This is a genomic window from Gilvimarinus sp. DA14 (assembly GCF_024204685.1).
GTDB lineage: Bacteria > Pseudomonadota > Gammaproteobacteria > Pseudomonadales > Cellvibrionaceae > Gilvimarinus.
Window position 1 is genome coordinate 1553352 of sequence record NZ_CP100350.1, and the last position, 57671, is coordinate 1611022.

Here is a 57671-nt window from a genome sequence, read left to right on the forward strand (position 1 = left end):
GCGGCACCGCGCAGTGAATTCTCTACCACTGTGTCGAGGGTACGCTTGGACTTAACTCCCTGCAGACGCAAACCATAGGCGACATTTTCGTAAATCGATTTGGGAAAGGGGTTGGGCTTTTGGAACACCATTCCCACTTGGCGGCGCAGCTCGGCAACATCTACACCCGGGGCGTAGATGTCGTCCTTATCCAGCAAGATTTTGCCCTCGATACGGCAGGAATCCACCAGATCATTCATGCGGTTAAAACAGCGCAACAAGGTAGATTTACCACAACCCGAGGGGCCGATAAACGCCGTCACTTTCTTTTCGGGGATATCCAGACTGATATTATTCAGCGCCCGCTTTTCGCCATAGTAAAGGTTCAGATCCGAGACCTGCAGCTTAATAGTTTCGTTTTCCATAGACATAGGTTCAGTTTGTTCATTGGGGCGCTGCACCGCAGGCTTGCTAGCCAGCGGCGACTCTACAGCGGCGCGGTAGTTGGCAGCTTCCCTCGCCTGCTCGGCGGCCGTACTTTTATCGTTAGCAATGCTCTGCTCATTGGCATCATTGGTTTCTAACATGTTTCAACTCCCGTTATCAATCAGACGCACTGCGGTATTTTTCACGCAGACTATTGCGAATTCGAATGGCGGTCAGGTTCAGCACAATAATCAACAGCACTAACGTCAACGCAGTGGCGTACACCAGCGGGCGCGCCGCCTCTACGTTGGGGCTCTGAAAGCCCACATCGTAAATGTGGAAACCCAGGTGCATGATTTTTTGATCCAGATGCAAGTACGGGTAGTTGCCATCCACCGGCAGCGAAGGCGCCAGCTTAACCACACCCACCAGCATCAAAGGTGCTACTTCACCAGCGGCGCGGGCAATTGCCAGAATCAATCCCGTCATCATGGCAGGCGTTGCCAGAGGCACCACCACTTTCCATAGAGTTTCGGCCTTAGTCGCCCCCAGCGCCAAAGAGCCCTGACGGATGGTGGTAGGAATACGCGATAAGCCTTCTTCGGTGGAGACAATGACCACCGGCAGTGTCAGCAACGCCAGTGTTAAAGAGGCCCAAAACAAACCCGGTGTACCAAATGTGGGCGCGGGAAGAGATTCGGGATAAAACAGCTCATCAATGCTGCCGCCCAAAAAGTAGACAAAAAAGCCCAGGCCAAAAACACCGTAAACGATAGAGGGCACACCAGCCAGGTTATAAACCGAGATCCGAATCAGGCGCAGCACCGGCCCCTGCTTAGCGTACTCACGCAAATAAATAGCAGCCAGTACACCAAAAGGTGTGACGATAATCGACATCACCAGAACCATGGTTACCGTGCCAAAAATAGCGGGGAAAATACCGCCTTCAGTATTAGCCTCACGCGGCTCGTCGGTCAAGAACTCCCAAAAACGCTCCATATACTGACCGAGTTTGGCAATAACTCCCAGAGAGTTCGGAGTGGTAACCCGGACGATGTTTTGCAGCGGAATGTTGACCCGGGTTCCCGAAGCCACTTCGGCCACCAGGGTATCGCGCCCCAGCTGTCGATACAGCTCGTCGCGCTCTGCTTTTACCTGCACATACTGAGCATCCAGCTCGGCCTTGCGCGCGGCAAATTCCGCCTCTGCTTCGGCCATAGTTGCTGAATCGACCCCTTCCAGCTCCAATCTGCGACGCTCCAAACGCATCCGCTCCAGGGCGTGATTGATACGGCCGATGTCGACTTTCTCGATATGGTTGATTTCATCGTGCAGCTCTACGCTGCGCTCGACCCGCTCGTCCAGTGCCTGCCAGAAATCCTCCTCGGTCGCGCTGAGTAGCTGCTCTCCATTCTCCTGCAGTGCGACCGGGAAGCCGTAAAAACTGCCCCACTCACGGCGCTCAATAACCATGGCATTTTCCGGATAGGTCCACTCACCCATACCGGTCTCCATATACCAGTTAAAGTCGCGGCCGCTGACATCGCGATTACCCTGTTTCACCAAGTAGCGGGTAACCAGTTCGACATCCTCAGGTACGGTGTAGCCACCATCGCGGGCGACCGCTGAGGGAATGGTTTCCGCACGGACCTTCTCGCCCAGAATCACATGCTCGGTACCGCTTTTATCAATGATTGTGGTTTGCAGAACATCGGCGGGCCAGAAATGGCCAAACCCGCGAATCGCAATCAGGCCTATCAGGCCCACCACCATCACTACACACAACGCCACGGCACCGCCGTTCAGCCAGATCCAGGGGGCGCCACTTTTAAACCAATCTTTCATTTGTGTCGTCTCCCGGTATTAAAGGTTGCTGTAGCGTTTACGCAGACGCTGACGAATAATTTCCGCGCAGGTATTGACGATAAAAGTGAGCGTCAACAGCACGATTGCCGCGAGGAAGAGAACCCGGAAGTGGGTACTATCGACCGCCGTTTCCGGCAGTTCTACCGCGATATTGGCCGACAGGGTGCGCATACCTTCAAAGATGTTGAAATTCACCACAGGGCTGTTACCCGTCGCCATCAATACAATCATGGTTTCACCCACAGCGCGGCCAAAACCCATCATTACCGCAGAGAAGATGCCCGGGCTGGCGGTCGGCAATACAACCCCGACCACGGTTTGCCAGCGTGTTGCCCCCAAAGCCAGAGAACCCTGAGTCAGGTGGCGAGGCACGTTAAAGATGGCATCTTCGGCGATGGAGAAAATGGTCGGAATCACCGCAAAGCCCATGGCGATCCCCACGACCAAAGCATTGCGCTGGTCGTAGTCAATGCCGTTGTCGGTAAACCACTGACGCATGCTGCCAGAGAAAAACCACACCTCGACAAACGGGCTGAGTACCACACAGAGCCAGCCGGTCAGAAGAATAGGCAGAATCAAAATAGCCGCTTCCCAACCCTCAGGCACGCGAGTACGCACACCTTGAGGTAATCTGGACCAACTGTAGCCAACTACCAACATCATCAGTGGCATAAAGATAAGTACACTGAAAACTGCTGGCAGATGATTTTCTAAAAACGGCGCCAGCCATAACCCGGCCAGAAAACCCAGAATAACCGTAGGCAAGGCTTCCATAATTTCAATGGTGGGCTTTACCAAACCACGCATCTTGGGCGTCATAAAATAAGCGGTGTAAAGCGCACCCATAATGCCCAGCGGAATGGCAAACAACATGGCAAAAAACGCGGCTTTAAGAGTACCCAGCGACAGGGGTACGAGGCTCATTTTCGACTCGAACTCATCCCCGCCGGACGACGCTTGCCACACGTATTCAGGGCCGCTACGCCCCTCATACCAGACTTTTTGCCACAGAGAACTGAAAGAGATCTCCGGGTGCTCATTCCACACATCCATCACCTGGACCTTGCCGGAATCGTCCAACAGCAGCATCTTGCGATTGATTGGCGATATCGCGATCTGCTCAATGCCGTTGTCGGCGACCTTTTCCACCATCAGGGTGCGAGCTGCGGTGCCATGGTACACACCGATATTACCGGCGCTGTCGCCCACCCAGAAGCCGCGTCTGGCGTATTCGGGGGTAATTGTGGTCACGCTAGCCGGCAGTGATTCAAAGTCACGCACCGGTTGTACGTGATAAATATTCTCGGGGTCACGCACCAAAAGCCACTGGCTCACACTGCCGCTGTCGGTGCCAATAACCAAAGAGCCGGTACCGACTAAGAATCGCATAGCCGTAACCTGGCCGCGCTCGGTTGCGACCGATTCGGTCAATGTGGATTCGCCGCGGTCGGCGATATCATATAAGTGCAACTTTCCCTGGTTATCAGCCACCACCAGGTGGCTCGCGGTTTTATCCACTTCCAGCAATACTGGTCTGGCACCACTGGGCAGAGCGGGGATAGCCTCGACACCACCGGTGGTGGTAATTTCGCCGGTCATCAGATTTTCGCGCGCAGAATAACGGCCCAACAGCAAGCGGCCATCGGCGGTCGCCGCCGCCATCACATAACCGCGCTGAGTTGCCTGCACCGCCACCTGTGTCAGCTCGCGCCCCTGCTCGTCAAATTGCAGAGGAGCCTCACCCAGCGGGAAACCCAACTGAGGAGAAATCTTGCGCTGATCATTCGGATAGCTTAAGCGGTAGCTCAGCTGCGCCAATGTCAACTGACCATTGCTGTAACCATACGCCAGCAGCGCTTCTCCCGGCGTACTTTGCCCCAGCGCTGTGTACTGTGCGCCTGCTGGCGTCGCCACTGCATAATCCGATAAGGGCTCGCCTGAATCGGCGCGGAAAAAGCTGACGCCATCGGCGGTAACCTTGGCCCCTAGCTCCTCGTAGCGCTCTAAAATTAAATGTTCAACATTGGTGTTGGCGCCTGTGGCACTAACCGGATAGGACTCTTGAAGCTCAACATCGGCGTCTTTTAGTAAAGGCACCACTTCGGAAAAGAGATAGAAAAAAATCAGCCCCAGCGCGCCCACTACGGCGAGACCGGCGCTAGCCACGCCCCAGCGCGAAAAACGGTCTTTAAGTCGGCGAATATTACGCAACCTGGCCCGTTCACGGGCATTGGGCATTAGGCTCTCGCCCGCCTGAGGTGCGGCAGTCGTGTCACTCATTGCCTGAAAATCCTGGTGAAGAGAGTAGATGTTTCGTGTTATCCGCCACCACAAGCATTAAGCGATTATTATATGAGGCGATACTAACAACGAACTGTGACATTTTTTACGGCAGCCCCGCGAGCGGTTATCCCGCTCGCAGGGCTGCAACCTGCATTGTTACAGACCCAGCTCTTTGGTTACCCGCTCGGCAACCTTGGCTGGCAAGGGGATATAGCCATCGCGCACGACCACTTCCTGTCCCTGCTTGGAGATCACCATTTTCAGGAATTCAGCCTGCATGGGGTCCAGTGGGCGATTGGGGTGCTTGTTAATGTAAACATAGAGAAAGCGCGCCATCGGATAGCTGCCGTCGGCCGCGTGCTCGGCATCGGCCGGCGCATAGGGCTGACCCTCTTCGGCTGCCAATGGCAGAGCGCGCACGCTGGAGGTGACATAGCCGATACCTGAGTAGCCAATACCGTTAATTGACTCACTCACACCCTGCACTACCGAAGCAGAACCGGGCTGCTCGTTGATGCTGGCTTTGTAATCGCCGCCACACAGGGCTACGTCTTTGAAAAAGCCGTAAGTACCAGAGACCGCATTGCGGCTGTAAATGGTGAAGTCGCGGTTAGCCCAGGCACCTGTCAAACCCACCTGACCCCAGCGGGTAATATCTTCGCCATAACCACAGCGACGGGTGGCGGAAAAAATTGCGTCAACTTCGGCCATGGTTAACCCTTCGATCGGGTTATCTTTATTGACATACACAGCAACCACGTCAATTGCCACCGGCACAGCGGTGGGTTTATAGCCGTAGTGTGCTTCAAAGGCCTGAATTTCCGAAGCTTTCATCTCACGGCTCATGGGGCCGAAGTTAGCCGTGCCTTCCGTCAGTGCCGGTGGCGCGGTAGAAGAGCCAGCCCCTTGGATCTGAATATTTACGTTGGGATAAAACTTGGCGAATTCCTCTGCCCAGAGTGTCATCAGATTGTTAAGGGTATCGGAGCCGATACTGTTGACGTTTCCAGATACCCCGGAGGTGGCGGTGTATTCAGGAAGGTTGGGGTCTACATCGGCGAAAACCGCCGAACACATTAGTGACCCAGCTAAGGTCAAACCGCGAAAAATCTTACTGGCTTTCATCGTGCGCTCCTATTGGATAATTTCGCTAAAAACTTAAACTCCGGCGCACTCTATCGAGCCTATATGACAATTATGTGACAAGCTGTAAAGAAAGTGTCATAAAAAATACACAATTGAAAAATCCCGCTACCAAAACAACAAAAGGCGGCCAATGCCGCCTTATATAGCTTATTAAATCACCGTTTTAGCTGACGTACACAGGCCCCATTCCCGAGCCCCACACGATAACGGTGGCGACCATAACAACTACGGCCAACACAAGCCCCACGGTAATCACCGAGCTTGCGTACACAAAGCCTCGCTCCTTGGGAATATTCATCAAAATGGGGATACCCTCGTAAATCAGGTAAATGGAATAGCAGGCGGCCAGAATAAACACCCCGGCAACCAGCCAAAGCTCGGGGAATAAGAGTACAAAACCTGCCAGCATCATCGGCGTTGCCGAGTACACAGCCAACGCCGTACCTTCATAATGACGCTGCGGCGCCTCATCGGTCACACCGAAGCTGTGACTCATCCAGTTTATATATTCACCCAGGATATAAACCGCCGCCAATTGCGCCAGATATGCAAACGCACAGAGGATCAGCGCACTGTCCGGGGTCAACTTTACGATGCCACCGCTACCAATGCTCCAGCCCTGCTGAGTTACGCCAAAGTATGCACAAATAACTGGAATCAGCGCCAGCAGCGGTACGTGTGTCCAGTAGACCTTAAAAAAGCTTTGATCTTCGTTGCGAATGCGCTGCCATTCGCGGTCCGGGTTGGTAAAAATTCCAAAAGTATGCTGGAACATAGCCATGTTACTTCTCCTACAGCTGGTTTTTATTATTCAGTGGGTCTGTAGGATCAACGATAACAATAGGCGCAGGAGGGCAACAAATAAGATATTGCTATATTAGGACTGACCAATAAACATACAAAGAAATATGGACAGTAACGGGCGTTACCCCGTTACTTAACCACTCGCAAACTGGGTCGTTTATCCTCATCACCTTCTGGCTTGGGGGGCTCAGGTGGCGTTGGCGGCTCGGGTTCGGCATCGAATACCATACCCTGGCCATTTTCCCGGGCATAGATTCCCAGAACGGCGTAAGAGGGAATAAACAAATCTCGCGGCACGCCACCAAACCGGGCACTAAAGGCAATGTGCTCTTGAGACAGATCCAGCCCAACCACTGAGGTAGGCGAAATATTCAGCACGATCTGACCATCTTTATTGACATGCTCTTGGGGGACTTCCACCCCGGTTGCCCGTGCATTTACCAAGATATAGGGCGTGCAGGCGTTATCCACAATCCACTCGTACAGGGCACGGATCATATAGGGGCGGCTTGAACTCATCGGCATACAGCGAGCGCTCCTGAATTATAAATAAACGAAAACGGGGCTCAGGCCCCGTCATAGAATCAAGCTTGAGGACGCATTTCCGTCTCGGGCTCAGTCAAACTCTGCTGGAATGACTCTCGCGAGAACAAGCGCTCCATATACTGTTTGAGCGGTAGGCTCTGCCGGGTGTTAGGCAGCTCAATTCCCAACGCATTCAAACGCCACAAAATCGGCCCCAAGCAGCAATCCACAATGGTGAACTCTTCACTCATAAAGAAAGGCATTTCAGCAAAAATAGGCGCAATGGTCAGCAGGCTATCTTTTAACTCTTTCCGTGCGTGCTCAACCTTTTCGCGGTCGCCTCCCTGGACAATAGTATCCACCATAGGCGCCCAGTCGCGCTCGAGACGGTACATCCAAAGGCGGCTTTGAGCTCGGGCCACCGGATAAACCGGCAGCAGCGGAGGATGAGGAAAACGCTCATCCAGATACTCCATGATTACTTTTGACTCATACAGAGACAGATCGCGGTCAACCAGAGTCGGCAGCGTGTTGTATGGGTTCAGATCAGCGAGTTCGCGGGGCTTGTTCGCAGAATCTCCCTCGACCATATCAACCGAAACACCCTTTTCGGCCAGCACAATACGTACTCGATGGCTGTAGTGGTCTGTGGGGTCAGAATAAAAAATCATGGATGAGCGCTTAGTCACAACACCCATTAAGTCACCTCAGTAGTCAATGTAGTGGGAGTGGGCCTTAGCCCACTCTAAAATCAGTGAATGCCTTTCCAGTATTCACGGTTCAACAAGTAGGTAAAGACAAACAGAACACACAGGAACAGCAGTACGAACACGCCTATGCGCTTACGATCCAATTGGGAGGGCTCGGCCACATATTCCAGGAAATTCACCAGATCATAAATGGCGAGATCGAACTCCTCAGCACTCATGCTACCTTTTATATCGCCTTCAACCAGTGCGCCACAGTGCTCATCCATCACCAGATTGCCTAGGTTATCGCGCTCGGCGTTGCCGTGGCTGTCGAGTTTTGGACCGGCACCACACTCATGCAATCCCTGCAGTTCAAGCATGACATGGGGCATACCCACGTTGGCAAAAACACGGTTATTGACCCCGAGTGGGCGGGATTCGTCTTTATAGAAATTACGCAGATACGTGTAGAGCCACTCCGGTGAACGAGATCTGGCCACCAGAGTCAAATCCGGCGGCGCGGCACCAAACCATTTTTTGCCCTGCTCTTTGGTCATGGCGTTTTCCATCAAATCACCGATACGGCGCTCACCAAAAACCAGGTTGTCCATCATCACATCATCGGGGATGCCGAGATCATCGGCCACGCGACCGTAGCGAGAGAACTTGGCCGAGTGACAACCCATGCAGTAGTTGACGAAATACTTGGCGCCGCGCTGTAGCGACGCCTTGTTTTCCAAGTCTGGCTCCATAGTGTCACAGGGGATAGAACCGCAGGCAAAGTGGCTTTCAGCACCAACGGCTTTGATTGGCACCACCACCAGAATAGCGAAGAGTACGAAGCCACCTAAGGTCAGGTGCAGGGGCAAGCCCTTCATACGAACACGCTCAGGCTCTGGCTCAGTTTTCTCGCGCTTAGTCCAGAATGGCATGCCGATGAAATAGGCGAAGTACAAAATAGTACATACCTGAGACAAGATTGTGCGCCCCGGAGTTGGAGCCTTCACACCGAGATAACCCAGTATCACAAAGGCAGCGGCGAACACAATCAGCGCTACACGGCTGAAGTTACCTTTATAGCGCATGGACTTAACCGGGCTCTTATCCAACCAAGGCAGCACAAACAAGATGGCAATCGCAGCCCCCATGGCAATCAGGCCCAGGAACTTGGAACTCAGCGGCCCAATATCGAAGGTTACTGCACGCAAAATGGCGTAGAAAGGCGTGAAATACCAAACAGGCGCAATATGCTCGGGGGTCTTCAGGTTATTCGCTTCTTCAAAGTTAGCGTACTCCAGGAAGAAACCACCCATCTCCGGCATAAAGAACAGCACGAAACAGAAAACAAACAGGAAGACAGAAACGCCCACCAGATCATGCACAGTGTAGAAGGGGTGGAAAGCCACGCCGTCTTTAGGTACACCGTTTTCATCTTTGTTCTTCTTGATCTCAATACCGTCTGGGTTGTTTGAGCCAACTTCGTGCAGCGCCAATAGGTGCAAAACTACCAGTCCCAAGAGAACAATCGGCAGCGCCACAACGTGCAACGCGAAGAAACGATTCAAGGTAATACCCGAAATCAGGTAGTCACCGCGCACCCATTCAACCAGAGAGTCGCCCACCACAGGAATCGCACCTGCAAGGGATACAATCACCTGCGCGCCCCAGTAGGACATCTGCCCCCAGGGCAGCACATAACCCATAAACGCTTCGGCCATCAGCACCAGGTAGATGGTCATACCGAAAATCCACACCAGCTCGCGAGGCGCTTTATAAGAGCCATACATCAAGCCGCGGAACATATGCAGGTAAACCACCACAAAAAAGGCGGAGGCACCCGTGGAGTGCATATAGCGCAAAATCCAGCCGTAATCGACATCGCGCATGATGTATTCAACCGAGGCAAAAGCCTCTTCAGCGCTGGGCGTGTAGTTCATGGTCAGCCAGATACCGGTCAGCAGCTGGTTAACCAGCACCAGAATCGACAGTACCCCGAAGAAATACCAGAAGTTAAAGTTTTTCGGCGCGTAGTATTTACCCATGTGGGTATCCCAGGCGCGCTGTACCGGCAGGCGGGCATCAACCCAATTCCAAAGACCTTTCAACTTGCTCATGCTTATGCCTCCTGATCCTCGCCGATGGTTAACACTGAATCGCTGTCGTACCTATGGGGCGGCACTTGCAAGTTAATAGGCGCGGGCACACCTTTGAAAACGCGGCCGGCCAAATCGAACTTAGAACCGTGACAGGGGCAGAAAAAGCCGCCCTGCCAATTGTCACCACCTAAATCGGCAGCGCCAACTTCCGGGCGAAACATGGGGGCACAGCCCAGATGGGTACACAGACCCAGCAAAACCAACACTTCAGGTTTAATCGAGCGGGCGTGATTCTGCGCATAGGGAGGCTGTTGAGGCTCTTCAGAGTTGGGATCGCGCACCAGATCGTCGGTTTTGGAGAGGTTTTCAAGAGCCTCTTCGGTACGGCGTACGATGTACACCGGCTTGCCGCGCCATTCCACGGTAATCATGGCGCCCGGTTCAATTTTACTAATATTCACCTGCACCGGTGCACCGGCAGCTTTGGCCTTGGCACTCGGATTCCAGGACCCGACAAACGGAACGGCAACGCCCACTGCACCTATAGCGCCCACCACGGTAGTGGCGCCGGTGAGTACACGACGGCGTGTTTTGTTGACAACGTCATTGCTCATGACGACTTCTCCCCTAACAGCATCGACGGCTAAAAATCACTGAATTTCAAATATTTAGATGGATCTTATTGTCTTAAAAAATTGCCCAATCTTAATGAAAATGCGCGCCTGTTACAAGGAAAAGGGCGCGAGCCCGCGTGCCACAAGGGCTCGCGAGCAGGCCAGACAAATTAATCAAAATAGCGGATACAAAAAAAGCGCCCAAGGTAAAACCCTGGGCGCCTTTCCTTTTGCCTGCTGCACGGCAGCAACAATCCCAATTAACGCTTGGAGAATTGTGGCTTCTTACGTGCTTTGCGCAGACCGACTTTCTTACGCTCAACTTCACGCGAATCGCGGGTTACATAACCCTCGGCACGCAGAGGCTGACGCAGAGTTTCGTCGTATTCGATCAGAGCGCGAGTCAGGCCGTGGCGAATAGCGCCCGCCTGACCGAAGCTACCACCGCCTGCAACAGTGGCTTTAACGTCGAATTTTTCCGTCAGATCCGCAGTTTCCAGCGGCTGGCGCACAACCATCTGTGCAACTTCGCGACCGAAATACTGATCCAGCGGACGACCATTGATGGTGATTGTACCTGTGCCTGGAGTAATGAACACTCGAGCGGTCGAGGTCTTACGACGGCCGGTACCGTAATATTGAGTAACTGCCATAATCAGCTTTCCGTTTAGATGTTAAGTTCTTGCGGCTGCTGAGCAGTGTGCGGATGCTCACTACCTGCGTACACTTTCAACTTGTTGAACATAGCGCGACCGAGAGGACCACGTGGCAGCATGCCTTTTACAGCAGACTGAATTACACGCTCTGGAGCCTTATCGATCAGCTTCTCAAAGCTAATAGACTTGATGCCACCGATGTAACCGGTGTGACGATAGTACATCTTGTCAGTAGCTTTGCGACCGGTCACAGCAACTTTCTCTGCGTTAATAACTACGATGTAGTCACCGGTGTCAACATGCGGGGTGTACTCAGGTTTGTGCTTTCCGCGCAGACGAGTAGCGATCTCCGTAGCCATACGGCCCAGAGTCTTACCTTCTGCATCAATGACGAACCAATCGCGAACGACTGACTCTGCTTTAGCACTATATGTCTTCATGTTATACCTGCCTACTAGGTGGTGCTTCCCACAAAAGAGCGCGAATACTACATAAGCGCCGATATCTTTTCAACCTCTTTTTGCACTTTTTTTATCCAGTTGCAATTCGACCGAAAAGCGGGGCGTTCAACTCCTCCCCGGGACCCAATGCGGTTAGCGCTAGGGGCGATGCGGACGCCCCAAATACTCGTGACTGCGCATCTCTAACAGACGGCTGGCGGTGCGTTCAAATTCAAACTCCAGCCGACCACCAGCGTACAGACTTTCCAGCGGCTGCTCGGCCGACACCACCAATTTGACGTGACGATCGTAGAACTCGTCCACCAAATTAATAAAGCGCCGCGCCTGATCATCTTTATCGCCGCCCAACTGCGGCACATTTGCCACCAATACCGTATGAAACTCTCGCGCCAGCTCAATATAGTCATTCTGCGAGCGCGGTCCATCGCAAAGCTCGTTAAACTCGAACCAGGCCACATCATCAGCCACCCAGCGCGCCAATATCGGTCGCCCTTCTACCTCGAGCTTCACATCAGCGCGGCGCTGAGCTCCGGCAGGCGCGAGACTGACAAAGGCGCGCTCTAATCCCTGCTCCGCCACCTGCCCCAAAGGGCTATAGTAGAGTTCAGCTTGCTCCAGGGCCCGCAGGCGGTAATCGACGCCGCCATCAACGTTTACAACTTTGGTATGCTTTTGCAGCAGCGCAATCGCCGGTAAAAAGCGCACACGCTGCAATCCGTCCTTGTACAGACCAGAGGGCTCAATATTGGAAGTGGCCACCAGGGTGACCCCGCGGCGGAACAAACCATCCAGCAACCCCGCCAGGATCATGGCATCGGTTATATCGCTGACAAAAAATTCGTCAAAACAGATTACCCTCGCCTCACCGGCAATGTTATCGGCCACCTGCTCCAGCGGATTTTTTTGTCCGGCCAGTTTTTTTAGCTCACTGTGCACACGGCGCATAAAACGATGAAAGTGCGCGCGCATCTTTTCCTTAAACGGCAAACTCTCGTAAAAATTATCCATCAAATAGGTTTTGCCGCGCCCCACTCCGCCCCAAAAATACAGACCGCGCACCGGCTCGCGCTCACGCTTACCCGTCAGCCGCGCCCACAGGCTGGGCGCTGGAGTCGGCTGCAGCAACGCCTCGTACAAAGCCTGCAGCTCGGCAACCGCCATAGCCTGGGATGCATCAGCATGGAAGTCTGGCGCCTGCAAATCTCGCTCATAGCGCCGCTGGGGGGACATTGCTTCGCTCACGACCACCCCCGCGCTGGACTCTGCTGCACCAAGTCCTCGGCAAGCTGCTGCTTTAACTCCACCAACTTGCCATGAAAGAAATGACCTGTAGCGGCGAAGCAGTGATAGCGAACATCACCTGCCAAGGCCCCGGCCCAGCGTCTGACATCCGACTCATCAACCCGCTCATCCTGCTCGCCCTGCAAAACGCTGAGCGGGGCAGGAAAAGCGCCTCCGGATTCAAATTCGTAACGCGGCACCGGCGGCGCTACCAGACACAAGTGCGCAGCATTTACCTTATAACTCGCCCGCGCCGCCACCGATGAGCCAAATGAAAAGCCGGCCAGCAGAGGCCGCGCGCCTGGGCGGCTGGCAAGACCTGCAGCGATAACGGCAAGCATATCGTCCAACTCGCCCACTGCGTGATCGTGCTCACCGCCGCTTTGCCCTACGCCGCGAAAATTAAAGCGCAATACATCCACGCCCAAATCGCGATAACAGCGCATCAGCGTGGTCACCACTTTGTTATCCATAGTGCCGCCGTGCAATGGGTGCGGATGAGCGATTACTGCGAAAGTGTTGCAATGGCGGTACTCGCCACTGTCGCTGCCCTTAGAGGCCGCGATCTCTAACGGACCGACCGGCCCGTCGATGAGGGTCTTTGCCTGCGATAAAAACAAATCTGTCATAGTGAAATACAACTGTCCGGGGAACGAATCTCAGCGACTTGTGCCCCACACCTCTCTTTAGTCGTTAAAAGGCCGTATAATAAAGGTTAGGGCCTAATCTCGCATCAGGCCCGGTACATTGAGCGGTCTATTCAGGAGAGTTTTTGTGTTTTCATTAGTTACGGTCATTGTTGCAGTGCTGGTATCACTTTTAGTCGGCTGCGCAGCGGGCCACATTCTCTCACGCAGCGGCAGCAGTGGCAGTCGCAACGCCGATATGCAAAAACGCCTGCAAGAAGCTGAGCAGGCTCTGGACCATTACCAGCGCGACGTCACCGAACACTTTGCGCGCACCACCGAGCTGGTTAACAGCCTTAACGAAAGCTACCGCGACATGCACGAGCATTTGGCGTCTAGCGCTCTAAAGTTGAGCACCCCCGAAATCAGTCGCCAGCTGTTGGCAGACGCCAAGCATCAGCTTCCCGGCGGCGCCGACGAAATCGAACACGCAAAGGTAGAGGCGCCGCGAGACTGGGCGCCAAAACGCGAAGGCCGCAAAGGCGCGCTGAGCGAAGACTATGACCTGGACGAAACCGAAGCGGCCAGCGCCGATGCCGAGGCCCATGTGCGCAGCCAGCACAACTCATAACAACAACTGGAGAGCGCATGCCCCTGCTCGCCCGCGCGCTGCAATTTCTCGCCTGGCCGGCTCTGGCAGGCTTGGTGATAGCGCTGCTCGTATTCGCTCTGTTTCCGGACCTGCTGCCCGAGGGCAGCACTAACCCGGTTACGGCGCGTCATAGCATACCCAACACCACCTCCTACGCCGATGCCGTCGACAAGGCAGCGAGCTCGGTGGTCAATATTTATTCTCGCAAGGTGATTGAAACCCGCCGCCATCCGCTGGCAAATCATCCTCTTTACGAGCAACTGTATCGCAACCCCAGCCAGCAAAAACGTGTGCAGTCGGCGCTGGGCTCAGGAGTAATTGTCAGTGAAGAGGGCTACCTGCTAACCAATAACCACGTAATCGACGGCGCCGATGAAATTCTGGTATTGCTGCACGACGGACGCCGCGCCGGAGCGACCTTTATTGGCAATGATCCTGAGAGCGACTTAGCGGTACTGAAAATCGAGCTGGACGACCTCACCCCGATCACCCTGGGCAACCCTAAAGCGAGCCGAGTGGGCGATGTCGTGCTCGCGATCGGCAACCCGTTCGGAGTTGGGCAGACGGTCACCCAGGGTATTGTCAGTGCTCTCAGCCGCTATGGCCTGGGGTTGAGTGTGTATGAAAATTACATCCAAACTGACGCGGCGATTAACCCAGGCAACTCTGGCGGCGCCCTGATCGATACCCAGGGCAATCTGCTGGGCATCAACGCGGCGATTATTTTTGACACTGTTGGTATCGGCTTTGCGGTGCCGGTGGACGATGCCATGGACTCGCTCAATGACATCATCAAATACGGCCGGGTAGTGCGCGGCTGGCTGGGTCTAACCGTTGAGCGCCTTAGCGATACTCAGTTACAGGAGCTGGGAATACCCGGCAATACCCCTGGAGTGCTGGTCACCGACGTCAGTATTAATCAGCCCGCCCATATCGCGGGCATTAAACGCGGCGACCTACTGACTCATATCAACGGCCAGCCAATTGGCACCGAACGCCAGGGTTTAAATGAAGTGGCAGAGCTGGACCCGGGCACCAAGGTCAGCGTGCGCGTATTGCGCCCACGCCTCAATGCCGAGCCAGAGCAGCTGGAGCTGGAAGTAACCGTGGCCGAGCGGCCTGTGAATAGCAGTGTAAGAACGTAAGGAACCTCTGAGAACTTAATCAGAGGCTCCCTCAGCTACGCTGGCGCACCGCCTCGAACAGACAAATACCGGTTGCCACCGACACATTTAAACTGCTGACTGTTCCTACCATGGGGATTTTAATCAGCTCGTCGCAGGTTTCGCGGGTCAGGCGACGCAAGCCCTCTCCTTCTGCCCCCATCACCAATGCCACGGCGCCGGTCAGATCACTGCTAAAAATGGTCGCGCTCGCCTCACCCGCAGCGCCCTTCACCCAAACACCGCGAGCTTTAAGCTTTTCCAGTGTGCGCGCCAAATTAGTCACCGGAATAAAAGGCACGACTTCGGCTGCGCCGCAAGCCACCTTGCGCGCGGTAGGGTTTAACCCCGCAGCGTTATCCTTAGGAGCAATAACCGCGTCCACACCGGCGGCATCAGCCGAGCGCAGACAGGCCCCGAGATTATGCGGGTCGGTAACGCCATCCAATACCAGCAACAGCGGCGGGTGCTCCAGCGAATCCAGCAACTCATACAGATAGGCTTCGTCGTGGCTTTTACCCGGGCGCGCCTGGGCTATCACTCCTTGATGATTGGCGTCCGCTGCCAGCGCGTCCATTTTTTTGCGTGACGCCTCTTGCACCGATATACCATTTTGGCGCGCCAACTGCAGAATTTTCTGCAGTTTTTGATCCGTGCGTCCCTGCAACACCATTAACGTTAATACTCGCTGGGGGGCACTTTTTAAAATGGCTTGCACCGCGTGCAGACCATAGAGAATGTCATTTTTGCTCACACGTCTTCTCTTTTACTTTCCTGTTCAAGCTCGGGGGCGCCGCCGGCGTACTTATCGCACCAAAACAACATGGCGTTAGTCCTGCGGAGGCTTCTTTTTAAATCTCGCCAACGCCTTCTTAACCCCAGCTGCTGCTTGCGCAAATACAGATCGGCTTTTTTCCTCTGACTTTGTTTGCGCCTGTCGAACTGGCGAATCTTGCGACGGGCGACGAACTTGCGCGCCGGTTTCAGAGCCATTTTTCGGTTTCCTCTTGCGCGGTTTTCTGGGCTTGGACGGGTCGGTCGTTTTCTTGCTGGGCCGATGGGCCGAAGCGGCTTTTTTGCCACCGGCGTTTTTACCGCCGCGACCGCCCTGCTTGCCTTTGTTTTTATCCCCGCCAGAATTTTTAGCAGCGCTGCGGCGTTTACTGGTGACGCTTTCAAGCTCAAAGTCAATTTTGCGCTCATCCAGGCTCACCCGCACGACACGCACCTTCAGCTCGTCACCCAAGCCGAATACCTGGCGGGTACGATCACCTACTAAGCGGTGCTTGGCAGGGTCAAAGCGGTAATAGTCTTGCGGCAAGGCGGTAATATGCACCAGGCCATCGACATAAATATCTACCAGCTCGACAAACAAACCAAAGCCGGTCACTGAGCTGACCACACCGTCGAAAACCTCACCCACCTTATCCTGCAAGTATTCGCACTTGAGCCAGCTAACAACATCGCGTGAGGCTTCATCGGCGCGGCGCTCGGCCATGGAGGAATGCTCCCCCAGAGAAATCATATCCGCCACGCTGTAAGGATAGATTTTTTCCCGGGGGATAGGTGCCACGCCCTCGACCCTCTCCACATGGGAAGACGGCTGGTCGGAGCGCACCACCGAGCGGATAGCGCGGTGCACGATTAAATCCGGATAGCGGCGAATGGGCGAGGTAAAATGGGTGTAGGCATCATAGCCCAACCCAAAGTGACCGTCGTTTTCCACCTGATACACCGCCTGGCGCAAGCTGCGCAACATCACGGTTTGAATCATATTGGCGTCGCCGCGGTTGCTGATGGCTTCCATTAGCACTTGGTAATCGGCGGAGGTGGGCTCGTCGCCACCGCCCAGGCCCAGACCCAACTCGGCAAGAAATTCGCGCAGGTTCTCCAGTTTTTCTGCGGTAGGGCCCTGGTGAACCCGGTATAGCGAAGTAATATTGTGCTTTTCTAAAAAGCGCGCCGCCGATACGTTGGCGCACAGCATGCACTCCTCAATAATCTTATGAGCATCGTTGCGCCGTACCGGTAAAATTTCATCAATCTTGCGCTCATCGTTAAAGACAATGCGCGTCTCGACGGTTTCAAAGTCAATCGCGCCGCGCTCGGTGCGAGCCTCGCGCAGGCTTTTGTAAAGCTCGTTCAGATTTTCCAGCTCGTTTAAGCGATCGGCCAGCTCTTCGCGCACCGCTTCATCGCCAGCCAAAGCCGCTCCCACCTGGTTGTAGGTTAAGCGCGCGTGGGAGTGAATAATGCCTTCGTAGAATTTGTAGCCACTGACCTGGCCCGCAGCCGAGACGGTCATCTCGCACACCATGACCAGCCGGTCTACATGAGGGTTCAGCGAGCACAGGCCGTTGGAGATTTTCTCCGGCAGCATGGGCACCACATGATCGGGAAAATAAACGCTGGTAGCGCGGCGCACCGCGTCTTCGTTTAAACCGGTACCGGGGCGCACATAGTGCGAGACATCGGCAATAGCCACAAACAACCGCCAGCCACCGCTTTTCTTGCGCTGACACAAGACCGCATCGTCAAAATCGCGGGCATCTTCGCCGTCAATGGTCACAAAGGGTAAATCGCGCAGATCCACCCGGCCGGTTTTGTGGGCCTCGTCCACTTCAGAGGGCAGGGCTTCGGCTTCGCTGAGCGCTTCGTGGCTCCACTGATTGGGAATGCCGTGGGATTCTATAGCAAGCTCAATTTCCATGCCCGGCGCCATATGATCGCCCAGCACCTGAATCACACGGCCCTGCGGGGGGCGCTGCTTTTCCGGCTGGCGGGTAATTTCCACCACCACTATCTGACCACTATTGGCGCCCAGCTCGTCACCTTGAGCGATCATGACATCCTGGGTAATTTTGGCGTTTTCGGGGCTTAAAAACTGTACCCCGTCTTCTTTGATAAACCGGCCGGCCAGGGTTTTGGTATTTCGTACCAGCACCTCGACAATGGCGCCCTCTTCTTTACCCCGGTAATTTTCGCCCTGCAGACGCACCAGCACCTCATCGCCGTCAAACACTTTGCGCATCTGGCGGTTGTGCAGGTAAATGTCGTCGCCACCCTCGACCGGAATGGCAAAACCAAAGCCGTCGCGGTGGCCCTGAACCCGGGCGCGCACCAGCTCGGTTAGATCAATGGGCGCGAAAGCACCACGGCGATTGCTGACCAGCTGGCCATCGCGGGCCATTGCGATTAAACGTCGGCGCAGAGCCTCAATATCGTCTTCGTCACTCAGCTCTAATAACTCGGCAACTTGCGGGTGGGTGCAGGGACCGGGCTGACGATCCAGCAATTCCAGAATCAGCTCTCGACTGGGGATGGGGTTTTCGTATTTCTGCGCTTCGCGGTCGGCAAACGGGTCGGAAGGTGGACCTTGGCGTTTACTCAAAAGATAGGCTCCATAATGCCGGGGAATTTAATATCACCCGGCATTATAGGGTATATGACAGAGGTTTGTATGCTTAACGCTCGCCTGACTTTTCCAATTCGTGCTCAATAAAGCCTAGCGCTTCATCAATCAGCAAAAACATAGCGTTCTTGGCACGCTCGGCGTTACCGCTGGAAATCGCGTAATAAACCTTGGCGTGATCTTCCAAAACACCATCCGGGTTGGCTTTAATCACGTTGGTGTGGCGGATACTCACGTTCAAGGCAGTGCGGGTAAAATCGCGCATACGGATATAAAAACGGTTTTCACTGGCATAAAGAATACTGATGTGAAAATCGATATCCGCTTCCAGCTCGTTTTCAGAGTTATCCGACGCCACCCGCATACGCTCCAGCGCATCGCCAATTGCCTGAATCCGCTCGGGGCGCGCAAAACGCGCTGCCAACGCGGCCGCTTCGGGCTCAATGGCAATGCGCATTTGCAAAAACTCTTTCAACACTTTCAGCGAAGGGTTGCCTTCGAGGGACCAGCTGAGCAAATCGGAGTCGAAAATATTCCACTCCTCTTCGGGCATAATGCGAATGCCTTGGCGCGGGCGACTGGAAATAAGCCCCTTGGCAGACAGCATTTTTACCGCTTCGCGCACGGCGGTGCGACTTACCCCAAACTCTTCACACAGGTCAGCCTCGGTGGGCAAGCTTTCACCCTGGCTGTATTCCCCACACACAATCGCGCGCCCAAGCTGCTGGGTCATGCGTTGCGAGAGATTATTATTTCTTTCTAAAACGGCCATTTACGGTTACTCAATATTACAAGTTGGCTAAAAGTATCGACTCTTAGTCGATGTTTCAAGCTAAATTGCCATACTTTCACCCCAGCGCGGTGTTTTTGACAGGCCGACGTCAATTCCTCAATAAAACCAGGCAAAAATAACGCAAAATGACAGGCACAAAAAAGCCCCCTTAAAAAAGGGGGCAAAACAAGAAGAGACCATGTATAGCTACACCCTGTGCCGACCGCACGCTAACACAGGGCACAAGGTGCAGAAATACATTGGCAGATTACTCTGCCTGTGCGCCCGAAGGCGCAACCGACCGAAGTCGGATGAACCCCCGAAGGGGTCCACTTCTGCTTCCACTAGCCCATTAGTGGAATTAGAAAGAGTAGCGAGCACCCAGTGCGAAGGTGCGAGCAATCTTCCAGTTACCGAAAGTGGCGTACTCGCTGTTGCCATAGCGGCTGTGAGACGTCTCATCGGTCAGGTTAGTCGCATCGAAAGATACCGTTAAGTCATCAGTGATGTTGTAGTTCAACTGGAAGTCCAGCGATTGCTGAGCATCGCGATACACGCTAAGTGGATTAGCAAACAGCGCCGCTTCGTTGTTGTTGTAGAAGTCGGAACGCCATACGTAACCCAGGCGGGTGTCGAAAGACTCACGCTCGTAAATCAAAGTAAGGTTATAAGAGGTATCCGATACACCGATAATATCGGTGGTCTCGGTACCAATAATTTCCCCCACGTTGTTTAACTGCGGGATAGTCTGCTCGGAATCCAACAGAGTCAAAGCCGCCTGAACACCGATACCATCCAGCAGACCTGGCAGGTTTTCGGGGAAGTAGCTTGCCCCCACCTCAATGCCGCTCAACTCGCCGTCAGAAGCGTTATCCGGCTGCGAAAGAATAAAGGTATCCACTTGATAGCCCGGAATATCGCGCTGCACCGCGTTGCGGAAACCAACCACCAAACCTTCGATATCACGTTGGAAGGCAGTCAGATAAACAGAGCTTGCATCACCGAAGTACCACTCCAGAGACAGATCCATATTTTGCGAGGTAGTCGGCTCCAGGTCCGGATTACCACCACTGGCAGTACCATAACCCACGTTAGACAGGTCGTCGTTGTAGGTGATAGTAGGGTTCAGATCCAAGAAGCCTGGCATGCGCAAGGTTTCACCGTAGTTAAAGCGCAGCAGCAGGCCTTCAGTAAAGTGCAGGCGAGCGGTTAAGCTCGGCAAGAACTCAGACGTTTCGCTTGAACCTTGAGTACGCTCTTCAGTAACGCTATCAACAAATTCGGTATCGGTTTGCACGTCTACGTAACGACCACCGATTTCACCATCTACACGCATACCGGCCAACTCGGTTTCAAATCGAGCGGTAGCGTAAAGTGCGGCGTTCACTTCGTTGATATTAAATTGCTCCAGCAGAGGCTGATTCGGGTCCAAGTTGTAAAGGCCCATCATCTGCTCACGGTTTTCATACAACCAAGGACCATCAGCCACAGCCCAGCTGCGCGGGACATCATACTCGCCTTCCATAAAACCGCTGTTTACGTGCGAAATGCCATCGTAAGCACTGAACTGACACTGCTCTGCAGTACCCTGACAAACGGCTTGAGTCTGATCGCGACCGAATTCGGCGGCATCGTGGTCGTCGTAACGCATACCGAAGTTAAAGGTATGAAACAGACCACCTTCATTCAGGTATTCACCATCAACGGTAAAGGTAACGGCCGAACCTTCGGTGCGAGCGCCATTTTCGTACATATCACCCATGGTCCAATCGTTAAGATTGGTCAAGTCGCTTTCATCACGCTCTGTATCTGGATTATCCAAGAACACCTGAGAGGTATCATCGGTAAAGTTAACAGTTGTGCCGTAGCGGCCACCACCGTTCCCGCGCAATGCGATAAATTGAGTTTCAAATTCACTATCCTGATAAACCACCTCAGACTCTAAGGTGAAGTTATCGGAAATATCCCACTCACCGCGCAACGCGTACATCATTGAGTCGGTCGCGTTAGTCGCAAAGTCGCCACTGTTAAAGGTAAACGGACTACCTACGGTGCGCTCTTTGATGACGTTAGTGCCTTCGTACAACTCAAAGGTATCTTCAATCGGACCGAATTTGGCCAAGTCGTTCCACCAGTCAACAAACGAGAAGTGCAGGTTGTTGAAAGTGTCATTGCGGTAGCCGGTGTACATGGACTCAAAGGTATAGGTGGAAGAGTCATTGGGCGCAAACTGCAAAGACACATTAGCCGCCGAGCGCTCGCGCTCACCGGTGAAATCAGTCATGATATAGGCATCGCGCGACAGGTAGTATTCCTGATCAACGCCGTTCATATCCAAAGTGGAGCCTGCGTCCATGGGCAGGCCGTTGTCCAGACCAGGAGCCCAGAAACCGGTATCAGCACCAATCAACTGCAAGGGCACAAAGCCATCCAGAGGCTCTTCGGTCATAAACGGAAACATCGCACCCGGGGTTACCGACTGGGTACGGAAATTCGTTTCAGCGTAAGAAACATTTACCAAAGCACCGAAGTCACCAGCACCTGTTTCCCATACATTACTGAACAAGCCACTCAGGATGGGATCCGTTTCTTCAGACTCCTCGTTGTACACGCCGCGCAGCGCAACCGAAACCTTAGAGCCGTCAAAGTCGAATGGACGGAAGGTGTGTACATCAATCTGACCGGCAATACCTTCTTCAAACTGGGCCGCAGAACGGTTTTTAATCACGTCGATGCGCGATACCAAAGTAGAAGGCAAATCGGCCAAAGCCATGGCACGACCAGAGGCGGTAAAGATAGTACGACCATTAACGGTGGTGCTAACGTCGGTCAAACCACGAATGGTTACGGTGTTTACTTCGCCGTCGGCGCGGTCGGTTACCTGAATACCGGGAACACGCTGCAGAGATTCTACAACGTTATTGTCGGGCAGCTTGCCGATGTCTTCGGCAATAATCGCGTCCATTACCTGCATGGAGTCGCGTTTGATATCAATGGCTTTGTTAAGGCTGGCACGAACACCGGTAACGACTACTTCTTCGAGCAGCATATCCATGTCTTCTTGGTTATCTTGTGCGGCAACCTGAAGGGAACCCAGAGCAGCAACCATGGCTACTGAGGAACTGAGCAAACGTCGCTTGAACATAGCTTTTCTCCGTTTATATATGGTGCATAAATGAGTGAGCACCAAATTATTATTAATGAATACAAAACGTACGAACCCGGCGAACCACCGGAAAAATAGGGTATTAAACTCCTCGTGGAGCCGTTATTTGTATTACAATTTGAATGCTAATACTCTGTGTTTTCCGTGTCAACCACCAAAAGCGAAGTATTTATCCTATTTTAGTTAGACACTCGGGAGGAAATATCGCCCCAGAATGACGCACAACTGGCCGTGAAATACAGAAAAATTAGCAGAAGTTAACGTTAGCTCGGTGTTTTTGCTATTATTCGCCTCCGCGAGCCCGGAAGCTAATAAAAACCGAGGAGAGTTATAGTCACAGAAACTATTATACTATAATAATTTCACACTACTCCTCAGCCATACACACAATATAGATGAGAGAAAATAATGATTGAATTTGCTGCTCTGGATTACTGGGTGCTAGGCGCCTTTTTCCTAATCCTGGCCGTTACCGTTGGCATCTGCATGAAGCAGAAGGAAAACGATACGGCGGACTACTTTCTCGCTGGACGCAATGCCGGTTGGCTGGTCATTGGTTCGTCTATTTTCGCCTCTAATATCGGTTCGGAGCACCTGGTAGGCCTATCCGGCGCCGGCGCGCAAACCGGTATGGCTATGGCGCACTGGGAATTGCAGTCCTTTATTATTATTTTGCTGGGCTGGCTGTTTGTGCCCTTTTACTGGTCCAGTAAAATTTACACCATGCCCGAGTTTCTCGAGCGCCGCTACGGCCCGTCCAGCCGCACCTTCCTCTCCATAATCTCGCTGATCAGTTATGTGCTTACCAAAGTCTCGGTGACCGTATACGCCGGCGGCGTGGTACTGCAGACGGTGCTGGGAATTGATACCTTGTGGGGCTTCGACTTCTTCTGGGTTGCGGCGATTGGCCTGGTGCTGATTACCGGTATTTACACAGTGCTCGGTGGCATGAAGGCGATTCTCTGGACCTCGGTGATTCAAACTCCGGTGCTGATTATTGGCTCGGTGGTTATTCTGGTCACCGGCCTGGAAGCGCTGGGCGGCTTTGCCGAGCTGGAGCGCATTAACGGCGAGAAAATGAGCCTGTTCCGCCCCGCCTCTGACCCTGACTTCCCCTGGCCCGGCGTTATTTTCGGCTCGGTCATTATTGGTTTTTGGTACTGGTGTACCGACCAGTACATTGTTCAGCGTGTGCTGTCGGCCAAAGGCATTCAGGCCGCGCGTCGCGGTACTTTCTTTGCGGGCTACCTGAAACTACTGCCGGTATTTATCTTTTTGTTCCCGGGCATGATCGCCTTCGCCCTGAACGAGAAAGGCATTATCCAAATGGACAGCCCCGACCAAGCGTTTGCCACGCTGGTCTCTACCCTGCTGCCTGCCGGTGTTAAGGGGATTGTGATCGGGGGTCTGATCGCCGCCCTGATGAGCTCGCTGGCTTCGCTGTTTAACTCTTCGGCCACCCTGTTTACCATCGACTTCTACAAGCGCTTTAAGCCGGAGTCTTCCGAGCAGCATTTGGTAAAAGTGGGCCGTATGGCCACCTTGGTAGTAGTTGCACTGGGCGTGATCTGGATTCCGGTAATGCAGCTGGTAGCGGATGTGCTGTACGAATACCTGCAGCTGGTTCAGTCGCTGATTGCTCCTGCGGTTGCCGTTGTCTTCCTGCTGGGTGTGTTCTCTAAGCGCATCACCCCCACCGCGGGCTTTATCGGCCTGGTGGCTGGCTTTATTCTGGGTATGACTCGCCTGGTGTTGCAAATTTTTGCCGACAGCCTGCCGGCCGGCGGCATTTTGGAATCACTGGTAACCGTTAACTGGCTGTACTACTGCATCGGCTTGTTTATAGCGACCTGCGCAATCGTGATCGGGGTAAGCTTTTTTACCAAGCGCGCTCCCGACAGCCAGCTGGCTGGCATCACCTACGCGTCCATCAGCCCTGAGCAACGGGCGGAGATTAAAGCGGGTATCACCAAGTGGGATATTATCCACACCGTGATTATTATCGCGATTACCGTGGGTATTTACGTTCGCTTCTGGTAAGCGAATAACAACCCTCGCAGCTGGCGGACACTAGGTGTCCGCCAGTTCTTCTTTGCCAAGGTCCCCCACATTTTAGCGCCCCTGTACGATAGCGCTAAAGATCGCCCAACAAGCACCTCTATCAAACAGAATTTAAGCACGCACAGGCAAAACACGGCCGCTCTCGTTTTTACTCGCCCTGATTAAAAAGGCCGTCCAACACCGAATCAATAAAACCGTCCGCAAAGGTGGCCGTCATTGACCGGCTGCCAATAGCAATGTCGCGTTCACGACGCAGACACTGGCTTACATAGCCATTATCGCTGGGTTCGCGAGTCATCATACAGCGCGTCGCGGGGTTGGTGCCGCTTTGCCACTGGGGCTGCGTCTGCTGCTGCGCACAAGCCCCGAGACAGGCGCAAAACAGGGTAAAAATAATTACCGCTTTACTCGTGCTCATCCCGAACTCCCTTTATCGCCGTATCGGCACCCGCTCACATTATTTGGTATTCACTGTTTATACACTAAAATCATCCCAACCCCACAATGATAACGAGGTAAGACTTGAGCAACGCAATTCTCGCCATTGATCAAGGCACCACCAGCAGCCGGGCTATTGTATTTTCGTGCGACGGGAAAATACTCGCCAGCGCCCAGCGTGAGTTTGCACAACACTTTCCCGCCGACGGCTGGGTGGAACACGACCCGTTGGCAATTTGGCAGGTTACCAGCCAGGTTTGCTGCGATGCCCTGGCACAACTGGAGTCAAACCAGGCGGTGGCAGGCATCGGCATTACCAACCAGCGTGAAACCACCGTGGTGTGGGATAAGACCAGCGGCGAACCCATTTACCCCGCCATTGTCTGGCAAGACAGGCGCACCGCCGACAGCTGCCGTAAGCTGCGGGACAAAGGCCATGAAGACTTACTGCGTGAACGCACGGGCCTACTACTGGACCCCTACTTCTCTGCTACCAAGCTCGCCTGGATTTTGGATAAAGTGGAGGGCGCCCGCGAACGCGCGAGGCGCGGCGAACTGGCGTTTGGCACCATCGACAGCTGGTTGATTTGGAAATTTACCAACGGCCGCGTACACGCTACCGATGCCACCAACGCCTGCCGCACCGCGCTGTTTAATATTCACCAACAGGCGTGGGACGATGAGCTACTCAAACTGTTTAATATTCCCGCCCAGATGCTACCCGAGGTACTCGATTGCGCCGCCGACTTTGGCATGGCAACCGAAGGGCTGGAAGGCCGCCAACTGCCTATCGCAGGAGTCGCCGGCGACCAACACGCCGCCATGATCGGCCAGGCCTGTTTTAAACCGGGCATGATTAAAAGCACCTATGGCACAGGCTGTTTTGCTTTGATGCACACCGGTGATAAACCGCAAAATTCGGCCAACCGCCTGCTCACCACCCTGGCCTATCGTATCAACGGCAAGCCCCAATACGCGCTGGAGGGCTCCATTTTTATCGCCGGTGCCGCCGTGCAATGGCTGCGCGACAAGCTAGGAATTATTCAAGAGGCGGCACAAACCGAGGCTTTGGCAGCGAGCCTCGACGGTAACCAAGGGGTCTATTTAGTGCCAGCCTTCACGGGCCTGGGTGCCCCCCACTGGGAGCCGGATGCACGCGCGATTATTTGCGGCTTAACCCGCAACAGCGGCCGCGCCGAAATCGCCCGCGCCGCCTTAGAAGCGGTCTGCTACCAAACTCACGACTTACTGTCCGCGATGGAAAAAGACGCCGGTCAAGCCAGCCACACTTTGCGGGTGGACGGTGGGATGATCGCCAATAATTGGCTGTTACAGGCGCTGGCAGATATTACCAACACCCGCGTCGAGCGCCCCGACATTATTGAAACAACCGCCCTGGGGGCGGCGCAGCTGGCCGCGCTGCAATTGGGCATTTTCAAGCACTTGGATGACGTGGCCGCCAACTGGACCCTGGAGAAAAGTGCCGACCCCGAAATTGACACCAAGGCCCGCCAAGCTATGCTCAAAGGCTGGCGCGCCGCCGTGCGCAAAAGCCTGACGGACTGACGCTATCACCCATCGCAAAGGATGCACAGATACTATGGACACCGATCTCGCCGAAGCGCCCTTTTGTTTTAAGCTCGCCGCGCGCGAGCTCAACTACCTGGACCACTTTTTCCGCCTCAACGACGCCGGCGCCATCAGCCATTTACAACAGCGCGGCGAAGCCTGCTTTGAGCAGTCACTGCAGCGCACCATGGGCGCTCTGCGCGCGGCGGGCAGTTGGCGGGAATGCGCCGAGCTATACAGCGAACACCTGCAGCAGTACCGCCGCAACCATTTAGGCATTGAACCACTGCACGCCGAGCCGCCGCCAGAAAGTCACAATAATGAATGCAGATCTCTGGCACCGAGCTTTGAACAACTCTCGACCAGCTGCGTACTCTTACGGCTGCAAAGCTTTGAACCCCAGTATGCGCAACCACTGCAACAGCTGCTGGAGCAGCACCGCCACAGTTTGGAAGCCAGCCCCCACTGGATTATCGATATGCGCCATAACGAAGGCGGCAGCGACTGGAGCTACGCCAGTTTGTTGCCCTGGCTGGTGCGCCGCGAGGTGGTAAGTATTGGCGTGCAGTGGCGCGCCACCCGCGCCAACATCGACGGCCTACAACGGCTGCTGGCAGAGATTAACGCCCACAGCGAGCCCCACAGTGCAGGTGACGCCGCCGACTATATCGGCGAAGTCATCGCTGCCATGCAAGGCCAACCGGGCGGCGAGTTCGTCAGCACCTGGCCGGAGCCTTACAGCCTGAACCAAATCGAGAGTGAAGTACCTGGCCCCAGGCAGGTTGCTATATTAATTGGGCCCCACTGCTATAGCGCGGGCGAACAATTTTTACTGACCGTGCGGCAGAGTTTTAAGGTGAAACTGATTGGCCAACCCACTGCGGGCGCACTGGATTATTCAAACCTCGTGAGTCACACCCTGCCCGAGTCGGGCATGAAGCTCTGGTACGCCACATCCCGCAGCGCACGCCTGCCCCACTACCCGGTCGATAGCTGCGGCGTGCTGCCGGATATTTACTTACCTCTGAGCACGACTGAGGCTAAACACGATCAAATCTTGCGAGTACAGCGCTGGCTGGAGGGCGGATCTCTGGCGCTGTAAAACAGCCGGGCACAAAAAACGCGCAACGATGACATCGCTGCGCTTTTACCGGGATGCGTGCTTAGAAGCGCAGCGCCATACTCAGGCGAATATCCTGTCCAGGCGCTGGATAGCCTTTAATACCGGTGTAGCCTTCCAGGTGGGTAAAGTCTTCCACACTGCCGTGGTCTAAGTACTCTTCATCAAACACGTTTTTCACCGTCAGGGTGACGCTGAAACCGCGCAGACCGCTCGGCTCCCAATGTGCGTAGACATCGTGAACGTTATAGCCAGGCTTGCTGATCAACGCATCGGCCGACTCCACGTAAATATCATCCAGATCCTGCACCAGAGTCATAATCCAGCCAACATCAATGCTGGAGCTTACCTGGTAGGAAGTGTCCATGGTCAAAGTATTACCGGTAGAGGTACCCAGGTAGCCATAGGAGTAGCGAGTCAGGGCTTCGCCGTCCAGCTCTACATCGGTATCCACATAGGTCCACTTGGAGAACAAACGCTCGCCGTTATAAGTGGCACCCAAGGAGTAACCGTTGGTTTCCAATTCGCCCAAGTTTTCGTAGTGGCGTGACCAGGGCACAGCGTTGCCGATGGCGTCTTCAATAGTGGTGTCGTGGTAACCGGCACTCAGCAAAAACGCGCCCAGGGTGTAGTCCAGCCCCAGCTCAAAGTTTTTCGCCCGCTCGGCTTTTAAGTCCGGGTCATTGGTGGTGCCAAACAGCTTAAAGCCGTCGTTGGTTTCCACCCCGCGTAGGGCTTCGGCGTAGCCACCGCTAAAGGTCAAATCACGGGTAATGTCGTAGGCAAAACCGACGTTGGGGCTAAAGCCGTCCGAGGTAAACTCGTTGTTTTCTTTATCCACCGCGTTAAAGTCATCCCAGCGAGTGCCAAAGGTCAGCAGCAAGGCGTCGGTGGCCTGGAAGTGATCCTGGACAAAAAAGCCCAGCACGTCGCTGGTTTCGGTGTACACATTGCCGCCCACGGCGCGCTCACCAGCGGTCACCTCGTCGTCGCGATAGTCCGAACCGTAGACAATTTTATGGTCGCCCACCTGGCTGGTGTTACTGAGCAAAAAGCCCTGAGTATCCACGGCGCTGGTGTAGTCATCCCAAGGGCGGTAGATTTCAAAGTCGGTGTTATACAGGCTCACATCCAACAACAGCCAATCGCTGTTGGGCTTGTCCCACGAGTAGTTTACGGTGGTGGTCTTGCGGTCGAACTCTAAATCGCGCAGTGGGTTACGCGGCCCTTCACCCCATTCCGGACGGGTCAATTTCTCGCCTTCTTCGGTCAGGTTTTCGTAGCTTACGCTGGCTTTATGGCCACCGCCAAAATCGCCCACCAGTTTTACAAAACCTAAATCCTGATCCGAGTTAGTGCCCGGCAGTTCGTTACCATTCGGGTCTTCCATATCATCCTGATCGGAGGTGACATAGCTGGCCATCGCACTAAAAGTATCGCCCAGGCGGCCAAACAAAGTGCCACTGCCCTTGTAACCTTCGGTATTAGAGAAGTAACCAGCTTTAAGGATACCGCCAAAGTTGCGGTTGCCCAGTAAATCTTCCGGGTCTTTGGTTTCAAATTTAATTGCACCGCCCAGCGCGCCAGGGCCACTGGTGGCATCGCCGGCCCCCACTTGCACATGAACCTGTTTAAGCAGCTCCGGTTCAACTGAAATACGGCCGGTGTGGTGATAGGTCACGCCAGATTGGGTGGCGCCATCAACGGAGATATTCAGGGTGTCTTCACCCAGGTTGCGCACATAGATTTTTTGCGCCGCCCCTACCGAGCCGCCTACCAGCACTGTAGGAACACCCGCGAAAATATCATCCAGATCATTGGCCTGTTTACGATCCAGGTCCGCCGACGTCAGCAAGCTGTCTACGGGCTCACCAATCACCACCAACTCTTCGATTTCTTTGGGGTTCTTGTTCCGCTCTTTCTCGTCTACGGCATTGGCCTCGGATTGCGCTAGGGAGAAATTTGGCGCCAGAGCGATGGCGAGAGCCAGAGGGCTGAGCTTGGTCAGGGAATTAAACGGACGTTGCATGGAGATCGCTTCCTTCTATTCTCTAAGTTCTAAAAAAGAAGCATTATCATTACCATCTTAACCAGAGTAAACACTTGTTACAGTTGTTACAAAAATATCAGGAGCTTGTGGCAATTTTTCCGCAAAGAAAAAAAGTGTAAAAAATAGTGATTGCAGAAGATAATGATAATGAGTATCGTTTATTTCTGTTTGCCACTGAGCAGACGCAAACGCTGACAGGTAACTTGGAACTGAGCATGTCTAGCAACGATTTACCGATCCAGGCTCTCTGGCTCGGCGAAACAACCAGCGTCTTTAAGGACCTTAACTGCAATTTTATCCGAGCGGGCTGGCGGGTGTCCTTTAGTGACCATGTCTGCAGTGCAGGCCAGCTGCCATTACTGCAAGGCACGAGCCTAGTGTTTTGCCAGGTAGGTGAGCAGCTACCCGAAACTTGGCCGTCGCTGCAGCGCCAATGTCAGGCGAAGCACTGCCCAATTATCGTGCTGGCAGCTGACCGGGAGCTATGCGTACACGCCTTACGCCAAGGGGCGGACGACTTTCTCACCACCCCAATCAACCCGGATGAGCTTATGCTGCGCAGCCAGTCGTTGATCAGGCGCCTGTGGCAGCATCCGCCGGTAGGCAAAACGCGAACCCTTGCTCTGGGCCCGCTGCAACTGGATACCCAAGCGCGCTCAGCGTTCTACAACCAGCGCCCTATCACTCTTACCGCGATTCAATTCAAACTGCTGTTTTGCCTCGCCGAGCAGCACAACACCCTGCTGCGCAAAGCCGACCTACACCGGCGGGTACTGAACAAACCCTATTGCCAGCACGATCGCAGTATCGATATGCACTTAAGCCGGGTTAGAAAAAAGCTGATCGCACTCGGTATGCCCACTGACGCCATCCAAACCGTGCGCGGTTACGGCTATCAGCTCTCTATGCAAGCCGCCTGCGAATAACCTTTCCCTCAACCCTGCCAGTATTGAACACCATCAAGTGAGCATCTATGAGCGCCACCCACAGCGACTATAACCCGGCCACCGACGGTCCCAGCATCAAAGTCTTTTTTCGTTATGTGGGCTCCTCGGTAGCCGGATTACTGGCGCTAACCGGAGCCGCGCTGGTTGATGGAATCATGGTCGGGAAATGGCTGGGGGCGGATGCCCTGGCCGCTGTTAACCTGTTAATTCCGCTGTGGACCCTGCTGTTCGGCCTGGTACTTATGCTCGCCATTGGCGGCAGCGTCGCCGCCAGCCGCTTTCTCGGGGCGCGTAAATACAACGCGGCCAATATAATTTTTAGCGGCTGTCTGTGCAGCGCGGGTATTGGCGCTGCAGTACTTGCCAGCGCAGCCTGGCTTTTTGATCGCCAGCTATTGGCTCTACTGGCCGTGCCCGAGACGCTGCTGGTTTACGCCAAGCCTTACTTGCACATAGTGCTGCTGGGGCTTATTCCGCAGTACCTGGCGGTGGTGCTGTATTACTTTTTGCGAGTCGCCGGGCAGCCCAGCCGCGCCAGTCGAGCACTGGTGTTGGGTGCACTGGTCAACATTGCGCTGGATGTTGTGCTGCTGGCGGGCTTGCAGTGGGATATTCGCGCCGCCGCCCTGGCCACCACCGCCGCGCAAATTACCCAGTGTGTGTTATTGCTGCACACTTACCGTCGCAGTCAGCGTTTGCGCTGGCAGCCAAAATGGCTGGCACTGGGGCAAATGCTCAAACTGTGCGGCAACGGTTTGTCGGAATTCGTCAATGAAGTCTCCGCCGGTATCGTCCTGCTGGCAGTGCACTGGATTCTCAGCCGCGATTACGGTGTAGCCGCCATTGCCGGATTTGCAGTAACCAACTACACCTTACTGCTGAACATTATGTTGGCCTGCGCCATAGCGGAGGTAGTGCATGTGCTGGTTAGTCAGAATCGCGGCGCCGGACACTGGCACAGAGTCAATCGCTTTTGGCAATTGGGGATGGGATTAGCCGCCGCCAGCGGCGGCCTGCTTTGGCTTTTGGCGATGTTCAGTAAGGGGTTTCTGGGCACTTGGTTTTTCCAGCAAGCCAGCCCCCAGGCTGCTTTTTACACCCAGCAGTTTCTCACCGTTATCGCCCCGGTGTTTTTTCTCACCGGCATCAACCTGGTGATGTCGGCCTGGTTTACCGGTCTGCAAATGCCCCGGCTTTCGGCGCTGCTAGCGCTTTCGCGCAGCCTTATTTTGCCGCTGGTGTTTATCTTGGTGTTGCGTCTGCTGCCGCAAAACCCGTTATTTTTATGGGCGCTACCTCTGGCGGAGCTACTGACCTTCGTGTTGGCAATCAGCTTAAAGCAGCAATATTCTGCCCATAAAGTTGAACTTATCGTCACAAGATGACAAAAACGACAAATTTGTAACAATCGTAAAACTTAATGAAACTGAGACATATTCTCATATAATCGGTCGCACACTTTCCTCATCACGGAGTTGCGAGGATACCCATGGCCGATTCTCCACGTCAGCTGGCTGAGCACAAAAGTTTCCAGGCATTTATTAATTGCTACCTGCGCGAGATAGATTCGGGGGTCTGGTTAAGCGGCTCCGAGTTTGGACACTGCCACTGGTTAAACGCTGCCGCCTCTGACAATCCCTGGCTGGTGCAACTGCCTCTGGCGCAGCAAAACCTTACCTTGTGGCTCTCGGTCAGTTATCGCTCGCAAGTGGGTTGTCACCATATCGATAGCGTTTACGCCCAGCACAATATTGCCATTTTAGGCAGCTCGCCCCACGCGGAAAATTTCTGGAGCGCGACTTTGCTGCTCATTAAAGAGCTGTTTCACGAGCGCGGCAACGGCACCAACCCCACATTAAAACAGCGGCAACTGGAGCTGACCCATCGCCTGACCGACAGTTTGCAAAACACTGTGCGCTACCTGGAAGCACGCTGGCAGCAACCCTACACCCTGCCGGATAATTTTCTCGCCTCTGAACAGAGCTTATTGCTGGGGCACTGGCTGCACCCCACCCCCAAAAGCCGCCAGGGTATCCACGAGTGGCAACATAAAATCGTCACGCCAGAGATGCAGGGCGAGTTGCAGCTGCATTACTTTGCCGCAGCAAAAGAATTAATTGAGCAGGACTCTCTACTCCCGCAGAGCGCCGCTGAACTGATTGCTGCGGATTTACACCCAGCCCCGCCATTGCACGGCGATGAACAACTACTGCCGGTACACCCGCTGCAAGCTCAGTGGTTGCTAAGCCGCGAGCCGGTACAGCAGTTAATGCAACAGCAGAAATTGCGCTATCTGGGGCCGCTGGGGCCAAAGTTTGCGGCCACATCATCGGTGCGCACTCTGTACCGCCGTGAGGCGCGCTGGATGTACAAAGTCTCGGTGCCAATAAAAATCACCAATTCACTGCGCCAGAACAAACGCCACGAGTTAGATGCCGGGCTACTGATGGCGGAGCTTGTCCAGGCCACCGGTTTTTGCCATTACGCCAGTCCGTTTCAACTTTTATTTGACCCGGCGTACATCACCCTGCGCGGAACCGGCGAATCTGAAACCGGCTTTGAAACCATTTTGCGCGATAATATTTTTACGCCCGAGCGCGATGCTAACGTCTATTGTCTGGGCGCGCTGTTACAAGACACCTGGCACCCGCAACAAGAGTCTTCGCTGCTAGGCAGCATTATTAAAACTCAGGCGAAGCGAGAAAAACGCTCGGCACACGCCCTCGCGCTGGACTGGTTTGACGCCTATTGGCACTGCGCCATCGAGCCGTGCATTGTGCTGTTTGATCGCTTTGGCATCGCCCTGGAAGCGCACCAGCAAAACAGTTTACTGCGCCTGCACAACGGCTACCCCGACACCTACTACTATCGCGACAACCAGGGCTATTATTTGGAGCGCCGCCTGCAATCCACGCTGCAGCAACTTCAGCCCAAGCTCAAAGCCGACAGCGATTTGTTTTACGACACCGAGAGCATTCTCGATCGCTTTGGCTATTACCTGCTGGTCAATCAAGTATTTGCCCTTATTTACCGCCTGGGGGCCGATGAGCTAGTAAAAGAGACTCAACTGCTAGCGCTAATGCGCACCAAGCTGCGCCGACTGCAAGCGCGCATGCAAGGGAGCGGCGCCGAGCTTTTACAGCGCTGGCTTACCGAACCACACATTGCCGCTAAGGCCAACCTACTCACTCGGGTTCACGACATTGACGAGCTGGAAGCGGAGTTGGAACTCGCCGCCTACACGAAAATTGGCAATCCTTTGTGTGAACCCGAGCCGGTGACAGAACGCAGCCGCGAGGCCGCCTATGTCTAGCTCAGCGATCGCGCTAAAAGCTGAAACGCACTCGCCGCTAACACGGGTGGTGCGCCAAGCTTTAGAAGCGGCTTTAGCGGAAAAGTTAATCGATTTTATTGTCAGCGGCAGAACCTTCTACTTTAACCTTGCGGGTAATCATTATCGCTGCACAGGACGGGTGCGCGGCTTTGACCGGGTTCGACTTGCAATTCATACACTCTCACAGGTTAGCCCCGTTACGCGCGCCCCCAACTTGCAGCAAGTATTGACGCAACTGCTGCAAGCCCTGCCAACAAGCGAGACATTACGCGCGACTTTTTTACGTGAGCTGCAGCAAACCGTGCACTGGTGCCAATGGAATGAAGCGCAGCAAATTACCCGCCCCCAAAGGCGCAATTTGTCTTTGTGCGAACTTGAAATGGCGATGCACGAAGGGCACCCCTACCACCCCTGCTTCAAAGCGCGCATCGGTTTTTCTGCCGCGGATCATAGTCGCTATGCGCCGGAGTGCGAAGCGCGCCTACAGCTGGTGTGGCTCGCGGTGGCCAGAGAGTGTTGTTTTTTAACTGGCGAGGCCCAAAGCGACGAGAATTTTTATCGCGATATTCTCAGCGCTGCAATCTGCGAAAAATTTAACCGCACCCTGGCACAGCTATCGCTCGACAGTGAACACTATGTGTTTGTCCCCGTGCACCCATGGCAGTGGCAACAGGTTATTGCCCCTAAACTCGAAGGGTGCGATCAGCGAGTCGTGTTTCTCGGTAGCGCAGGAGATGATTATTTTCCCAGCCAGTCGGTGCGTACACTTTTAAATGCGGACAAGCCCACCGAGCCCGATGTAAAACTGCCGCTCAATATCATCAACACCTCGGCGCCGCGTTATTTACTTAGCCACGGCATAGACTCAGCGCCACTGATTTCAAAGTGGCTGACCAGCACGCTTGCCGACGACGATTTTTTTCAGCGTTACCCGCTGATAGTGCTGCGCGAATACGCCGGTGTGCGTGTTAATGAAAAAAAATTATTTAACACTGACAAGCCACAGGTAAGTCAGTTAGGCGCGATTTGGCGCGATAGTATGAACCGGCACCTGCAAGCTGGCGAACAGGCAGTGCCCTTTATGGCATTGTCACTTACCGAAGCCGACGGCAAACCTTTTATTGACCCCTGGATTGCGCAGTACGGATTGCGCCCCTGGCTGCAGCAACTACTGCAGACGCTGATTTTTCCGGTGTGGCATCTGCTAGCACACCACGGCATTGCCATTGAAGCCCACGGCCAGAACACCTTGATGGTGCACAACAACGGTTGGCCCAGCAAGCTGGCGGCGCGCGACTTTCACGAGAGCCTGGAGTATGTACCGGAGTTTCTCGCCGCGCCCGAGCGCGCGCCCGACTTCACCACCAACCCACTGTACGCCAACGCGCAAGCCGATGAGTTTTACTGGATGCAATCTGTTGAAGCTCTGCGCGAGTTGGCAATGGATACCTTGTTTGTCTTTCATTTGTCAGAGCTGGCTCTGCTGTGCGAAGAACACTATCAACTTACCGAGCGAGAATTCTGGCAAATGGTGCGCCAATGTCTGAATCAATACCGGCAGTTGGCTGTGTGCGATCCGCAGAGACTGGAGCAGCTTAATTACCAGCAGGCGCACATTGCCGTTGAATCGCTACTGCGTAAAAAACTCTGTCGCCAGGCCCAGGAATACCACCACCGGGCCGCCAATCCGCTGGCTCCCACCGCCCACACTGATACGCTTTAAGGTGATGCATGCTGTTTTACTTAGACGATAAAACCTACCATCAAGACGATCTCAACGCGCGCTGGCACGCTCTGCAACAACAGGGCCTCGGCAAGGCTAAACGCCTGGCCGTTTGCACGGCCGATACCTTTGAATGGCTCGCGGTGGCGCTCTACTGTCGTCACCACAACTTATCGGTCGCACCACTGCAGCCAGACACCCCCTACGACACCGCACTGACCAAAGCGCTAAAACTCGACTGCGACTACCTACTGTGGCAACACGGCGGCAAACTGGAAAAAATTGGCAACAGCAGCCGCCCCTCTGGCACGTTAATTCAATTTAGCTCTGGCACCACTGGTGAGCCCAAAGCCATCGAGCGCAGCTGGCACGAGATAGATACAGAAATCGAACACTACAATCGCTTGCTCAATGTAAGCGCAGATATCACCCCGGTGATTGCCTGTGCCATTACTCACTCCTATGGTTTTATTTGCGGCTTGCTCGCGTCCATGGCTCGGGGAGTGGTACCGCATATTGTCAGTGGCTGGAATCCCAAACAGCTGTTGCGAGTTTTAGAAAGCTACCCCAAACCCCTGCTCTACAGTTCACCGGTTTTTATTCATACCCTGCTTATGCTACAGCGCGGCGCTACGCCCCTGTACGGCGTTATGACCTCTGGCAGCGTTATGCCCGAACCCTGGTTTGCACAACTGCGCGCCAAAGCAACGCATATTTGGCAGCAGTACGGCTGCTCGGAAGCCGGCTGTGTTGCTATTGCCTACCAGCCGCAAACCAGCAGCACCTTAGGTCAGGCGCTGCAGCACTGTAAGCTGCAAGCCGGTAGCAGCGCACAGCAAGCGCAAGAAATCATTATTGAGCAAGGCGATAAACACATTCATACCCGCGACGCGGGGTTTATCAACGCCGATGGCAATTTGCACTTTTGCGGCCGCCTGGACGACACCATTATTTGCGGCGGCATTAATGTCTATCCGCAGGAAGTCGAAGCGGCCCTCAGCCAACATCCGGATATCGACGAAGCCGTCGTATTTAAAATGCCCGACCCATTGGCCGGCGAGCGAGTCGCCGCCATTTATACCGGCAGAGAACTCAGCGATGTCGAACTGCGCACTTTTTTTCGCGAGCATTTAACCTCGCACCAGTGCCCCAGCTGGATTCAACACCAAAACCAAATTCCGCGTTTAAGTAACGGCAAAATAAGTCGGCGCCAATTAACGCAACAGTTTGCCCGCCAGCCTCAGACTCAGCCATGCGAAGGAGTGGCCTGATGAGCAGCGACTTTATCTCCCAGTTGCGCGACCTGGTAGCGCAAAACCTGCCGCGTATTGATGTCGCTGCCGTGCACACAGGTGCCCACCTCACCTACGATTTAGGACTGGATTCGATTGAATTAATGCAGCTACTGGTACTGCTGGAAACTCAAGCCGGCTACCAGATTCCCGACTACGCATTGGATGCCGACAAGCTGCAAACCGTGGCCGATTTACAACAGCTGTTGTGTACCCAAGAACAAGACACTGTGGGCGAGCCCGAGCTGGACGTTAAAGTGCACTGCGTCGTCAGTTGCTTGTGCCACAGTATTAAACAGCAGGGGCTGGACCACCGCCCCTTTTACTTTGGCGTGTGGGATGCCGAAGTATTTATCGATGCACAACACCAACTGCGCTACCACAGCGACAAGGTCGACCACGATTTTTTTATTCGCTGGTACCAGCGCTTATACGGCGCGAAAGTAACGCAATGGTACGACCACGGCCTGAGCAAGCAGAACAATATCGATACCCTGAGCGCTATGCTGCAACACCGCCCAGACTGGCAGCAGCTGATGGTAATGCTGGATATGTATCGACTACCGGAGCGGGAAAACCGCTTTGCGCTGGACCCATTCCCACACTATGTTCTGCTGGAAAACGCCACTAGCGACGAAGACCTGTGGATGTGGGACCCGGACTTTCGCTGGGAGGGCAACCTCAAGCGCGAGCGTGTTATGCAAGCGATTGCCTCACCGGCGGTCGCCGGTGGCTATACGCTGGACACCCGCCCACTGCACGCTCCCTACGCCGCCGATATTGATGCCTATTTCAACGCCTGCTTTAACCCGCAGCAAAACCACCTGACCGACGCAGTCGAAACCATTATCCAACACCACCTACCCGGAGGCGCCCAGGCACCAACGCAACTGGGTAAAGCCCTGGCGGAGTTGCCGGTGCTCGCGATACGCAAGTACGCCTACGAGCATGGGTTGGCTTTCTTCTGGCGCGAGCTTAACCAACCGGCACAAGAATTCGAGCGCTGGTGCGACGCCATTGAAATACTGGTGAAAGGTTTCGACAAACTGCTGTACCAGGCCAACAAGTGGGCGATGACGCAAACCGGCGCCGATTTAGAGCAACTGCTGGAGCTGGTAGCCGAGCAGAACCGGCGCGAACTGAACATCAAGCAAGCCGTGCGCGAGGCGCGCGACCAATGGCGCAAACAAGCCTTTACGGACCACCGAAACGCGGAGCTCAACCCGGCATGATGCACTTATCCCTCTGTACCATTAGCTTTCGCCATCACTTAATTTCCCTGCCAGAGCTGGCAACCTTTGCCGCGCGCAGTGGTTTAGACGGTATCGAACTGTGGGCCGCGCATGCGCGCCATTTACGCGACCAACCCGGTCTTAATGGCCAATGGCTGAAAGCCATGAATCTGGATGTCGCCATGCTGAGCGATTACCTGCCCTTCCAAGGCCCACTCCATACAGGGCAGGAAAAACTCACAGAGTTATGCGAGCTAGCGCAGCATTGGGGCACTCGTAAACTGAGAATTTTTGCTGGCCAAACCGCCAGCGCCGATGCGTCCGCTGAACATTATCAACAGCTGGTGATGCGGTTGCAGCAATACTGCCAACAGGCCCATAGCCACGGCTGCGAACTATTACTTGAGACTCACCCTGACACGTTTGCCGATACAACTCAGGCAACACTAAAACTTTTAGGCGATGTGAATCACGCCGCATTAAAAGTTAACTTGGATGTTTTGCACATTTGGGAAGCTCACGAAGACCCTGTTAAAGCCTGGCATTTGCTATCGCCCTACGTGCATCACCTACACTTTAAGAACATCAGTCGACGCGAATTATTACCGGTTTTCGCACCGGCCAATGTGTATTCCGCCGCCGGTGATCGCAGCGGCTTGGTGCCACTGTTTGAAGGTGCTTACGACTATCAAGAGTTTATCAACAAACTGCCTCGCGACCGTGTTCACAGTGCATCGCTCGAGTGGTTTGGACCAGACCCGCACTGGACTGTAGCTCATGACGCGCAGAAAATTCGCGCGCTAAGCAGCGCTAAGAAATGTCTCGCATGAGCGCCAATAAGCCTCGTATAGAAGCCATAGATTCACTGCGCGGCGCCGCCGTGCTGGGCATTTTATTGCTTAATATCGTCAGCTTTAGTCTACCTCGCGCCTACTCGGACCCCAGTATTTACGGCGGTGCCGAAGGTTGGAACCTGGCGGCTTTTGCCGTTACGCATTTGTTCTTTGAAGGCACCATGCGCGGCCTTTTTTCTTTACTTTTTGGCGCCAGCATTTTACTGCTAAGCGGTTATTGGCAAGGCGCCAACCAAAGTACACAAACGGGCGATCTGTACTACCGCCGTATGCTGTGGCTATTTATTTTCGGACTGGTACACGCCTGGGGGCTGCTCTGGTTTGGCGACGTGCTCTACTGGTATGCGTTAGCGGGTATGTTTGCCTACCCAATGCGAGTGCTACGCGCCCGCTGGCTGATGATTATCGGTCTTGCTTTGCTGGCGACCCTGGTGCCACGCACGGCCGATAAGGTGCAAGACACCATAAATACCCAGCAAACTGTGCAGATTGCTACGCAAAAAGAACGGCAAAACCAAGAGTTGACCCAAACCGAGCAAGATGCGCTGGCTCACTGGGAGGACATACAACGGTGGCGCAAGCCGGACGATGCAGAGCTTGCCCGTCAAATTGACGCGCTGCAGGGAAATTATGGGTCGGTATTCAGCGAGCTGAAACCGACGATTATTGCCTATCAATCAACCATTGTTTACCAGGGTGGTTTGTTCGATGCCTTGGGCATGATGCTAATCGGGATGGCACTGTTTAAGGCGGGAGTCCTTACCGCCCAACGATCAACACGCTTTTACGCAAGTCTGGCTCTAGGTGGTATTGGTATTGGTACTGCAGTGAATGCACTGGAGTTGGCCGCACTGATACGCCACGATTTCAGTTTACTTGCCGTGCTTAAATGGAGCTTTCTGGGGCTGTACTACGACCTGGGGCGCGTACCTCTGACACTGGGTTACGCAGGCGTTTTCCTCTGGCTGGCTAAAACGGCACGGCTTACCCGCGTTCGTCAGGCGCTGGCCGTTTGCGGCAGAATGGCACTCACGCTATATGTCAGCCAATCTGCGCTTGGCGCGTTTATTTTTTATGGCTTTGGCCTGGGCTGGTACGGCCAATTAGAGCGCGCCGAACTGTACCTTGTGGTTGCCGGAATCTGGACCCTGCAAATATTAGCCGCCCACTGGTGGCTGTCACGCTATAAGTTTGGCCCCCTTGAATGGCTGTGGCGCTCGTTGGTGTATTGGCAGCCCCAACCTATGGCGCAACAGGTCAGATACCCCCAACAAACTGCCAATAACCGGTAAAACAGCCTCCTAACGGTTGCAGTTAATAATATTTCTCAATACCATTGGCGCGTTTTCTTACCACAGGAGCTCGCCATGGTTTTGGCCCCGCTCGCCTGCGCCCTCACTTGTGGCGCTGCAGGCGTAATGTTTTATGCCTGGCGCCGCCCCGGCCCGACCCCACTCGCCAGTTTATGCGGCTGGCTAATGCTGCTTGTCGCCAGCGGGCTTTGGAGCTACCGCGCCGGAGCCGAGTTCGGTATTAGCTTTACTCTGATCACTCTGGCGCTGGCGGCCTGGAGCATTATTGTGCTCAGCGCAGATCACCGTCTGCAAAAGACCAAACCCCAGGTACGGGATAAGCTGCGACTGGCGCGCTTCGGCACTATGGCCTATCAATTGTGGCGTTTACTGGCTGTGGTGCTGCTCGCTGGTGTAGTCAGCGTAGCGCTGCTGGTGGCGATGGGTAAGTTGCTGCCACTATCAGCGGTAAACGCCATGGTGCTGGCGGCCTTGCTGTCACCTTTGCTGTGGGGCCTAGCCGGTTACTGGCTGCTGGCCGATCCGCGCCCCGCCCGCCCTCCTATTGTTCTGCTGTTGGCCGGTCTGGCCAGCGGCGCCGTTATTCTGCTGTGACGCTATGAAACAATTACTCTCCCCCGCCTTGGTTAAACAGTCTCTTACCAGCCACGCCTGGCTGGGCTTAGCCGTGGGCGCCTTTATGTACCTGGTGTGTCTGTCGGGTTCGTTTTTGGTGTTTGAACACGAGCTGGAACACTGGGAGCAGGCCGATGCCCCCGAGCGCCATCAGGTGACGCCCGAACAGGTGCAAAGCGCTTATAACTTGCTCGAAGCAAAAGTCGCGGCTGCCGAACAACAGGAAGAAGCAACCGACGACGATCATCACCACCATATGTTCGTGATGTTACCCACCGCCGACAGCCCCCACTTAACCGTGGCTTCGGACGACGGCAGCTATTTTGTCAACGCCGATGGCAGCCTGGGGAATAAAGTCGAAGCGCCCTGGACTCAGCTACTGATCGATTTACATCTTTATCTGCACCTGCCGAAAAGTTTTGGCATGATCGTGGTGAGTATTCTCGGAGTGATGCTATGCGGCCTGATTATTTCGGGCTTTATGTCACACCCACGTATTTTTAAAGATGCCTTTACCCTGCGCCCGAAAGCGGCCACTCGCTTAAATCAGGCCGATTGGCACAATCGCTTTAGCGTCTGGGGCGCGCCCTTTCATTTAATGATTGGTATTACCGGGGCGTTTTTTGGCCTCGCCAGCTTGTTTGTCTTGATTGGTGCGCAAGCGTTTTACGATGGCGACACCAGTAAGGTGGTACCGGCCATTTACGGTGCCGAACCCGAACTGGAGCAGTCATTACAAACCGCCGCCGTCGGCAAGGCCCTGGCGCAAATGCCGCAAATCGCTCCCGAGGCCAAACCGTTTTACATTACCGTGGAAGATGTAGGTACCGAACACCAGTATATTTTGCTGGGCGCCGAACACCCGGGGCGCTTAATTTACGCCGAGCAATATCGCTTTGACAGCGCCGGTAATTATTTGAGCAAGGTGGGCTTTAGTGACGGCGAGGCGGGCCGCCAGGCTATTTTCTCCGTGTACCGAATTCACTTTGGCCACTATGGCGGTATGCTGGTTAAGCTCGCCTATGTCGCGCTCGGTTTGGCGCTGGCGGTTATTTCAGTGAGCGGTATTAATATCTGGCTGGCCAAGCGGCGCCAGCGCGATGGGCTGAATAATATCTGGACCGCTATTGTGTGGGGCACCCCGCTTGCGCTGGGGCTGACGGCGGTGTCACAACTGGCGCTGGGTATCAGCTCCCACGGGCTCTTTTGGGGAACACTGGTTGTCGCTGCGTTGCTGTGTCAGTGGGTCGATCACCACAACCGCAGCAAAGGGCTGCTGCAGCTAGCCGGTGCACTAACGCTATTGGCAATGGTAATTCTGCATGCAATGGCGTTCGGCACCTACGCCTGGAAAGCGGCGCCTTTGGGCATTAACCTCAGCTTTATCGTCACCGCCCTCTTGTTACTTTGGCGCGGCCTATCGCACATAAGCGACAATAGAAACGAAATGACAGAAAGAACCCGCTAACACAAACATATGCCAAATACCGTGGGCGTGGCGCAGTTTGCGCATGCCATCTAGCACGTAAAAAATCACCCCCACGGTATAGGCAATCCCCCCCAGCCACAGCCACAACAATCCTACCGGGTCGAAGTTGGCCGCCAAGTCTCGGTACACCACCACACACACCCAGCCCATTACCAGGTAAATTAAAATCTGCAGCCACTTGATGCGCTTTTTCGGCAGGATATCCAGCAACAGCCCCACCAGCGCCAACGACCAAATCAGCACCAGCATAATTAAGCCAGTAGTGCCGCCTACGGTCACCAACATAAACGGGGTATAAGTGCCGGCAATCAGCAGATAAATACACACATGATCCAGCTGACGAAACACCGCCTTAACCTTGGGTGAGCGAAAACTGTGATACAGGGTGGACATGGTGTAGAGCAAAATCAGGGTTACGCCGAAAATCACAAAGCTCACAATCAGCGCCGCATCAAGCTGCTGAATGCTGATGGTCAGCAGCGCGCCAAACCCCACCAGCGCCAACACCGCGCCGACCAAATGGGTAATACTGTTGATCCGTTCGCCGTCGTACATCTGCCTCTCCTGTTGCGAAAAATATTACGCCTCAGTGCTAAATAAGCCTTCCCGGCGCGGTACACACTTTCGATTGCAGGGACTAATTTATCAGGCAAATGCCCGAGCGGTAAGACTCTCGGCAACTCAAAACTTGTGCGGATCGACAACCATATGCTTGATACGCTCGCGGCCCAGGGTGTAGGTAATATGCACCAAGTCATCCTCGGTCTGAATAATCGCCGGATACCCATAGCCCTCTTTTAACGGTTGATCTTCCAAGGTCAGTACCCGTTGCCAGTGCACGCCGTCTCGCGAAGTGGCCAGCGCCAGCGGATAACGCGGCCCCTTGCCGGGAGTGTCGGGATTGTGGGCGGCGTGGTTATAAACCAACAGCTGACGGCCGTCGGCCAGGGTAACGGCATCGGTACCCGAGCTTGGGTTTGGCAGTTCTATGGCCGCCACCGGGGACCAGCTTTTGCCGCGATCTACCGACCAGCTGCTGCCGATTACCCCCTGCTTGGTGCGGGCTAGCGCCTGCAAACGGCCATCGGGATAGAACAACACACTGGGCTGAATAGCATCGATTCCCGGCCCGGGGTCGACAGGGCTAGTCTTGGTCCAGCTCGCGCCCTGATCTTTACTGATTTCAAAATGCAGCCGCCAGCCTTCGGCCCCTTCGGTGCTAGACGGCGACAGCCAAGCGCCCATGCCCGTTACCACGGGTTTGTTTTTAATCGGGCCAAGAATCCCCTCGGGCAGGCGGCGCGGCTCGCTCCAGGTTATACCGCCATCGGCTGAGGTCATTACCATCCCCCACCATTCGCGCGGGTTAGGCCCCACCTTGTAAAACAAATGCAAGTCGCTTTGCGGGGGCTGAAACAGCACCGGATTCCAGGTGGGCAGCCAGCTGCCATCGGCCTGCTGACCAGTGGCCACCTGCTGCGCGCTTTGCCACTTACCCTCTTGCTGACGGGCGAAGTATATAGCCACCTGCGGGTGGCGCTCGTGTAAGCCGCTAAACCAGGTCGCCACTATATCGCCATCGGTTGTTTGCGCAATGCTCGAGGCGTGGCTTTGCGGGTAATCTGCCGCTGGATTTATCAGCGCCTCTGCAACCAGAGCGCTTGGTTTATCTGCCGGCGAGTGAGCACAAGCCACCGCCAGCAAGAGACTTAACGCCACAAGAACAACTCGCATAACCACCCCTGATAACCGTTATTATAAATTTGCAGGTTAAACGCTTATTCTCGTTAGCAGAAATAATCCTCTTCACTGAATTTAGCGGTCGTGATCCAATCGCGAAGATGGCGCGTATTTACTCATTATTCAAGTTGTCAGCCTAGCCTTATAACCCGAGCCCCAGAGATAGCCTGGAAGAAGAGATGCCCTATGTTTAATCGTGCCTTAAAGAACCAGCTAAACAGTCTGCAGCAGAGTTCGCGTCTGGATCAGGCACTGCTGCAAAGCCTGCAGCAGCATACGCTCTATGCCGAATACGATGTGCACGCCAGGCTGCTTAGCATCAGCGAGGTCTTTGCTCAGAAACTGGGGCAAACGCCAGAGCAGCTAATCGGCCGTAAGCACCAACAGCTGTGCCACACTGACGCCCCCGCTGGGCCAGACAACCGCTTGCTGTGGCAGGCCGTAGCGCAAGGAAAGAGTCAGCAATTAAAGGCCGACTACGGCCGCGGTACAAGCCAGCTGTGGCTGGACTCGACGTTTATTCCGGTAAGCGACCAGGGCGAGGTAATCAAAGTGATACAACTTGCCACTGACGTCACCGAACAGCACCTGCAAAGCGCGCAACAAAACGGTGTGGTCGACGCCTTGAACCGCTCCATGGCGGTGATCGAGTTCACCCCCGAGGGCGAGATACTACATGCCAACAGCAACTTTTTAAACGCCGTGGGCTATCGCCTGGAAGAGATAAGCGGTAGGCATCACGAAATGCTTTGCACCGCCGAGTTTTACCACAGCCACCCTGATTTTTGGCGTGAACTGGCGGCGGGCGCCTTTAAAAGCGGCCGCTTTGAACGACGCACCGCAGGGGGCCAGGTGCTCTGGCTAGAGGCAACCTATAACCCGGTATTTGACACCAGTGGGCGCGTGTACAAAGTGGTCAAGTTTGCCTCGGATATTACCGCCCAAGTACAACACAACGAGACCATTGCCGATGCCGCGCGGGTGGCGAAGGCGAGTGCCACAAGCACCTTAAACACTTCAGTGGAAGGCTCACACATTCTCGATACCGCACTTGAGAACTCCACCGCCATCGATCGGCAAGTAGAAGACACTGTGACATTAATCAGCCAGCTCAATGAGCAGTCGGGGCAGATTAAGGCAATTGTTTCGACCATCAGCGCCATCGCCGAGCAAACCAATTTACTGGCCCTTAACGCTGCGATTGAAGCGGCGCGAGCGGGCGATCTGGGGCGCGGGTTTGCGGTGGTGGCGGACGAGGTACGCCAACTGGCAGCGCGCACCTCGCAATCAACCACCGAGATTGAACAAGTGGTTAAACACAATCAACAGCTCACTCAGGCGATTACCGCACAGATCGAATCGGTATCGCAGTCGGTACAAAACGGCAGCGAGCTAAACCAGCAGGTCGCTAGAGTAATCGAACAGATTCATCAGGGAGCACAAGAGGTATCGCAAACAGTCAGCGGACTGGCCTTAGAAGAGCAGCGTTAATGGGCGAGAATTAGCTCTGGGTTAATAATATCCTGGCCCAGGGTGAGTTCAAAATGCACGTGACCAGTTACTGGCGTTGCTCCCGAGTCACCAATTTTTTGGCCGCGACCAACAGGCTGGCCGACCTTGACCTCGACGTTATCCAGGCGAACATAAGTCGCGTGAATTGAGTGCTTGTGTTCTATTTTGACCAACTTGCCGTATTCTCCGGCTGGTACCAGCACTTTGCTTACCACTCCAGGGGCAATCGCATAAACGGGAGCACCCGGCGTCTGTGGTGTTAAATCCATGCCCGTATGATAGTGATCGCGCTCCGGGATCAAGCAGCCAAGCGGGGAGCCCAGATGCAAATGCCCCGTCACCTGCGCGCCCGGCATAGGATGCACCGGGTCTAATTGCGTTAATAACGCCTTGGCATGTTGCGGGGGCAAAATTTGGGGCGCGGGTTTACTGGCCGCCAATACCGAGCTGACCATTAACAACCCTGCAACCGACAGCACTGCGGTAAGCAACCAGCCTCGCTGCTGCGCCCTTGAGTCCATTAAGCCGTGAATACGACACTTAATATCTTTACTGAGAAAACCCGCCACAGGGACATTGGGAGTTAAACTGCCTTTGAAATACTCCAGTACACGCACCATCGCCAAGCCATAATCGCGCGGTGATATTTTACCGCGAGCCACCGCCAGACAATCACAATCGAGCTCGCGAGCATCGTTCAGGTTGCGCTGCGCAATGCGTACCACCGGATTAAAAAAGAACAGCGCGTTAAATACATGCTGCACGGTTACGCTGAAGTCATCGCCGCGCGCAATGTGCGCCATTTCATGAGCGATAATCACTTTAACCGTTTCGCGATCTAAATCCGTGACTATGGACGATGGCAAGAAAATCGCGGGGCGCAGATAACCCACGGTGAAAGGCGCGGCGTAAGAGTGCGAGTGGCACAAATAAACTCGACGAGAAATCCCATAGTCTGAGCGCAGAGTTTCTACAGTGTTTAGCCAATAGGGATCAACGACTGGATTTGCCTTGTTAATGATGCCAACAAAACTCATCCTTTTATAAATGATCCGCAGCAGCAATGCCGAACTTATTAAACCCCAGAGAATCACCAGCAGTTCTGTATTAGTAACAAAGGGAAGACTCTGAGTAATCAGCGAATCAACGCGATCGACTGGCAGCATCACGCAGGGGTCGTCCAAAATAAATGCGGATAACCCGGTCCACGCCATCCAGCTTTGAGGCACACCCGGTACCAGAGGTGAAGAGGTAAGAAACAGCCAACCCAAAAAAACCGCCCACACCGGCCCGGCGTTGTATGGCTTAAGCCACTTAACCAAGGTGTAAACTACCGCAAACCCCACTATGGACAGCAGCAAAAATCGCTGCGCCCAATCCAACAACACAAGGCTGGAGCTGTAAAAAACAAAACTAGACGGTTCTGTCACTGTTCGGTCTCAGAAAGTCAGTGGCGATCATCATCGCGCGACAGCAAATCGCGCAGCTCTTTGATTTCTTCGTCGGAATAGGTTTTGCGTTTGGCGAATAAATTCACCACTTCGGTGGGCTCTAGATCAAACACATTGTCGGCGATAAACTTTACCCACTGCACTAATCCCGCGGCACGCCCCACCAATGGCGTATAGATAAAAACACCGTGCGCCGACTCGCGCGTTAAAATGCCTTTACCCGCCATGCGATCCAAAGTGGTTTTAGTGGTGGTATAAGCCCAGCCGTTGTTTAGGCGGTCGTGAATTTCACGCACCGACAGCGGGCTCTTTTTCCACAACACATTTAAAACCGTAAATTCCGTTTTTGATAATTCTGGCAACGCCTTTTTTCTCACAAGTCCTCCAACACGGCTGCGCGCGATGTTAAGCCGCTTAAATAACAGTTTTATGACAAAGTCACACCAAAAATACAAAATAGCAATTTATTTACAACATAGCACACCTACTACAGCGTAGTAACACACCTGTCACATTCGTCCCTTAGCGTATGCGCCGTCAAAAAACCAAACTTTGAGGACGTGTAATGCTCGCAACTCAACCATTATTCAAAAAGTGCACCCTGGCCGCCCTGTGCGCAGCGGTGTGCAGCGGCACCATTGCCGCCGAGGGGGACGAACAACAGCCACAGAAAATCGTGGCGCCGGTGATGGAAGAAGTTCTGGTTTCGGCAAGTCCCATTGCCGACTCCCAGGCGCAATCCATCGCCTTACAACGCGATGCGGTAAACGTGGTAAGCGCCATTGCTGCCGATGATATCGGCCGCTTTCCCGACCATACTGCCGCCGCAGCACTGGCGCGCCTACCGGCCGTTGCCGTACAGCGGGACCAGGGTCAGCCCCGCTACATTCAGGTACGCGGCGCCCCCGCGCGCTGGACCACCGTTTCTTTTGACGGCATCAATGTGATCGGCGCCGAAGAGCGCGTGTTTCGCTTTGACTCGGTACCCGCAGCGGTAATGGACTCGGTAGAGGTCAGCAAAACTCTCACGCCTTCCATGTCATCTGAAGCGCTGGCCGGCCGGGTAGATATTCACACCTACTCGCCGTTGGAAAGCGACGGTTTTAGTGTCGATTTGGATTTGGGCTACGGCCCCATGGAGCTGGGCGATGGCGACCAAGAACGCTATGCCGGTCGTCTGGCTTGGGGCGGCGATACCTTTGGCGCCGTGGTGGCTCTGTCGACTTTCTCAATGGAGCAAGTGACCGACAACAACGAAATTGGTTACGACGAAAACGACGCACCGACGTTTTTCGATTTTCGCTCTTATAAACTGGAGCGCGAAACCAACTCGGCGATGGCTAAATTTGAGTACGCCCCCAACGAGGCGCACCATTTTGTGTTGTCGTCCCTGTACACCGAGTTTCTCGATCACGAACAGCGCAATATGTATGTACTGTCATTGGAAGACGCCATTGCCGGCAGTCGCGGACCTGACGCGGGCGAGTTGATCGGTGTACCCGTGGAAGGCTGGCTGCAAGACGGCAACTATGAAAACTCCACGTTCACCAACACCTTAGGCGGCGATCACTTTGCCGGCGAGTGGGAAATTAATTGGCGCTTAAACTATACCCAGACAGAGTCCAATGTCGAGCTGCCTATTATCCTGCGCAACCAAACCGATCCGCTGGAATTTGCCTCACTGACTTACGACCACACAGATCGCGGTTTCCCGCAAGTGCAGTTGTATAGCACCGAATTTAATGAGCAAGGCATGCCGGTGATGGGCGAGGCAAGCAGCAGCCTAAACCAAACCGGCTTTGGCTTTGATGGCCTGGTTAACTATTTAATTAATTCGGAAACCGACGCCTACACCGCCAAGCTGGATTTTACCCGTGCCTGGACTATGGGCGCGGCGGACTCTGAATTAAAGTTTGGCGTGCAGTACGATGATCGCGAGGCGACATCCCCTGGTAGCAGCTCGGCGTTTGTCGCCGTGGGTCCTATGGCACAGGCGATCGGCTTTGACTGGAACCCCAACCAGTATGTGACCGATGAAAGCTGGGACACAGATTTTGATCGCGGTGTTGATATTACTTACGTTGATAATGCCGGCTTGCGCAATGAGTTGGACTCTGCGCTCGCGGCGCTGACCGATGCGGGATTGGTTAACCCGGATGAATTTATCAGCCCCGACTCCAGCTATCAGGTAAACGAAAAAGTCGCCAGCGCCTACCTGATGAACACCTGGACCTGGGACAGACACCAAATTTTAGTGGGCGCCCGCATCGAACAAACCGACTTAACCAGTGAAGGTTTTCTAAACGACGGCACCAGCACAACACCCATTACGCTAGACAGCGACGAGCTGCAGGTGTACCCCAGCATTCACTGGAACTTTGAAGTCACCGACGATTTAAAATATCGCCTGGCTCTGGTTACCGGTAGCAGTCGCCCCACGTTTAACCAGATGCGCGCCGGAGCCAGCCTCAGCGACGCCGGTGCCACGGTTTCGGGCGGTAACCCAGAGGTGGAAAACGAGTTTGCCAAGGGTGTCGACACCTCGCTGGAATGGTATTTTGCCGACGCCGCCGTAGCCTCTATCGGTGCCTTCTACCGCGATGTGGATAACGTTCTGTTTGACTCGGTTACTATCGTCGGCGACGACCGCTACAACAGTGACGGTATGGATCGCTCTGACTACGAATACCAAACTACGTTGAACGGTGACGACGGCAAACTGGCTGGGGTAGAGCTTGCCTATCAACAGCAGTGGTCATTTCTGCCGGAGCCTTTTGACGGCTTTGGTATGCAGGCTAACGTCGCCTTTTTAGACGGTGAATTCACCACCCCCGACGGTCGTACCACCGCCTTCCCCGGCACCTCTGACCAGGTGATTAACTCTTCGCTTTACTACGAAAACTTCGGTTGGTCCGTGCGTTTGAACTGGCAGTGGCGCGACGCCTGGCTGGACGATATCTCACCCGATGCCGACGGCGACTACTACTGGCAAGACACCGAACGCCTGGATCTGTCCATTCGCTACCAAATTACCGAAGCGATTGGTTTGTACGCCGACATCAACAACTTAACCGACGAAACCGGCATTCGCTACCAGGGTAACGAAAGCCGCCCCGTTGAAATTGAAGGCTTCGGCAAACGCTACCTGTTCGGTGTGCGCGCAAGCTTCTAACAAACTGTAGAGACCTACGAGGGAATAATGATGCAAAAGACTACCCAGAAAACTCTGCTGGCCGCCGGCTTAGCGGCCAGCCTGCTCAGTGCCTGCAGCCATCAAGACACGCAAACCGTCGCGGGCGGTACTCTAAATTCGCTGTCGCTGGTAAACGAAGACAGTGTATTTGTCCCCGACTCGCAACTGCTGTTCTGGGGTTTTGAGGGCGCGTCGATGCCCGTCGACATTTATCAGGCCACCAGCCCCGACACGCAAGACATGGTAAAAATTGCCGACGACATCAGCGGCAACAGCTATCGTATTAACGACGATTATGACACCCGTCATTACTACTATGTGGCGCCGAACAATGGCGAAGGTCGCTGGGTTGCCGAGCGCTTGCTGGCCCTGCAGGGCGGGCACAACTTCCGCGATCTGGGCGGCTATCAGACCGAGGACGGCCAATACGTTAAATGGGGCAAACTCTATCGCAGTGGCACCATGGTGGGCCTGACCGATCAGGATTACGACTACTTAAGCGATTTGGGCATTAAAGTCATTTGCGACTTCCGCTCCCGCGAAGAGCTGGCTAGCGAACCCACACAGTGGAACGCCTTCGCCCCCAATGCGGACTACCAAACCCGTGACTATTCAATGCGTGAACTGATGTCCGGCGAAGGTGCGCTCCAGTTATCGTCTATTCGCAGCAAGGAAGACGCCGAGCAAATGTTCGCCTACTTCTATCGCCAAGGACCGAAGTCATTCAAACAACAGTACAAAGAGATGTTTGCCGAACTGACCGCGGGCAACGCCCCTTTAGCCTTTAACTGCTCGGCCGGTAAAGATCGCACCGGCATGGCCGCGGCGTTAATCCTGACGGCCTTAGGCGTGCCCCGCGACACAATCATCGAGGACTACACCCTCACAGAAAAAGTCGCCAAGCACGAGCCAGCGGATCTGAAAAAGGCGCAGGATCAAGACGCGCCGCACGCAGGCTTTGCGCAAATGCCTGAAGAAATTCGCAATGTGTTTATGGGCTCCAAGCCCATGTTTATCGAAGCCATGTTCGATGAACTGGATACCGAATACGGATCAACCATGGCCTATATCCAGAAGGAACTGGATGTCTCCCCAGAGGACCTCGCCCGTCTTAAATCGCTCTATTTAACCGATAGATCTTGATAGGCCGGAGCCTCTAACCTGATAGGGCCGCTTTTGCGGCCCTTTTTTATATTTAGGGCACCTCTATTAATCCAGAGTCGTCTCTGCGCGAGTCCAAAACGCTCGCTCCGCACGGCGCTCTTCGCTGCTAATGGCCGTAGCCCTTAGCAAGAAGAGCAACACAGCGGAAGGGCGTTTTGGCCGCGCCCTTTGGGGGCTTCAGGGCTTTCCGGTCTCTGTGTTGGCTTCACTCGGCGGGCAACCAGCCCGACATCGCAAAGCCGCCTTGATCTCGGAAAGCCCTGAAGACCAGAGGCGATTCTAGATTAATAGAGGCGCCCTTTATAAAAAAGCCCGGGGCTCAGCCCCGGGCTTTTTCTGTGTGGTTGATACTGCGCCTTACTTCAGCTCAACCACCACCACAGATTTTGCCGGAATCTCCAGCTCATCCAGGTCACTTTCAAATGCTACTGGCTCTAAGGCCTCGGGATTGTCGAAAGTGTTGCGCGCATCCATCGCATCGGCGGTCAGCATGTGCCCCACCGCCCGCTTGGCCTTAACACCGTCAATATCCAACTTGATGTCAGCGCCGTTTTTCGGGTCCATATTGACCAGCGCTAAGTAGAGCTTTCCGTCTTCGCCACGCGCAACTGAGGCGGTTACGGCCGGTACGCTCTTATCACCCTTCTTGTACTTGGGCGAGTCAATTTCAAACGGAATAGACGTGGCGTTTTGGAACACCTTATACATGCCGTAGGTGTGGTACGTGGGCGTTAGCACCATTTTTTCTTTATCGGTCAGAATCATGGCCTGCAGCACATTCACCATTTGCGCGATATTGGTCATGGTGACTCGCTCGGCGTGGTCGTGGAAAATATTAAAATTCACCGCCGCAACCACCGCATCACGCAGGGTGTTCTGCTGGTACAAAAAGCCCGGGTCGCGTTCTGGCTCGGGATCGTACCAGGTGCCCCACTCGTCCACGTAGAATTTAATATCTCCGTCTGGGTCGTTCTCTTCCAGCTTGGCTAAGTTGGCACTGATGTAATCATCGATTTTGTAGGTACGCGCCATAGTGTTAAACCACTCGTCTTCACTGAACTGAATGGCGCGACCTTTGTTATCCCAATCGCTATTGGGCAGGGTGTAGTAGTGATAGCTAATACCATCAATTTTCTGTTCGATGTTTTTGCTCAGCACATCGGTCCAGCTGGTGTCTTCACTGTGACCACCACTGGCCACCAGCTTGGGCATTTTGCCGCTGGGGGCTTTTAAGAAAGTCGCGTATTGACGGTATAAATCCGAGTAGTACTCGGGGCGCATATTGCCGCCACAACCCCAGGCCTCGTTGCCAATACCAAAATAGGCAATATCAAAGGGTTCTTCGCGGCCGTTCTTACGGCGCTCTTCGGCAAGGGTGGAGCCCTTATCGCCGGTCATATACTCCATCCACTCGGCCATTTCCTGCACGCTGCCACTGCCCAGGTTGCCGTTAACGTAAGCGTCGGCGCCTAACAGTTCGACGAACTCAAAAAACTCGTGGGTACCAAAAGTGTTGGGTTCTTCCACTCCGCCCCAGTGGGTGTTTACTTTTACCGGGCGTTCATCGCGCGGGCCTATGCCCTCACGCCAGTGATATTCATCGGCAAAGCAGCCGCCGGGCCAGCGCACCAAAGGCACTTTAATGTCGCGCAACGCGTTTAGTACATCGTTGCGAAAGCCTCGGGTATTGGGAATATCGGAATCTTCGCCCACCCAAACACCTTCATAGATGCCGCGGCCTAAATGCTCGGCAAACTGACCATAGATGTCTTTATGGATTAATGGGCCGGATTGTTCGGCGTCGAATTCGATCTCCACTTTGTGATCTTTCGCCAACAAGGGCTGACTCGCCAAAAGAACACTGGCGGCAATGAGGTTTCTTATTTTCATGGTGGGCTCCTTATTTTTATACGTTAAAGTTTCATTTATCGTTATATAGTACAAAAAAGCCCGCTACAAGAGCGGGCTGTTTACATTACTTAATGAGGTTCCCTTAGCTGGAATTTCTGACAATCGGTGTCCGACCAGGGAGCCTGGGCCAGGTTAGCGCCATTGGCCAGCCCGCAACTGTCGACATTTAGCGCCAGGCTGCTATGGCGGTTGCGCAGCTGTACCGAACCGTCGCCCAGTGGCTCGACCACCCACTCAGCCCACACCTCGTCGCAGCTACCCAGTGCGGCATTGGCGCCGGGTACAATGGGGTTGCCCTCAAGGGTCAGACACTGCTCGGCATTTTTCGCCGGGTGCAGCTGATAAAAACCCTCTTCGGTGTGACTGAATTGCCACTGTTGGGCGTCAACACCGGTCCAGGCATCCTGCACGGCGTTGTCGCCATCCACAGCCAGGGCTTTACCACTCTGTACACTCATTACGGCCACATCGCCCTGGGGCGCCAAGCGCCATTGGCTGTTATCGCCACCCAGAGTCGCACCGCTTTCGCGGTTGGTGATGCTCAACCAGCCATTTTCATCAGTGGTTACACTCCAGCGCTGGGTATCGGTGTTCACCCAGGCGGTCGACTCTTGGTTCTGATCGATAAAAGTACCGGTTTCTACGTGCGCCAGACGGTAGGCGCCATCGGCCGTTGAGTCCAACACCCAGTTGGCATTGGCGCCCGTGCAAGCGGCCAATGAGGTTTTGCCACCGCTGGTGGTCAGACACTGGCCGTCGCGATTGACCAACTGCTGCTGTACACCCTGTACCGATACTTTAATGGGGCCATTTTCACCCGAAGGCATTTTTACAGGCTCACCTTCTGGGATGGGAACGCCGAAATCGGGCAGCCCTTCTTCGGTCCAGGTAAACTCCTGTGCGCGCACCGAACGGGTCGAACCACAGCCATACTCTTCTTTGGAGTTACCGTGGTAAACAATCCAGTCCTGGGTACCATCGGGTGAGACAAAGAAGCCGTTGTGACCGGGGCCGAATACGCCGTTACCGCGCTGGAACACAGGCTCGTCATACTGTTTCCAGTGATCGGGGTTAAGCGGATCGTCGCCAATCAACTCTTTCATGCCCAGTTTGTAATCGGGGGTATCGCAGTAGCTCGCCGAGTAAATCAGGAAGGTGCGATCTTTGTGTTTCAGGATCTCTGCACCCTCGGTCACCTTGCGCCCGCTGATTTCCCACTCCAATGTGGGGCGCGTAATCACAACTTTGGGTGATCCCTCTTTCAGGGTCCAGGGGTTTTCCATTTCGGTGATCAGGTTGAGCTGTTCATCGCCCTGCCACTGAGAGTACAACAGGTAAAGTTTGCCATCGTGTTCTAAGTAGGTACCGTCGATGTTCCACTCATCGGGCATAAAGTGGCCTTTGTACTCGTAAGGGCCCATGGGGTCGTCACCGGCGCTTTCCAGGACTGACAGATGCTGGTAATCCAGAGTACCTTCGACGCCCGAAGTGTACATCAAATACCAGCGCCAGCCGTTGGGGCCATTTAAACGGTGAAATTCAAACGCCCAAAAGTTCCAGCTGCGCGCCGGGTCGGTATCGGACCATACATTGATCGGCGCCGCTTCAGACAAACCGGCCAAGGTGGGCGATTTGCGCATCACCAACTGCGAGGTCCAGGTAGTGGTAGTGAGGTAGTAGTTGCCGTCCCAATATTCCAACCAGGGATCGGCACCATTGGCAAACAGCGGGTTGGTAAAGTAACCCTCGGGCAGAGTCTGCTCAGCCTCACTGGTGCTCACTTTATCGGTTTGCGCGCAAGCGGCCACAGCCGCTGCCAGGGCGCACACGCCGGTAAGTTTTTTCCAATTTTTCATAGCTACCTCTTTGTTGATATTAATATTTAAAAATTAATGACAAACCCACCGCGCGGGCGCAGCGTAATTGCGAAATCATCTTGGTTCACGATCTCGCTTTGACGGAAAGAGCGATCTGTGTCGCCGTCGGTAATTAACTGGCCACTGGCTTTATCGATAAACGACAAATCAAGGTTCAGACTTTTTTCGCTATCGGTGCCGTTAATACCGGCAATAAACCAATCACTGCCGCGACGTCGGGCGATAACAGCGTGTTCGCCGGGCATACCTGTTAACAGGCGTGTTTCATCCCAAAGGGTGGGAATATCGCGCAGGTATTCGCGAATGTATTCCGGCACCTTCGCCATGCCCTGTGGCGTTTCCGCGATATGCTGAATACCACTGGTAAACAACACCGGCAGCGCCAACTCAAAGCCATTGCTGGTGCGTCTTTCGATATTGGGAATTTCATCGAAGGTAGTTGGAGTAAAATCCATGGGGTCGAATACATTGCGGGTAAAGGGCAGCATGGCCATATGGCTTGGAGCTTTATCTGCCGTTTGCTGGGTAAAAGTGATCATCTCGAACCCATTGACCGACTCCATGGTCATCATATTGGGATAGGTGCGATGCAAACCGCGTGGCAAAGAGGAACCGTGGTAATTGACCATCAAGTTATGATCGGCAGCGTCACTAACCAAGTCGTGGTAGTACTGCATAACCGACTGTCCGTCGCCCGGGAAAAAATCGATTTTTACGCCCTTAATACCAATCTCTTGCAAACGGGCAAATTGTTGCAGGCGAGATTCACGATCGAACAGCTTGCTTTTGGGTGTGTACTCGGTTTCGTTCCATTCGCCGGAAGAGTTGTACCACACTAACAAACCCACATTCTTCGGGTTGGCGTAGTTAACCAACTCGGCAAGTTTTTCCCAGCCGAAGTTCTGATCCCAGTTCACGTCAATCAGCACATACGGCCAATTCATTTGCGCGGCGTAATCGATAAACTCGCGAGTGGTTTTGACGTTGACCGACTCGTCTTTTAATAGCGCCCAACTCCAGGCAGACAAACCGGGCGTGACCCAATCCATTTCGGCAACGGCGGGGGCGGCCAAATCGGTACCCAAAGTAGACTCCGTAACGGTAGCCAAATCGCCCACGGTGACAATACGCCAGGGTGAAGCAAACGCGCTATCGGCGTTCGCCATCAAAGCGCCATTGGTGACCACCTCGGCCTCCATCGGCTTGCCAATGCGGTACTCCCCTTCAGGAGATTGTTGCGCCAAGCGCGAGGCGTTAAAGCGTCCGTCCATCCCCGCCTCGGTAATCAACACCCAGTCGTTGCCGGTATAAAATAGCGACGGGAACACCCAGCCCGCCTCGGTGGGGCTATCAGTGCCCACCGGGATATTCATTTGGTAATGTTCTTCGTAAGAAGGATTGGTATTGGCAAAACCAGTCTGCGCCACCGCCACTGGCTGCAACCATGCTTTGCTGTTGGAGGAAAAATCAAAACCAGTCAACTCGCGGTTAAGGCTGCGACTTTTACCAGTCTCGTTGGGAATTCGGTACTGGAACGCCAAACCGTCGTCGGACAAGCGAAAAGCCACTTTAAGAGAATCGCCCTCGGCGTTCTTAACGCTAAAAACCTGTTCATTAGCACTGTAGCTTATCTCGCGCTGCTTACCATGGGCCATGGTATAGCGATCGGTCACTTCGCTGACCTCGCCAGCATCGACCAGAGTCAAGTTGGTATCAAACCGGGCATCGTTTAACACCAACCCCAAGGGAGAAGGCTCAAGCACGGCGCGATTATTGTGGCTGAGTGAGTACTCAATACGTCCGCGCTCGCCCTCTGACAGGGTTAATACCAAATCGCCGTCAGGGCTGGTTAACCTATGCTCCTGCTCAGCGCCGCAACCGCTTAAAGCCAGTACAGCAAGATAACGAAGTTTCATGGGCTCTCCTTGTTATTATTGGCTGTGGATAAGGGGCCTAGGCCCCTGTGTTATTTCTGCACCGAAAAGCTAAAGCTCATAGTGGATGAGTAAACCTGACCCGGCTGCAAGATAATGCTTTTGAAATTGCTTTGGTTGGGTGCGTCGGGAAAATGCTGTGGCTCCAGGCAGAAACCCGCATGCTTTTCGTAAACCTCGCCGCCCTTTCCGGTTAAGGTGCCATCGAGGAAGTTACCCGAGTAAAACTGAATAC

General features: G+C 54.2%; 44 protein-coding genes and 1 pseudogene (2 of these 45 cut by a window edge). 18 read left to right on the forward strand and 27 right to left on the reverse strand.

All coding sequences use genetic code 11. The annotated features are described in order from the left end of the window. The 13 genes from pstB to NHM04_RS06950 form a co-directional block, all read right to left on the reverse strand. Positions 1 to 404 carry the 5' portion of a phosphate ABC transporter ATP-binding protein PstB gene (pstB, locus tag NHM04_RS06890; RefSeq protein ID WP_254266605.1) on the reverse strand. 361 nt of this gene lie to the left of the window's left edge, so only the first 404 of its 765 coding nucleotides appear in the window; it begins with the start codon at positions 402 to 404; its stop codon lies beyond the left edge, outside the window. A gap of 178 nt (positions 405 to 582) precedes the next feature. Then, positions 583 to 2250, reverse strand: coding sequence for a phosphate ABC transporter permease PstA (pstA, locus tag NHM04_RS06895; protein WP_254266253.1), 1668 nt, complete (start codon positions 2248 to 2250; stop codon positions 583 to 585). An 18-nt stretch (positions 2251 to 2268) separates the two neighbouring features. Beyond that, complete coding sequence (locus NHM04_RS06900) at positions 2269 to 4551, reverse strand: ABC transporter permease subunit (protein ID WP_254266254.1); 2283 nt, start codon at positions 4549 to 4551, stop codon at positions 2269 to 2271. A gap of 159 nt (positions 4552 to 4710) precedes the next feature. Continuing rightward, positions 4711 to 5679 (reverse strand): PstS family phosphate ABC transporter substrate-binding protein, encoded by a 969-nt coding sequence (locus NHM04_RS06905; protein ID WP_254266255.1) that lies wholly within the window; start codon positions 5677 to 5679, stop codon positions 4711 to 4713. A 184-nt stretch (positions 5680 to 5863) separates the two neighbouring features. Next, positions 5864 to 6481, reverse strand: coding sequence for a Yip1 family protein (locus tag NHM04_RS06910; RefSeq protein WP_254266256.1), 618 nt, complete (start codon positions 6479 to 6481; stop codon positions 5864 to 5866). Positions 6482 to 6633: 152 nt separating this feature from the next. Further along, complete coding sequence (locus NHM04_RS06915) at positions 6634 to 7029, reverse strand: ClpXP protease specificity-enhancing factor (protein WP_254266257.1); 396 nt, start codon at positions 7027 to 7029, stop codon at positions 6634 to 6636. Between the two features lie 59 nt (positions 7030 to 7088). Beyond that, positions 7089 to 7727, reverse strand: a complete 639-nt coding sequence (locus NHM04_RS06920) for a glutathione S-transferase N-terminal domain-containing protein (protein WP_254266258.1) — start codon at positions 7725 to 7727, stop codon at positions 7089 to 7091. Positions 7728 to 7780: 53 nt separating this feature from the next. Then, positions 7781 to 9832, reverse strand: a complete 2052-nt coding sequence (locus tag NHM04_RS06925; RefSeq protein ID WP_254266259.1) for a ubiquinol-cytochrome c reductase — start codon at positions 9830 to 9832, stop codon at positions 7781 to 7783. 2 nt (positions 9833 to 9834) lie between these two features. Further along, the gene (gene petA / locus NHM04_RS06930) at positions 9835 to 10428 is read right to left on the reverse strand and encodes a ubiquinol-cytochrome c reductase iron-sulfur subunit (protein ID WP_254266260.1); all 594 of its coding nucleotides are present in this window, start codon (positions 10426 to 10428) and stop codon (positions 9835 to 9837) included. Between the two features lie 260 nt (positions 10429 to 10688). Next, entirely contained in the window at positions 10689 to 11081 is a 393-nt protein-coding gene (rpsI, locus tag NHM04_RS06935; protein ID WP_254266261.1) for a 30S ribosomal protein S9, read from the reverse strand. Between the two features lie 14 nt (positions 11082 to 11095). After that, on the reverse strand, positions 11096 to 11524 hold the full coding sequence (gene rplM, locus NHM04_RS06940) for a 50S ribosomal protein L13 (RefSeq protein ID WP_254266262.1): 429 nt from the start codon (positions 11522 to 11524) through the stop codon (positions 11096 to 11098). 159 nt (positions 11525 to 11683) lie between these two features. Next, positions 11684 to 12775 (reverse strand): cell division protein ZapE, encoded by a 1092-nt coding sequence (gene zapE / locus NHM04_RS06945; RefSeq protein ID WP_254266606.1) that lies wholly within the window; start codon positions 12773 to 12775, stop codon positions 11684 to 11686. An 8-nt stretch (positions 12776 to 12783) separates the two neighbouring features. After that, positions 12784 to 13455: an alpha/beta hydrolase gene (locus NHM04_RS06950; protein ID WP_254266263.1), complete on the reverse strand. Its 672-nt coding sequence runs from the start codon at positions 13453 to 13455 to the stop codon at positions 12784 to 12786. A gap of 145 nt (positions 13456 to 13600) precedes the next feature. On the opposite strand from NHM04_RS06950, the gene NHM04_RS06955 reads away from it, so the two are divergent. Continuing rightward, on the forward strand, positions 13601 to 14083 hold the full coding sequence (locus tag NHM04_RS06955) for a YhcB family protein (RefSeq protein ID WP_254266264.1): 483 nt from the start codon (positions 13601 to 13603) through the stop codon (positions 14081 to 14083). Positions 14084 to 14100: 17 nt separating this feature from the next. Continuing rightward, positions 14101 to 15249, forward strand: coding sequence for a trypsin-like peptidase domain-containing protein (locus tag NHM04_RS06960; protein WP_254266265.1), 1149 nt, complete (start codon positions 14101 to 14103; stop codon positions 15247 to 15249). A gap of 31 nt (positions 15250 to 15280) precedes the next feature. Here the strand turns inward: NHM04_RS06960 and rlmB are convergent, their stop codons facing one another. The 4 genes from rlmB to NHM04_RS06980 form a co-directional block, all read right to left on the reverse strand. Beyond that, positions 15281 to 16021: a 23S rRNA (guanosine(2251)-2'-O)-methyltransferase RlmB gene (gene rlmB / locus NHM04_RS06965; RefSeq protein WP_254266266.1), complete on the reverse strand. Its 741-nt coding sequence runs from the start codon at positions 16019 to 16021 to the stop codon at positions 15281 to 15283. A gap of 75 nt (positions 16022 to 16096) precedes the next feature. After that, the gene (rnr, locus tag NHM04_RS06970; protein ID WP_254266267.1) at positions 16097 to 18658 is read right to left on the reverse strand and encodes a ribonuclease R; all 2562 of its coding nucleotides are present in this window, start codon (positions 18656 to 18658) and stop codon (positions 16097 to 16099) included. Between the two features lie 73 nt (positions 18659 to 18731). Beyond that, the gene (locus tag NHM04_RS06975; RefSeq protein ID WP_254266268.1) at positions 18732 to 19451 is read right to left on the reverse strand and encodes a FadR/GntR family transcriptional regulator; all 720 of its coding nucleotides are present in this window, start codon (positions 19449 to 19451) and stop codon (positions 18732 to 18734) included. 361 nt (positions 19452 to 19812) lie between these two features. Then, positions 19813 to 22596 carry a TonB-dependent receptor gene (locus NHM04_RS06980; RefSeq protein ID WP_254266269.1) on the reverse strand — a complete coding sequence of 928 codons (2784 nt, stop codon included), beginning with the start codon at positions 22594 to 22596 and terminating at the stop codon, positions 19813 to 19815. Between the two features lie 429 nt (positions 22597 to 23025). On the opposite strand from NHM04_RS06980, the gene NHM04_RS06985 reads away from it, so the two are divergent. Continuing rightward, a complete protein-coding gene (locus NHM04_RS06985) occupies positions 23026 to 24657 on the forward strand; it encodes a sodium:solute symporter (RefSeq protein ID WP_254266270.1) in 1632 nt (543 codons plus the stop codon). Positions 24658 to 24826: 169 nt separating this feature from the next. Here the strand turns inward: NHM04_RS06985 and NHM04_RS06990 are convergent, their stop codons facing one another. Further along, positions 24827 to 25096 carry a hypothetical protein gene (locus NHM04_RS06990; RefSeq protein ID WP_254266271.1) on the reverse strand — a complete coding sequence of 90 codons (270 nt, stop codon included), beginning with the start codon at positions 25094 to 25096 and terminating at the stop codon, positions 24827 to 24829. Between the two features lie 104 nt (positions 25097 to 25200). Here NHM04_RS06990 and glpK point away from each other — a divergent pair, with 104 nt between their 5' ends. Both glpK and NHM04_RS07000 read left to right on the forward strand, forming a co-directional pair. Continuing rightward, entirely contained in the window at positions 25201 to 26682 is a 1482-nt protein-coding gene (gene glpK, locus NHM04_RS06995; RefSeq protein ID WP_254266272.1) for a glycerol kinase GlpK, read from the forward strand. Positions 26683 to 26716: 34 nt separating this feature from the next. Then, on the forward strand, positions 26717 to 27787 hold the full coding sequence (locus tag NHM04_RS07000; protein ID WP_254266273.1) for a S41 family peptidase: 1071 nt from the start codon (positions 26717 to 26719) through the stop codon (positions 27785 to 27787). A gap of 61 nt (positions 27788 to 27848) precedes the next feature. Here the strand turns inward: NHM04_RS07000 and NHM04_RS07005 are convergent, their stop codons facing one another. Then, positions 27849 to 29834: a TonB-dependent receptor domain-containing protein gene (locus tag NHM04_RS07005; RefSeq protein ID WP_254266274.1), complete on the reverse strand. Its 1986-nt coding sequence runs from the start codon at positions 29832 to 29834 to the stop codon at positions 27849 to 27851. Between the two features lie 146 nt (positions 29835 to 29980). Between NHM04_RS07005 and NHM04_RS07010 the strand changes: the two genes are divergently transcribed. The 10 genes from NHM04_RS07010 to NHM04_RS07055 all read left to right on the forward strand — a co-directional run bounded on the left by NHM04_RS07010 (position 29981) and on the right by NHM04_RS07055 (position 42633). After that, complete coding sequence (locus tag NHM04_RS07010) at positions 29981 to 30781, forward strand: response regulator transcription factor (RefSeq protein ID WP_254266275.1); 801 nt, start codon at positions 29981 to 29983, stop codon at positions 30779 to 30781. 47 nt (positions 30782 to 30828) lie between these two features. Continuing rightward, positions 30829 to 32187: an MATE family efflux transporter gene (locus NHM04_RS07015; RefSeq protein ID WP_254266276.1), complete on the forward strand. Its 1359-nt coding sequence runs from the start codon at positions 30829 to 30831 to the stop codon at positions 32185 to 32187. Positions 32188 to 32291: 104 nt separating this feature from the next. Beyond that, positions 32292 to 34115: an IucA/IucC family siderophore biosynthesis protein gene (locus tag NHM04_RS07020; RefSeq protein WP_254266277.1), complete on the forward strand. Its 1824-nt coding sequence runs from the start codon at positions 32292 to 32294 to the stop codon at positions 34113 to 34115. Beyond that, a complete protein-coding gene (locus tag NHM04_RS07025) occupies positions 34108 to 35859 on the forward strand; it encodes an IucA/IucC family siderophore biosynthesis protein (protein WP_254266278.1) in 1752 nt (583 codons plus the stop codon). Before NHM04_RS07020 ends, NHM04_RS07025 begins: the two co-directional genes overlap by 8 nt. Before the next feature lie 8 nt (positions 35860 to 35867). Continuing rightward, positions 35868 to 37130, forward strand: a complete 1263-nt coding sequence (locus NHM04_RS07030) for an AMP-binding protein (protein ID WP_254266279.1) — start codon at positions 35868 to 35870, stop codon at positions 37128 to 37130. After that, positions 37130 to 38383, forward strand: coding sequence for a DUF6005 family protein (locus NHM04_RS07035; protein WP_254266280.1), 1254 nt, complete (start codon positions 37130 to 37132; stop codon positions 38381 to 38383). Before NHM04_RS07030 ends, NHM04_RS07035 begins: the two co-directional genes overlap by 1 nt. Then, a complete protein-coding gene (locus NHM04_RS07040; protein WP_254266281.1) occupies positions 38380 to 39213 on the forward strand; it encodes a sugar phosphate isomerase/epimerase in 834 nt (277 codons plus the stop codon). Before NHM04_RS07035 ends, NHM04_RS07040 begins: the two co-directional genes overlap by 4 nt. Further along, the gene (locus NHM04_RS07045; protein ID WP_254266282.1) at positions 39201 to 40529 is read left to right on the forward strand and encodes a DUF418 domain-containing protein; all 1329 of its coding nucleotides are present in this window, start codon (positions 39201 to 39203) and stop codon (positions 40527 to 40529) included. Before NHM04_RS07040 ends, NHM04_RS07045 begins: the two co-directional genes overlap by 13 nt. Before the next feature lie 75 nt (positions 40530 to 40604). Further along, the gene (locus tag NHM04_RS07050) at positions 40605 to 41144 is read left to right on the forward strand and encodes a hypothetical protein (protein ID WP_254266283.1); all 540 of its coding nucleotides are present in this window, start codon (positions 40605 to 40607) and stop codon (positions 41142 to 41144) included. Positions 41145 to 41148: 4 nt separating this feature from the next. Continuing rightward, positions 41149 to 42633, forward strand: coding sequence for a PepSY domain-containing protein (locus NHM04_RS07055; RefSeq protein WP_254266284.1), 1485 nt, complete (start codon positions 41149 to 41151; stop codon positions 42631 to 42633). Here NHM04_RS07055 and NHM04_RS07060 read toward each other — a convergent pair. Beyond that, positions 42583 to 43209, reverse strand: coding sequence for a hemolysin III family protein (locus NHM04_RS07060; protein WP_254266285.1), 627 nt, complete (start codon positions 43207 to 43209; stop codon positions 42583 to 42585). The genes NHM04_RS07055 and NHM04_RS07060 overlap by 51 nt on opposite strands. 126 nt (positions 43210 to 43335) lie before the next feature. Then, entirely contained in the window at positions 43336 to 44388 is a 1053-nt protein-coding gene (locus tag NHM04_RS07065) for an exo-alpha-sialidase (protein WP_254266286.1), read from the reverse strand. Between the two features lie 303 nt (positions 44389 to 44691). Here NHM04_RS07065 and NHM04_RS17360 point away from each other — a divergent pair. After that, a pseudogene (locus tag NHM04_RS17360) lies at positions 44692 to 45807 on the forward strand (methyl-accepting chemotaxis protein); the annotation flags it as partial. A gap of 74 nt (positions 45808 to 45881) precedes the next feature. On the opposite strand, the gene NHM04_RS07080 reads toward NHM04_RS17360, so the two are convergent. Both NHM04_RS07080 and NHM04_RS07085 read right to left on the reverse strand, forming a co-directional pair. Continuing rightward, positions 45882 to 47336, reverse strand: a complete 1455-nt coding sequence (locus NHM04_RS07080) for a M23/M56 family metallopeptidase (RefSeq protein ID WP_254266287.1) — start codon at positions 47334 to 47336, stop codon at positions 45882 to 45884. 17 nt (positions 47337 to 47353) lie between these two features. Next, the gene (locus NHM04_RS07085) at positions 47354 to 47734 is read right to left on the reverse strand and encodes a BlaI/MecI/CopY family transcriptional regulator (protein WP_256527337.1); all 381 of its coding nucleotides are present in this window, start codon (positions 47732 to 47734) and stop codon (positions 47354 to 47356) included. A 188-nt stretch (positions 47735 to 47922) separates the two neighbouring features. Between NHM04_RS07085 and NHM04_RS07090 the strand changes: the two genes are divergently transcribed. Together NHM04_RS07090 and NHM04_RS07095 are read left to right on the forward strand one after the other, a co-directional pair. Next, positions 47923 to 50529 carry a TonB-dependent receptor gene (locus tag NHM04_RS07090; RefSeq protein WP_254266289.1) on the forward strand — a complete coding sequence of 869 codons (2607 nt, stop codon included), beginning with the start codon at positions 47923 to 47925 and terminating at the stop codon, positions 50527 to 50529. A gap of 27 nt (positions 50530 to 50556) precedes the next feature. Next, positions 50557 to 51693: a tyrosine-protein phosphatase gene (locus NHM04_RS07095; RefSeq protein ID WP_254266290.1), complete on the forward strand. Its 1137-nt coding sequence runs from the start codon at positions 50557 to 50559 to the stop codon at positions 51691 to 51693. 378 nt (positions 51694 to 52071) lie between these two features. Here NHM04_RS07095 and NHM04_RS07100 read toward each other — a convergent pair whose 3' ends face one another. The 4 genes from NHM04_RS07100 to NHM04_RS07115 all read right to left on the reverse strand — a co-directional run. After that, positions 52072 to 53604, reverse strand: coding sequence for an alpha-N-arabinofuranosidase (locus tag NHM04_RS07100; RefSeq protein ID WP_254266291.1), 1533 nt, complete (start codon positions 53602 to 53604; stop codon positions 52072 to 52074). Between the two features lie 89 nt (positions 53605 to 53693). Beyond that, entirely contained in the window at positions 53694 to 55481 is a 1788-nt protein-coding gene (locus NHM04_RS07105) for a family 43 glycosylhydrolase (RefSeq protein ID WP_254266292.1), read from the reverse strand. 26 nt (positions 55482 to 55507) lie between these two features. Beyond that, complete coding sequence (locus NHM04_RS07110) at positions 55508 to 57418, reverse strand: glycoside hydrolase family 97 protein (protein WP_254266293.1); 1911 nt, start codon at positions 57416 to 57418, stop codon at positions 55508 to 55510. Positions 57419 to 57468: 50 nt separating this feature from the next. Then, positions 57469 to 57671, reverse strand: the final stretch of a protein-coding gene (locus NHM04_RS07115; protein ID WP_254266294.1) for an aldose epimerase family protein. The gene runs 862 nt beyond the window's last position; only the last 203 of its 1065 coding nucleotides appear in the window; its start codon lies off the right edge, out of view; the stop codon is at positions 57469 to 57471.

Bases quoted from the DNA above. Each gene is read 5' to 3' on its own strand.
- pstA (WP_254266253.1), bottom strand. From the start codon at position 2,250: ATGAAAGATTGGTTTAAAAGTGGCGCCCCCTGGATCTGGCTGAACGGC.
- NHM04_RS06900 (WP_254266254.1), bottom strand. From the start codon at position 4,551: ATGAGTGACACGACTGCCGCACCTCAGGCGGGCGAGAGCCTAATGCCC.
- NHM04_RS06905 (WP_254266255.1), bottom strand. From the start codon at position 5,679: ATGAAAGCCAGTAAGATTTTTCGCGGTTTGACCTTAGCTGGGTCACTA.
- NHM04_RS06910 (WP_254266256.1), bottom strand. From the start codon at position 6,481: ATGGCTATGTTCCAGCATACTTTTGGAATTTTTACCAACCCGGACCGC.
- NHM04_RS06915 (WP_254266257.1), bottom strand. From the start codon at position 7,029: ATGCCGATGAGTTCAAGCCGCCCCTATATGATCCGTGCCCTGTACGAG.
- NHM04_RS06920 (WP_254266258.1), bottom strand. From the start codon at position 7,727: ATGGGTGTTGTGACTAAGCGCTCATCCATGATTTTTTATTCTGACCCC.
- NHM04_RS06925 (WP_254266259.1), bottom strand. From the start codon at position 9,832: ATGAGCAAGTTGAAAGGTCTTTGGAATTGGGTTGATGCCCGCCTGCCG.
- petA (WP_254266260.1), bottom strand. From the start codon at position 10,428: ATGAGCAATGACGTTGTCAACAAAACACGCCGTCGTGTACTCACCGGC.
- rpsI (WP_254266261.1), bottom strand. From the start codon at position 11,081: ATGGCAGTTACTCAATATTACGGTACCGGCCGTCGTAAGACCTCGACC.
- rplM (WP_254266262.1), bottom strand. From the start codon at position 11,524: ATGAAGACATATAGTGCTAAAGCAGAGTCAGTCGTTCGCGATTGGTTC.
- zapE (WP_254266606.1), bottom strand. From the start codon at position 12,775: ATGTCCCCCCAGCGGCGCTATGAGCGAGATTTGCAGGCGCCAGACTTC.
- NHM04_RS06950 (WP_254266263.1), bottom strand. From the start codon at position 13,455: ATGACAGATTTGTTTTTATCGCAGGCAAAGACCCTCATCGACGGGCCG.
- NHM04_RS06960 (WP_254266265.1), top strand. From the start codon at position 14,101: ATGCCCCTGCTCGCCCGCGCGCTGCAATTTCTCGCCTGGCCGGCTCTG.
- NHM04_RS06975 (WP_254266268.1), bottom strand. From the start codon at position 19,451: ATGGCCGTTTTAGAAAGAAATAATAATCTCTCGCAACGCATGACCCAG.
- NHM04_RS06980 (WP_254266269.1), bottom strand. From the start codon at position 22,596: ATGTTCAAGCGACGTTTGCTCAGTTCCTCAGTAGCCATGGTTGCTGCT.
- NHM04_RS06985 (WP_254266270.1), top strand. From the start codon at position 23,026: ATGATTGAATTTGCTGCTCTGGATTACTGGGTGCTAGGCGCCTTTTTC.
- NHM04_RS06990 (WP_254266271.1), bottom strand. From the start codon at position 25,096: ATGAGCACGAGTAAAGCGGTAATTATTTTTACCCTGTTTTGCGCCTGT.
- NHM04_RS07000 (WP_254266273.1), top strand. From the start codon at position 26,717: ATGGACACCGATCTCGCCGAAGCGCCCTTTTGTTTTAAGCTCGCCGCG.
- NHM04_RS07005 (WP_254266274.1), bottom strand. From the start codon at position 29,834: ATGCAACGTCCGTTTAATTCCCTGACCAAGCTCAGCCCTCTGGCTCTC.
- NHM04_RS07015 (WP_254266276.1), top strand. From the start codon at position 30,829: ATGAGCGCCACCCACAGCGACTATAACCCGGCCACCGACGGTCCCAGC.
- NHM04_RS07020 (WP_254266277.1), top strand. From the start codon at position 32,292: ATGGCCGATTCTCCACGTCAGCTGGCTGAGCACAAAAGTTTCCAGGCA.
- NHM04_RS07025 (WP_254266278.1), top strand. From the start codon at position 34,108: ATGTCTAGCTCAGCGATCGCGCTAAAAGCTGAAACGCACTCGCCGCTA.
- NHM04_RS07030 (WP_254266279.1), top strand. From the start codon at position 35,868: ATGCTGTTTTACTTAGACGATAAAACCTACCATCAAGACGATCTCAAC.
- NHM04_RS07035 (WP_254266280.1), top strand. From the start codon at position 37,130: ATGAGCAGCGACTTTATCTCCCAGTTGCGCGACCTGGTAGCGCAAAAC.
- NHM04_RS07040 (WP_254266281.1), top strand. From the start codon at position 38,380: ATGATGCACTTATCCCTCTGTACCATTAGCTTTCGCCATCACTTAATT.
- NHM04_RS07045 (WP_254266282.1), top strand. From the start codon at position 39,201: ATGTCTCGCATGAGCGCCAATAAGCCTCGTATAGAAGCCATAGATTCA.
- NHM04_RS07050 (WP_254266283.1), top strand. From the start codon at position 40,605: ATGGTTTTGGCCCCGCTCGCCTGCGCCCTCACTTGTGGCGCTGCAGGC.
- NHM04_RS07055 (WP_254266284.1), top strand. From the start codon at position 41,149: ATGAAACAATTACTCTCCCCCGCCTTGGTTAAACAGTCTCTTACCAGC.
- NHM04_RS07060 (WP_254266285.1), bottom strand. From the start codon at position 43,209: ATGTACGACGGCGAACGGATCAACAGTATTACCCATTTGGTCGGCGCG.
- NHM04_RS07065 (WP_254266286.1), bottom strand. From the start codon at position 44,388: ATGCGAGTTGTTCTTGTGGCGTTAAGTCTCTTGCTGGCGGTGGCTTGT.
- NHM04_RS07090 (WP_254266289.1), top strand. From the start codon at position 47,923: ATGCTCGCAACTCAACCATTATTCAAAAAGTGCACCCTGGCCGCCCTG.
- NHM04_RS07095 (WP_254266290.1), top strand. From the start codon at position 50,557: ATGATGCAAAAGACTACCCAGAAAACTCTGCTGGCCGCCGGCTTAGCG.
- NHM04_RS07100 (WP_254266291.1), bottom strand. From the start codon at position 53,604: ATGAAAATAAGAAACCTCATTGCCGCCAGTGTTCTTTTGGCGAGTCAG.
- NHM04_RS07105 (WP_254266292.1), bottom strand. From the start codon at position 55,481: ATGAAAAATTGGAAAAAACTTACCGGCGTGTGCGCCCTGGCAGCGGCT.
- NHM04_RS07110 (WP_254266293.1), bottom strand. From the start codon at position 57,418: ATGAAACTTCGTTATCTTGCTGTACTGGCTTTAAGCGGTTGCGGCGCT.